We start from the raw sequence: 46,505 nt of genomic DNA, 5'->3' as shown, positions 1-46,505 counted from the left end.
GTCGCCAAATCACGCTGCCTAAAGAGACCCCTGAGCGCTCTTGGGGCTGGTGGAAGATTCGCCAGCGCATTGTGCGCTCTCAGGTGCAGTGGCTCAGCAGCCCCGAGGGGCCACTGGTGAGTTCTATGGTTTTGGGTAGTCGGGCAGTGGATTTGCCGTACGACATTCGGGACCAGTTTGCGAAGGTGGGATTGGCCCACGTGCTGGCAGCTTCTGGCTTTCAGGTGTCTTTGCTGCTGGGCTGGGTGCTGATTTTGACGCGGCGGCTCAGGCCCAGGGTGCAGTTCGTCGCGGGTGCAGCAATGTTGTTGGCCTATGTGGGGCTGACCGGCATCCAGCCGTCGGTGGCTCGCGCGGCGCTCATGGGCGCTGGAGCTTTGGTGGCGCTGGTTTTGGGACGCAAAACCAAATCTTTGGGAACGCTGCTGATGGCGGCGACGGTGCTGCTGCTGTTCCAGCCGATTTGGGTGTGGGATCTGGGTTTTCAGCTGAGCTTCTTGGCGACGCTGGGGCTGCTGGTGACGGTGCCGCCTTTGGTGAAGCGACTGGATTGGCTGCCGCCCGCGATCGCCTCGATTTTGGCAGTGCCGGTCGCAGCCTATATTTGGACGATTCCGCTGCAGCTGTACGAATTTGGGGTGGTTTCGCCCTATAGCGTGCTGGTGAATGTGCTGGTCAGCCCGCTGGTGGCGGTGGTGAGCACGGTGGGCATTGTGAGTGCGGCGGTGGCGTTGGCGATTCCGGCAGCGGGAGGCGCGATCGCCGGCCTCACCCATTACCCGATTCAGTGGCTGCTGGGGCTGGTGAAATTTTTTGGGGAGATGCCAGGGTCTGCCTGGGCAACGGGACAAATTGGGCTGGTGCAGCTAGCGCTTTTGTACGGCCTGATTGGCGTAGTGTGGCTGTGGCCCTGGTGGCGCAAGCGATGGGCTTTGGCTGCGATCGCGGCGATCGCGGCAGTTTTTATTCCCATCTGGCAGCTTCAGCAGCAGCTGGTCCAGGTGACGGTGCTGGCCTCAGGGCGATATCCGGTGATGGTGATTCAAGATCAAGGCAAAGTGGCCCTGATCAATAGCGGGGATGACGACACGGCGCGCTTTACGGTGTTGCCCTTTTTGCAGCAAAACGGCATTAATCAGATCGACTGGGCGATCGCCACTGATCCTCAGGCCATGGGCGAAGGCTGGAGCCAGGTCAATCAGTTTGTGGCGATCAAGCAGCTCTACAGCGGCGCTAAACCCGCAGCACCCTCGTCTCCAAGCTCCGGAACTCTCGCAAACGTTCGGGTTGTGACGCCCGGCAGCAACATTCAAATGAACTCCGCTACGATGCAGCTACTCCAGGCCAGCCCTACGGTGTGGCAGCTGCGGTTCGCGGATCGGCGGTGGCTCCTGCTGGGAGATTTGCGCCAGACCGAGCAGGCGCGCATCTTGGAGCAGGGCCGATCTGCGACACCAGTGGAAGTGTTGTGGTGGTCTGGGCGCGAACTGGCGCCTAGCTTGCTCACGCAGCTGCGCCCGAAGCTGGCGATCGCCTCTAGCAATGTGCTCTCGGACTACACGATCGCCCAGCTCCAAAACAGCAATATTCCGTTCTTTTGGACGGGACGAGACGGTGCGCTGCAATGGACGCCCCAGGCCGGTTTTGCGGGCCGCGCCGAGAGCGACAGCGTCGAGGCGTCTGCGCTTTAAAACCAAAAACAGTTTGCCGCAGGGACTTGGTGAAACTCCCCAGGGGCGTTACAATGGCGATCGCTTCCTGTCGTAGGAAGCCGGTTGCCTCTATGTGAGACAGCCCAACTGAAGAGCGGAGCCTCCTGTTGGAGAGGTGGCAGAGTGGTTGAATGCGGCGGTCTCGAAAACCGCTTCAGGTGCAAGCCTGACGAGGGTTCGAATCCCTCCCTCTCCGTTCTCAAAGATTTAATAGACCTTGGAAGTCTGGAAGCCTCGGCTTTCAGGTGTTTTTGGCGATCGCGCTTTTCGGGGCGATCGCCATACTCCTCAGGTTCCATCCCCTCAAGATCGAGCGTCTTCCAAAGGCACCTCGACCCAAACGCCGCGCCGGTGGGACTCATGGACCAAGTCCATGATCAGCTGGGAATAGAGTCCCTCTTGGAGCGTGGGCGCGACCGGCTGCCCTTGGTCCATGCTCTGAACCCAGCGATCGAGAATGCGCACAAAGGGCGCAATGCGCCCATCGGGATAGGTCGTCTCAAAGGCGATCGCCGCCGGAATTTCGACCTCCGTCAAAGGCTCTCCCGCAGCGGCCTGCCACAGGCGGAAGCCATGGACATAGTCTTTTTGGTTATCGCTGCCCAAGATCAGCGTGCCGCGATCGCCATACACCTCCACCCAGTGACCGCGCCCCTGATAGGTCACCGAGCTCAAAGACACCTGGCAGGGCGTACCGTCCAGCAGTTCCAGGGACAGCGCACAGGTATCATCCGCGTCCACCGCCTTCATTTCTCCAGACACCGGATCCGGGCGCGCCGGAATCGCCGTGTACAGCCGCCCCGACAAGCGCCGAATCGGCCCAAACAGCCAGCGCACATAGTCAAACACGTGGGAGCCCGTCGCCCCCAACATGCCACCGCCCTGGTCTTGGCGAGAATACCAGTTCCAGGGTCGCTGGGCATCGGCGCGTCCCGGCACCAGCCAGTCAATCTTGATCAGGCGCGGGGTACCGACGACTCCCGCTTGGAGCAGAGCATGAAAATGCTGCCACGCCGGCACGCACCGAAACTCAAAATCCAGCGCAGTCGCTAGGCCCTTTTTTTGCGCCAAATCCCGCAGCCAGCGAGCCTCTTCGGCCCGCAGGGTGGTGGGCTTTTCGAGCAGCAGATGCTTGCCCGCCTCTAGGACGGTGCGGGCCATCTCGTAGTGCAAAAACGGCGGCGTGGAAATGCACACGCCCATCACCTCCGGCAACGCCACAATTTCATCGAGGCGATCGCTGGCGTAGGGAATCTCATATTTAGACGCGATCGCCTTCGCCTTGGCCAAATCGCGATGATAAATTGCCACCGGCTGCGTCCTCGGATGAGCCTGTAATCCAGGAATGTGAACTTTTTCACCAAAGCCTGTCCCGACCACTGCGACGCCGATAGACTGGCTAGTGACAATCGGTTCCGGGGTTGATTCCTGCGACAAAAACGCCATGAATTCCAGACTCCTATGGGCAACGGAGTGACATTTCGGTAACCATCCTACCGCTGAGCAGTCTCGAGTCGCAGTGAGATCGCATGAGATTCGCCGGTTGCTTTGAGAAGCAATATTTCAGACAGTCACGCTGATGCTAGTCGCGGGGCAATCCGTGGGAATACTGGTCTGAAGATAGGGAGAATTTTTTAGATATGGCAGCTAGCGACGATTTTAAGCAGCAAATTCGAGACGGCAATCTCTCCGACGCTCTCAAACTGGCTCTTAGCGAAGCGATTCATCTTGAAATTACCACCTGGGTTTCGAGCCCCGAACAGGGCGATCGCGCCGCGATGCCTGGCTCCCGCATGCGGACCCGCATTAACGTCGTAGATGGCGACATCGAAAATGAAATTGGCAGTCAGTTTTTAGAGCAGGGTCCCTATCAAGAACTCCGCGACTTTCATCTCGGTTGGGTTCAAGAAAGTCGCGCAATTTTGCAAGAAAATCTAGAAAGCTTACAGGAAATTTTTGGCACCCTGACCTATTCGCTTCAGCAGCTACAGCGGGCCGAAGAGAATCGGCCGCTGCTAGAGCCTCAAGCTCAAAATGGCGCTTTGCCAGCAACCCCGATCGCTGACCCCATCAATGGATGGAATAGCTAGTTGAGAGGTTTGATGAACCTTTCAGGGATTTATTTTTGAGCGCGGGGCGCTTTATCTACTGACTCAACCGAGGGATCGTCATGGCGAAAAGCGACGACTTCAAACAAGAATTAAGATCTGGCAATCTAAGCGATGCAATTAAGATTGCTTTTGGGGAAGCGATCGAATTAGAAATTACGACCTGGGTGGCAACCAGCGAGCAAATGGGGCTGGCGCCGGAAGAGAGCGGCCAAGCACGGCCCGGTCACCGGATGCGCACCCGCATCAATTTGGTGGATGGCGATATTGAAAATGAGGTCGGGAGTCAGTTTTTGGGCAACAGCCGGTATGCGGCGCTCAAGAATTTTCACCTAAATCAGGTGCAGGAAGGCCGAGAGATTATTCGCCAAAATTTGGCGAGTCTGCGCACGCTGTTTGGCATGCTGGTCGAGATGGCCCAGCCAGATTTTGATGCAGCGGTTTGGCGCGATCGCCTGGAGAGTCGCGATCGCCCCCGACGACCGATGCCTCAGTTTGGGACCAGTCCCTCGCCCAACCTCCCTGAAATTCCAGGTGGGGCACCCTTGCAGACACCTTGGCAGCCAGAGGCCATCGTTCAAGCGGCCACCCCTGCCAGCCCGACGCTCAGCCCCCTGAGTCCCGAACCACCCAGGATTATTGACGACTTTGATCCCAGTCTGTTTGAGACAGCGCAGCTCGAAGGCCCGCCGGTGACGTCCCTGGACGCGGCGGATCTAGAGGCAGGCGGCTGGACAACCGAGGCGATCGCGGCGGCAGCGATCGGCGGCGCTGGGGTCGCGCTGGGGGCAGAGGTCCTCGGCGACGCCATTCTGTCTCCTCCTGACGCGGCCAGCAGCAACGGGAACGCGCTGGAGCCCTTCGAAGGCGATCGCGCGCCCGAAGCCTCCGCCGATCTACTCGGAGACCTAGATTTAGCAGACGAGGCCCTTGAGGAAACCGCTGCACCAGCGGCTCTGTGGGATAACCAGATTCCCGCCGACGAAGGCCTGCCCGCCGAAAGCTTCTTGTCAGAGCTCGAGCTGCCCGCACCCGAAGAGGCCCCAGGCAGCACAGAGCAGACTGGCGAAGCGCCCGACCTCCTGCTGGGCGATCTCGCAGAAGAAGCCCCCCTGGACTTCGAGGAGCCCGATCTGAGCTGGGACGAGGCAGCCCAGCCCGAGGGGTCTGCGGCTGGCCTCGCAGCAGAACTATCGGCCCCTGACCTCGCAGCAGAATTCGCAGATATCAAGCTTGAAGAAGCAGAACTCGAAGAACCGGGCCTCGAAGAAGCAGAGCTTGAAGGGCTAGACCTTCCAGACCTCGACCCCTTTGCCAGCGCCGAGGTCTTAGAGGAAGAACCTCTGAGCGAGGGCGCCGAGGAGCCCTTTGCGGGCCTCGAAGACTTTTATTCTCTCGAGGAGCCTGAGGACGCGGAGCCAGTTCCAGCGATCGACGCGATCGAAGAACTCGAGGAGGAAGAGGTCTCCGAAGACAGCGTCATGGCTGACCTCAGCGCCATTGGGAGCCCGGCTCCGGCCGCCATCGGCGACCCGTGGAGCAGCGACGAAGACGAAGCCTTCGATGAGCTGCAAGAAGAAGAAGTCTCCGACGCTGACATCATGGCATCCCTAGAAGCCATAGGAGCCGAAGAAGAAACTGTGCCGTCCTTCTCGGATTCAGAGAGCGCCTCGGTGCCGCAGAGGTTTGTTGAGGAAGAGCTAGAAGATCCCTGGAGCAACCTGGACTCAACGGCCAGCGCCGCAAACGAAGAGGCCAACTTAGGGGATGCCGATTTGGCGACTTCTCTGTGGGAAGAGCCCGAAATGCCAGAAACCAGCTATCCCCCAGTGCCGGAGGCCTACGAGCAGCTCAATGGCGACGAAACGGCCATCTTGGACAACATTTTTGGGGATGTTCCGCTGACGACCGAGGAAAGCGGCGAGACAGGGGAGGCTGAGGAAGGGAGCGATCGCGACTTCGAGCCAGACGCGCTGTTTACCGACACGCTGCCCGAGTTCTCAGCCCCTGCCCTAGAGCTGTCAGAGCCGGTGGAGACACTGCCATCCGATACGCCGGACTTTTTCGCAGATCTCAACACTAGTTCTGCCGAAGATTTGGGAATGCCCGAGTCAGCAGCCCCTGAGAGCCTCGACGAAAGCTTCTCACAGAGCCTCGACGAAGCTGCAATCGAGGACTTCGCCCAGCAGGCGTCTGACGAAAACGTCCTAGATGAGGAGGTTTTTGACGCCGCAGCGTTTGACGAGAGTGCTTTTGACGCCAGCGTCTTTGGGGACGATGCCTTTGGCGAATCAGACGCAGCTCCAGAGCTAGAGTCTCTAGAGGATCTCGACCTAGGCATGCCAACGGCAGCGCCTGAGTTTGACCGTGATGAGATGGCCTTTGAGGGGCTCGAAGATCTCGATCTGGAAACGCCAGCGACAGCGCCCTCTGATCTGATCGGCTTCGAGGAAGACGAGATGGCCTTTGAGGGGCTCGAAGATCTCGATCTGGAAACGCCAGCATCAGCGCCTCCTGAGTTGGGGAGTCCCGATGAAGATGAGGCGATCGCCGCTCTATTTGACGAGAACCTGATGGCCGATGCAGCTCCCGCAGAAGACCGGGCGATCGGCGAGGATCTCGATCCGCTGGCATCGCTGTTTGCCAACGACACCGGATCGGAGGACGCAGACAATGCGCTCCTTGACTGGGGCAACACCGAGAGTCTAGAAAGCGACCCCTTCGCCGACAATGATCCCTTTGCCGAGGAAGAGGACCCCTTCGCCGACTTTACGCCCATTGAGCCTGACCCACCCTCCAATCCGTAGGGTTGGTTTTCTTCGGTTGGATAGCGCTTTGAGCACAGTCTGAGAGGGCCTGCAAGGCTTTTTATGTTGGGGCGATCGCCGTTTTTTGGGCGACTGCAATTCCCAAATTGAGCCTTTGCAGGCCTTTGCTTTCTCAAATCTTTAACCTGCGCTGCACAGCGGCAAAAATTGCTGTACACTCCCATCAACCCATTGGCAGCGCGCACCCTCGCGCGATCGCCCCCAGGCCGCCAGGAGAAACAGAGCCGTGACCAACCGTCGTCCCAACAGCCGTTCTACCAGTCGCCCCGCCCAAAAACCCGTTGGCACCCGGCCCGCGACGCCTGTCGAGCCACCGGGCAAGCAGCCAGAAGACCGCCTGCGCCAGTTTCTGACTTCCCTCGGCGACGTCCTCAAAGACTTCACCGCCCTAGAAGTCAACACCATGGTGGTTTCTCAAATCACTGGCAACAAATTCAATCCCTTTGAGGCTTACCGGCACCTCTACTTCCTGCAAGAGTCGTTCTTCGAAGAGAGCCAAGTCCCCGAAGAGCTGCGCCAGCGCTATCGATCGCTGCACGAGAAACTGGTGATTGAGTACACCTCGTGGGTCAGCCACGGCCAGAGCCAGACTCTCCCCAATCCAGACGACCCGCGCGACGCCGAGCAGCTCGAAGCGGCATTTTATAATGCCCAGTTTTTGCGCTCTCTGCGGAAGCTCAAAGAGCTCAAAGCTGTTATTGATTTGCAATTCCAGGAATATCAGGCGACGCCGAATTCCCGCGCCAAGTCTCTTTTTACGGTTGACTTTGAGGATGAGCTGGCCAAAAACGACATGATTTATGCGCAGACGGTCATCCAGCTCGATGGCGACGTGATCAATCGCTATCACGAAAAGGTCTTTGACCACGAGCACCGGGACGTGATTTTGCAGATCCACAACGAAGGGGTCATGGCCGGCGAAAAGCAGTGGCGCGGTCTGCTCGGCTTCATGGTGGACCTGCTCCACAACTTGGTGGGCGGTGGACGACGAGCCACCGAAAAGCGACTGCCCTGGAACTCCTAGGGGCCGCTTATGGTTGCCGACGCGCCGACTGCTGCTGACGACCTTGCCCCCGCTAGCCCGCTAAGCCTGATTGCAGCCTGCATCCGGTGTGAGGAGGGGCAGTTTATGTTTGATCTAGATGCCGAAGCGGTGGCGCGCATCCAGAACGCGATCGCCCAGCAGGAGACGCTGCTACTCTCGCGAGAGCGCATTGCCCAGCTTCGACAGAGCGCGATCTGGGACGATCGCGATCGCCAGTTTTTGCAGTCGGGGCTGACATTTTGCACCTGCTACCCCGTCCAGCGGCGATCGCAGGCGACCCGTGGCTGCCCACCGACGGCCGCCGGACTCCCCCGCACCATCGTCCTGCGCACCGTCCTCAGCCTCGACGGCGACATCTTGAACCAGGTTCGCAGCGACTATTTGGCCCATCCGGACTGCTGCGCGATCGCCACCGCCCACTATTGGCTGGTCGCTCAGCTCACCGATCAGCTCGACATCAGCCTCAGCCAGTACCTCGAAAGCCGCGTCGGCAGGCCGCTGCGGCTGCTGCCCTGGACTCCCGTCGTCTACAGCGTCTTGCACCAAGGCCAGCTGTTCACCCTGGAGGCGTTTGGGGCCTGGGCGTCCCAGGCGTTTCTGGAGCTGGGATTTTCGTGGGTACTCCAAGTCGGCTTGCAGTGGCTGATCACCGGTCTCCTCAGCCTCGCTGGCTACCTTGCCCTTCGCCAGACCCTTTCGCCCAGCCCCGCTCTTCGTAAAATTGCGAGTCAACTATTAGGGCGATTTATCCCCTAAGGGTTAGAAAATTTAACCTCCAAATCTAACCTAATAACTAGCGCTAAAGATGATTTTTTGAGAACTTTGTGCTAACGTTAGAGACTGGAATAGGATGCTCCATGCAGTGCTGAAATCTACGAAGTGCAGCAGTAGTGAGAGCAAAAGTCTACCGACTTCAAAGCATTTGAAAAACCTAATTATGGCTAGAGGTGAGATGAACCAGCAGGTTATTCACCCGATGGTGAAGTTTCAGCGTCAAGTACGCTCACTTGTTGAGTCTAAAATTGTTCGGCCCTCCGACAGCATCTGGAAAATTGCCCTTCTCTACGGCGATGAATGGTCCTACTGGAAGCGCGAATTAGAAGAGTTTGAGTTTTCTATGCAAGATCCCATCAGCGACCTCCTAGCAGTTGAAAGCTGGGAAGAAGAAGAGTAGTTGTCGATCTTCCTTCTGATAATCAATCTCTGCAATTGTTGGATTCTGATTTGACATAAAAGACCAGGCGAAAATCTTTTTTAATCAATTCCCTAATCGCTGCGAGAAATTCGCCAATTTTCAGCTTTGAGACTTTGGAAAAAAGGATCTTTTGTTCGATCGTTTGTTTATTTGCGTCTTGAGCACTTTTGAAAAGAGCCAAGGCGCGATCGCCCCAGGGACTGGCAACAGTTTTTGGGGCTTTTTGATGCCGAAACTTGGGCCCGTTTGCAAAACCTAGCCGCTCTCCCGACAGGCTTGCAGCGCACCAATGGCTTCGCGGGCGGTTTGGTAGCGCTGTCGGGGGTCGGGCTCCGTCAGGCGCATTAGGATCGACTGGAGCTGGGGCGAGAACCCAGGGATTTCCTCGGCCCGTAGTCGATAGCCGGTGCCTTCGTCGCGGCAAAAAGTGCGCGGCGACTTGCCCGTGAGCAAGAAAACCAGGGTGGTGCCCAGCGCATAGAGATCCGACTGGGTGCGGGGTTTGCCCTGGGTCTGCTCGGGGGCGCTGTAGTGCTCGGCTCCGATGCGGGTGGCCCAGGGCGTTCCGCTCTCTTTGACGGCGCCAAAGTCCAGCAAGAAAATGCGGCGATCGCGGTGACGCAGCATCAAGTTAGCGGGCTTGATATCCCGATGAATCACCGGCGGATTGAGGCAATGCAGATAGTCCAAAATCCAGCCCACCTGCACGATCCAGTCGAGGGCTAGGGGCAGGCTGACAGGCCCGTGGCGCTGGATCCACGTGTCCAAGTCCTGGCCCGGAATCAGCTCCATGGTCAGATACTGGCGATCGCCCTCGGCAAAAAACTCGAAGAACTGGGGAATACCGGGGTGGCGCAGGGTTTGCAGGACGCGAGCTTCCCGCTCAAACAGCTCTCGCGCTTTCGTCAGGCGGACCATATCCGCGTTCATTTCCTTGAGGACCACCAGAGCCTCGGTGGGGTTGTGCATCGCCGCGATCGCCCGGCGCTCGTCCCAGGCCAGATAGGTCGTCCCCATGCCGCCCTGCCCCAAGATACGCAAAATTTGGTAGTGGCGCAGGCGCATCAACGGGGCCACCGGGTAGCCGCAGTGAATGCAAAATGTGTTGCCGGGTGGATTGCCGCTGTGACGACAGGCGGAGGGGGCGATCGCCTCCCGGGCGAGCCCCCGAGAGTCTGCCCTCGGGCGGCGGGACGGCGATCGCTTCATTTCGAGCTGAAACTGCAGCAGTGGGCCATTGTGGGCCAGCTGAATCAGGGCACCATCGCGCACCGGCCCGCCGCAGGTCAGCAAGCCATTGAGAAATGTGCCGTTGCGGCCAGTACTGATCAGCTGCCACGGCTGATTGGGCTCCGGGGGCGATCGCAGCTCCAGATGATGGCGAGAAATCAGGGAATGGGAAATCACCACATCGTTATCCGTCGCGCGGCCAACCCGAATGACCGGAGCATCTTCAAAACGCCACATCTGAAGTGGGCGACGCTCCGGCAAATCAATCAGCGTCAGCACCACTACACACGCAATTTCCGACGAAAGCAGCGATCGCACGTTCACCTATCCTGACTAAACGTTAGCTAATTCAGCCAGAAGCCTCACATCCATAATCTTCGATTTGGCGTGAGATGAAGGCACGTTCATGACGGGGTAGTCAGCGAACCATGTTTGATGCGAGAACCGACTAGCCCCGCCATGAACCATCTCTTTCGCTTCAGGTCGGAGAGTCTTGCTCCTCAATGTATCGCTTGAGAGTCGAGACCGTGACACCGCCACAAGATGCGATGAAAAGCGCCTGAAGCGATTGCAGCCCAGTCTTTCACGCAAAAACAAAGGCTCCAAGCGTCGGAAAAAGGCAATTAAGCGAGTTGCCAAAGCACACCTGAAGGTTGCGAATCAGCGCAAGGACTTTCACCACAAGGTCGCAAACAGGCTTTTATCCCAGGGAAAGCATGTCGCCCATGAAAAGCTGAACATTCGAGGCATTGCCAGGAGCAAACTGGCAAAGTTAACTTAGCAATGACGCGGGGTGAGGTCAGTTCCTGCAAACTCTGGCAATCAAGGCTGAAAGAGCCGGGTTGTTGACGGTTGCAGTGAACCCTAGCGATACGTCTCAGGACTGCTCTGGTTGCGGGGTCAAGGTGCCAAAAACACTTCAGGACAGAATCCATACCTGTCCTGAGTGCGGGTTGACGCTGGACCATGACCACAATGCAGCGATCAACATCAAGTCTTTGGCGGTAGGGCATTCCGTCAATAAAGCGCAGGAAACGCCCGATGGGTTACCAGGGGTCACTGAGAAGCCGACACCGGATACGTCAGTATCGGTGTAGGAGTATGTCACGTTCGCTGCATAGCTTCCAGATTGGGCCGCACCTTCAGGCGAATGGCCACCGCCGTAATATTGTCGTGGCCGTTATACCCGTTAGCAAAGTCCACCAGTTGGCTAATGCCCAGGTCCAAATTGGTTCGAGAACTCAGAAAGGGCTCCAGCTTCGAAACCCAGTGGTTTTCCAGCAAACTGTTGTCGCACAGCCCATCGGAGCACAGCAGCAAAATCGTATCCTCTGCTAAGTCAAAGAACTGCACATCCGGCTTGACGTAGCTGGAGTCCCGCGGCCCCAGGGCCTGGGTGAGCTGATAAGCGTCCGGACGACCGTAGGCCGCCTCCGGATCGACCCCCTGCAAAATCGCCTGCTGCCCCACCTCATGATCGAGGGTGACCTGCTCTAGGCCGCGCTTGCGGCTGAGGCGATAGAGGCGGCTGTCCCCCACATGGGCCACGGCCACCCGGTTGTCCTGGACCAGCACCAGCACCAAAGTGGTGCCCATGCGGCCGCTGCCCGAGCAATTGTTGGCCTGGTTAATGTCGTAGACCGCCTGGTTGGCGAGGTGGATCGCCTGGCGAATGCTGTCCTCATCGGGTAGAGGGCGACGCCAGTCTTCCCCCAGGCCTCCGCCACGGTTGGAGGCCTCGGAGGCCTGGGTCGGCAGCGACAGCCACTCGCGCTGGAAGTACTGGCGCAACACCTCCACAACCAGGGCGCTGGCGACTTCGCCGCCCGCATGGCCTCCCATGCCATCACAGAGAATGTAGAGCCCCTGGGCCCGCACCGTCTGACCGGAGGGGCTTTCGATTTTGTAAATCTGGCTTTGCATTCCGAAGTAGTCTTCGTTGTGCTGGCGATGTTGGCCGATGTCGGTGCGGCCGCTCTCCTCTAGGCCCACTAGGCGCATAGGCAGAACAACTGTCGGCATTTCATCAAAGCTGTCGTCCCCGGCGTCGAAGTCCAGCTCGGAGTCATCTGGGAAAGAGGCCACCGGGGTCAGGAGGGGCCGCGTCGCTTCGTCATCATCATCGTCGTCAACGGTCCAGTCAGCGGCGATCGCGGGCTGGAGTTCGGGCGGCAGGCCCAGATCTTCGGCGCAGGGGGCGGTCTCGGGGAGCACTTGCAGGCTTTGGGCGATCGCCGCCAAGCGCTCCTGCACCCCCTCCACCGTCAGCACCTCGCCCGCCACCATATCCTCGATCAGCAGCCCCAGCTCGCCGGGCTGGGTGCGCTGGGACAGGCTCAGCAGCGATCGCCACGCCTCCCCCAAGATCGCCAAGGGCAAAGCCTCGCTTCCCTCAGTCAAGATCAGCCGACGCAGACACAGCAGCTGATCTTCGTCTAGGCAGAGGTTTTCTGAATCGAGCAGACTCTGCTGGGCCTGCCAGGGCTCTAGCGCCGACCATAGGTGCGTCATTTCGTGGAGCCAAGAGAGCATTTGCAGCGGCGACGCCTGCTCCTCCTGCCACTGCTCGGCCACGCGCGGCCACTGGGAGCGATCTTCCAGGATCAAAACCGTCTGATCCGGCGATTGCCAGGCATCCTGGAGCATAGGCACCGCCAAGTTTCCCTCTTCTTGGAGGCCTAGGTAGGGATAGGCGATCGCCGGCAGGCGCGGGTCCAGGGTTTCTGCGCTCTCCAGGCCCTGGGCCAGCTTAAACATCACCTCAGCGGCCACCATGTCCAAGGGCGACAGCTCTAGGGGCCGCTGGTCGTGGACCCGAAACTCCAGCATCGTGGGGTCCTTGGATAGGGGTCCCGCCAAGATGTGATAGCGCTGCTGCTCATCCACGTAGAGGGGCGGCGCCTCCGGCGCTGTCAGGGCCGCCTGCCACTGGGCCCACTCCGCAGGCGGCTCAGTCCCCGTCGCCTCGGCGATCGCCCACCACAGCGTGCCCGTCATCGCGCCGCAGTTCGGGCAGCGGAGAGCCCCGAGGGCCACGGGCTGCTCACACTGGAAACAAGGCTTTTCGGTGAGAGATGCGCCGCATTTCTGGCAAAACTTGTGGTCGAGGGGGTTTTCAAACTGGCACTGGGCGCAGACAAGCATGGTGTAGCCTCTTCAAGGTTCGTTCAGAAGACGCAGCCACAGAGCACAGGGCTCGTTTGCTGAGGGCACACGGCCCCGGAGGAGTCCCGGCAGCGATCGCCCGTTGATTGGTCCAGGCGATCGCAACACACGGTGACATACTCCTACACCGATACTGACGCATACGGTGTCGGCTTCTCAGTGACCCCTGGTAACCCATCGGGCGTTTCCTGAGCTTTATTGACGGAATGCCCTACCGCCAAATACTTGATGTTGATCGCTGCATTGTGGTCACGGTCCAGCATCAACCCGCCCTCAGGACAGGTATGAATCCTGTCCTGAAGTATTTTAGGAACTTTGACCCCGCAGCCACAGCAGTTCTGAGACGTGCCGCTGGGATTCACTGCAACCGTAAGCAATCCAGCTCTTTCAGCCTTGATTGCCAGAATTTGCAGGAACTGGCCCCAGCCAGCATCGTGAGTTGACTTTGCGAGTCGCGTTCTCGCAATGCCTCGAATATTCAGCTTTTCATGGGCGACATGCTTCCCCTGGGATAAAAGCTTATTTGCGACCTTGTGGTGAAAGTCCTTGCGCTGATTTGAGACTTTCAGGTGCGCCTTGGCAACTCGTTTAACCGCCTTCTTCCGGCGATTGGACCCGTTTTTCTTGCGTGACAGTGAACGCTGCAACCGCTTCAGACGCTTTTCGGCTTTGCGGTAGTGCTGGGGGATGGGTTCTTCTCTCCCTGAGTCGTCTACGAAGAACGACTTCAAGCCCAAATCAATCCCCATCGTGTTCTCAAGACTGGGGGCCTCGGGAGTGAGGGTGGGAACTGATGAATCCTCTAGGCTCAGAGTCACATACCAGCCATCAACTTTGTAGCTGACGGTGGCGGTCTTGACCTTGAAGCCTTCCGGCAAAGGACGATGCTGAATCAGCTTTACCCAGCCAATTTTAGGTAGATTGATCCGATTACCTTGGATGCAGTCCTGTTTAATTTGGGGGAAAGTAAATGAGCGATATCGGTTTACTCCCTTAAATCGAGGCTTGCCGCTTCGCTTGCCGTTGCAGTCTCCTTTGAGCCAGCGGTCAAAGGTCTTCTTCACCCGGCCAATGCAGTCTTGCAGGACTTGAGCATAAATCTGCTTGTACTCCGGAAACAGAGCCTTGGAGTTCACTAGGTCTCGTTTTTGGGAGTAGAAATCAGGATTCTCTCGCAGCTCTGGCAGGCGGCAGATTAGCGGGCAATCGGTGACGTCGCAGCGATTTTGCTCGTACCAAGAGAACCGCTCACCGAGACGGTAGTTGTACTGTCTGCGCAAGAGTTCCAGCCATTCGCTCATCAAGGCGACTTGACTGGAGGTTGGACGCAATCGGTACTGGTGGGCGGTTCTCATTTGAGTATTTTACTGGGTGAGATTTTTCAGCATCCGCTCACCGAGCTGGAGAGTAGGACTTTCTGGCTTGAGGTGAAAGAGGGGGTTGATAGCGGGGCTGGTAGGCTCTCGCGTCAAACACAGTTCACCGACCGCCCTGCCATAAACGCGCCTTCGTCTCAAGCCAAATCAGAGATTATGGACGTGAGGCTTCTGGCTGAACTAGCTAAAACTAGCAAGCATTGCACCCATCGTGGCCCGAGGGTCAGGGTTAACCGCCTCGCTCCTTGGTATTATTTTTTACGCTTGAGCCTACGTCAGCTGGAAGAGAAAGCTCACCTTGTCGCCTTTGCCTAGGGCGATGCGATCGCCCGATCGGAGACGATGGCGATCGCCGACTGGCAGCAAGAAACTGTTGATATACGTTCCATTGGCGCTGCCGACATCCTCTATATAGTAGGCGTCTCCCTCTAGGCGAAGGTTCGCGTGAACGCGGGAGACAATATCAGAGTCTGCCAAACCGGATACATCGATATCCGGAGGAACGCGGTCATTGGGCTTTCCCAGATGAACGACAGATACACCGATCGGTAGCTCAATTGTAGTATTACTCTGGACGTGAAAAAGCCGCGCTTGGGATGTCTGGAGGCGGGTCTCGCTAGGCGATGGCCTTGGAGATACTGGGGGCGCTGCCGCGGGCGGCTCGGGGGTTGGCGCTGGCAAGGGCACGGCTGGAACCCCCATTTCCGTCTGTGCGTTTCCCGGATCGATCAGGCTGCGCAATCCATAGCCGCACTGACCGCAGAATTCCGCATCGGCCTCCACGATGGCACCGCAGTTGGGGCAGGTTTGGGCACCGGGCAGGGCAGTGTAGCAGGCCTCGCATTTGAGGACGCCATCGGGATTGGGGTGGGCGCAGTTGGGACAAATGATCATGAGCGGTGAAACTCCAACTCCCTACAAACAAGCTCTAGATTCACTCAGGCGATCGCCACTTCCGCGCAGCTAGCTAGTCAGAAATCCCCCAAAGAAGCACCAGGAGGCGATCGCGCTAGCCCAAGCCTTTGCTAAAGTGATGCCAACTTCCGCCTTGCTGGGCAGGCTGCCGCTAGGGCCTCGGGGCAGAAGCGCAAACGCGGCTTTGAAGTGGCTTTGAGAAGGTCTAGAACGGGCATGGCAAGCATTTCTGACACCCTGGCGATCGCCCTAGAACACCACCGAGCAGGGCAGCTTTCCGAAGCAGAGCGCCTGTATCAGGCGGTGTTGCAGCAAGAGCCAGAACAGGCTGATGCGCTGCATTTGCTGGGGGTTTTGGCGTACCAGCAAGGCCAGTGGCCAGCCGCGGTGGACTATTACCAGCAGGCCCTGGCCCAGCGGCCCCGGAGCCCGGAAATCTATCTTAATTTTGGCAATGTCTTGCGGCGTCAGGGGCTCTTGACAGAAGCCCTGGCGGCCTACGAGCAGGCCATTGCCCTGAAGCCGAACTATAGCGAGGCCCATCACAGTCGAGGCTTAACGTTGCAACATCTCGACCAGCTGCCCGCCGCCATTACGGCCTACGAGCAGGCGATCGCCCTCCGGTCTGACTATCCCGAGGCCCTGCACAGCCTCGGCGTTGCCCTCCGCCAGCAGGGCCGGACCGCCGAGGCGATCGCGGCTTACGAGGCGGCGATCGCCCTGCGACCCGAGTTTCCCGAAGTTTACTATGCCTGGGGAAATTTGCTGCGCGAGCAGGGAAACTTGCCAGCGGCGATCGCCCGCTATGAGCAAGCGATCGCTCTGCGGCCCGACTACACCGACGCCCACCTCAACCTTGGGGTGAGCCACCAGAGTCTGGGCCAGCTCGAGGCCGCAGAGGCCTGCTACCGCCACGCCATCACCCTCGATCCGGGGGCGGCGACGGCCCACCACAACCTGGGCCTGGTCCTGCAAGCCCTCAATTGCCCTGCCGAGGCGATCGCCGCCCACCGCCAGAGCCTGGAGCTGGATCCAAACAATGCTGAGGCCCTGAACAATCTGGGCGTCGCCCTCAAGCGGACCGGGGACGTGGCAGGGGCGATCGCCCACCACCGGCAGGCCCTGGCCCTGCGCCCCGACTACGTCGAGGGCCACCACAACCTAGGCATTGCGCTGCTGACGGCGGGCCAGCTGCGGGAGGGGTTTGCCGAGTATGAGTGGCGCTGGCAGCTGCGGGACTGGCCGCCCCGGCCCTTCGAGGTGCCCCGCTGGCAGGGAGAAGACCTCCAGGGCAAAACGCTGCTGCTCCACGCCGAGCAGGGCCTGGGAGACACGATCCAGTTTCTGCGCTACGCCCAGATCTTTAAGGCGCGGGGCGCTCGGGTGATTCTGGAATGTCAGGCCCCGCTGAAGCGCTTGGTGCGGGATGTCCCCTGGCTGGACGCGGTGGCGATCGCGGGCGACCCCTTGCCGCCCTTTGAGGTGCACTTGCCGCTGCTGAGCGCGCCCCACGCCCTGAGCACCGACCTAGACAGCATCCCCGGGCAGGTCCCTTACCTAGCGGCTCCCGCTACCGGCGGCCCCCAGCTGCCCCAAGGGGCTGGGCGGCGCGTGGGTCTAGTCTGGGCAGGCAATCCCCAGCACAAGGACGATCGCAATCGCTCGTGCAGTCTGGCGGCGCTCGCTCCCCTGTTTCAGCAGCCGGACCTCACCTGGTACAGCCTGCAAAAGGGCGATCGCACCCAGGACTTGGCCCAGACGCCGACGCCCCTGCACAACCTCGATCCGCTTTTGCAGGACTTTGTGGATACGGCAGCGGCGATCGCCCAGCTGGATCTGGTGATCACCGTAGATACCTCCGTGGCCCACCTGGCCGGAGCCCTGGGCAAGCCGGTGTGGATTTTGCTGGCCTACGATGCGGACTGGCGCTGGCTGACGGAGCGCACCGACAGTCCCTGGTATCCGACGGCGCGGCTGTTTCGGCAGGCGGCTCCCGGCGACTGGGCCGGGGTAGTGGCGCAGGTGACAGCGGCGCTGGCCGAGGGCGATCGCCCGTCGGCCGATCTCTCTCGGGAGGCGCTCCAGGAGCAGGGACAAGCGGCCCTCAGCAGCGGCAACTATGTCGGGGCGATCGCCGCCTATCAGCAGCTTTTGGCCCAGTGGCCGGACACGGCTTTGGCCCATCACTACCTGGGGCTGGCGCTCCAGGCCGTCGATCGCTACGCCGAGGCGCGGCAGCACTACGAGCGGGCGATCGCCCTCGACGCCAGTCTGGTGGCGACCCATATCAATCTCGGCAGCGTCTGCCAGCTCCAGGGAGACGAGGACACCGCGATCGCCCACTACCGAGCCGCGATCGCCCGTCGCCCCGACGTGGCCGCCGCCCACCTGAACCTGGGCAGCATTCTCAAGGAGCGGGGAGATCTAGAAGAGGCCCTGCTGCACTGCAAAGAAGCGGTGCGGCTCCAGAGCGATCTGGCCGACGCCCACCACAACCTGGGCGTGGTGTACCAAGGCTTGGGCGATCCGGCAGCGGCGATCGCCTGCTACGAGCGGGCGCTGGCGCTCAATCCGGAGCACGTGGACAGCCACTTTGGGCGGGCGATCGCCTGGCTCCAGCAGGGCCAGTGGGCCGAGGGCTGGGCCGAGTACGAGTGGCGCTGGCGATCGCCCAAAACCCCGCCCCGCGACTTTGCTCAGCCCCGGTGGGACGGCGGCAATCTGACCGGCAAGACGATCCTGCTCCACGCCGAGCAGGGCTACGGCGACACGATCCAGTTCATTCGCTACGCGGCCCTGGCCAAGGCCCAGGGGGCGCGAGTTTTGGTGGAGTGCCAGTCGGCGCTGGTGCGGCTGCTCCAGGAGCTGCCCTTTGTCGACCAGGTTCTGCCCAAGGGGGCAACCTTGCCGCCCTTTGAGGTGCAGGCGCCCCTGCTGAGTTTGCCTTGGATTCTGGGCACGACGCCCGAGACCGTGCCCGCCGAGCAGGCCTACCTGCGGGTGCCCGCTGCCGCCCAGCAAGGGATCCAGCTGCCGCCCCAGGCAGGCCCCAGGGTGGCGATCGTCTGGGCGGGCAGCCCCCAAAACACCAACGATCGTCACCGCTCCTGCTCGATCGCCCAGTTTGAGCCCTTGTTTCAAATTCCGGGCGTTGCCTGGTACAGCCTGCAAAAAGGGCCGCGGGCGGCTGAGCTAGCCCATGCCTCGGTCCAGATCCAGTCCCTCGACCCCATCTTGCAGGACTTTGCCGATACGGCGGCGGCGATCGCCCAGCTGGATCTGGTGATCACCGTGGATACCTCAGTGGCCCACGTGGCGGGCGCCCTGGGCAAAGACGTGTGGATCCTGTTGCCCTTTGATGCCGACTGGCGGTGGCTGCGCGATCGCGCCGACAGTCCCTGGTACCCGACGGCGCGGCTGTTTCGGCAAGGGCGGCCCGGCGACTGGGCCAGCGCCTTTGCCCAAGTGGCGGCGGCCCTGGGCGATCGCCTGAAATCCCGGCAATTCGAACCGACTGCCCCCGCTAGCCGCCCCGTCACGCCCGCGATCGCCGCCCTGCTCAGCGAGGCCGTGGCGCTGCACCAGGCCGGCCAGCGGGCTGAGGCTGCCCAGCGCTACCAGGCCGTGCTGCGCCAGGACCCTCACCAGCCCAATGCCCTGCACCTGCTGGGCGTGGTGGCCTACCAGAGCGGCGACCCCCAGAGCGCGATCGCCTACTATCGCCGCAGTCTGGCCCAGCAGGCGGATTTCCCCGAGGCCCACTACAATCTGGCGATCGCCCTTAGCCAGATGGGAGACCTGAGCCGCGCCATTCATCACTATCAGCAGGCGATCGCCCAAAAGCCCGACTACGCAGACGCTCACTACAACCTGGCGACCGCCCTGAAGCAAACCCAGCAGCTCAGTGAGGCAGTCACCCACTATCGCGCCGCCCTCCGCCTCGCGCCCACCCTGGCTGACGCCCACGCCCGCTTGGCCAGCACCCTTCAGGAGCTGGGCCAGCCCGATGACGCCATTGACCACTATCGCCAAGCCGTGACGCTGGATTCGAACCTCGCCGGAGCCCACAATAACTTGGCCAATCTGCTGCGATCGCGCGATGACTTTGAGGGAGCGAGCCGCCACTACCAGGCCGCCCTGGCGCTGTTGCCGGACTTCGCCGAGGGCCACTACAACCTGGGCGGCGTCCTCAAGGAGCTGGGCCGCTTGCCGGAGGCGATCGCCGCCTACCAGCAGGCCCTCGACCTGAAGCCAGGCCTGGCCCGCGCCCACAACAACCTGGGGGCCTGCTACGCCGAAACGGGCGACCTGGAGCGGGCGATCGCGGCCCACGAACGGGCGATCGCCCTGGAGCCGGACTACGTGGAGGCCCACGACAACCTGGGCCATGTCCTGCTGCGGGCCGGGGACCTCGTGCGGGGCTTCGCCGAGTACGAGTGGCGCTGGCAACTGCCGGACCAGCCCCCCAATCCCTTCGGCCAGTGGCCCCTGTGGGACGGCGGCGACCTGACCGGCAAAACCCTGCTGGTCCACGCCGAGCAGGGCTACGGCGACACGCTGAACTTTGTGCGCTACCTGCCTTGGGTGAAAAATCGGGGCGGCCAGGTGATTTTCGAGTGCCAGCCCGCCCTGGAGCGCCTGCTGACCACTGCCGAGGGCTGCGACGGGCTGGTGCCCCGCGGCAAGCCTCTGCCCGCTTTTGACGTGCAGGTTCCCTTGCTAAGTCTGCCGTGGATTTTTGGCACGACCCTGGAGACGATCCCGGCGTCGGTGCCCTATCTGCGCGGCGACGCCTTCGAGGTGCCGGTGGGCGCGGCCCAGACCCTGGGCGGCTCGGGCAAGCGGGTGGGCTTTGTGTGGGCGGGCAACCCGGAGCACAAGAACGATCGTAACCGCTCCTGCCCTCTGGCGAAGTTTCAGGGACTCTTTGAGGTGCCCGGCATTGCGTGGTACAGCCTGCAAAAAGGCGATCGCGCCGCCGATCTGACGAAATATGGCGATCGCGTGACGGATTTGGGCCAGTATTGCCAAGATTTCGCCGATACGGCGGCCGTGATTGCCCAGCTGGATCTGGTGATCACCGTGGATACCTCGGTGGCCCACGTGGCGGGCGCCCTGGGTAAGCCGGTCTGGATTTTGCTGTCCTTTGTCCATGACTGGCGCTGGCTGAGCGATCGCGACGACAGTCCCTGGTACCCGACGGCGCGGCTGTTTCGTCAGCCGACGCCGGGAGACTGGGACGCGGTCCTGGCGGCGGTGCAGACGGCCCTGCCAGCGTGGCGAGAGCAAGACCCACCCGCACCAGCGGCCAGCCCCGATCCGAGGTCCCTGGAAACGGCGATCGCCCTGATCAACCAGGGCTATCAGCACAGTCAGCAGGGCCACAGCCCCGAGGCGATCGCCTGCTACCGGACGGCAGTTGACGTCTGTCCGACCTTTGCCGAGGGGCACCTGCGCCTGGGGGTGGCGCTGCGCGCTCAGGGAGACCCCGCCGCCCTCGACCACTACCAAAAGGCCCTGGCCCTTGATCCCCATCTGACCGCCGCCCACTACAACCTGGGCAACGCCTACCAAACGGACCAGCCCCAGCAGGCGATCGCCGCTTATCAGCAGGCTCTGGCCCTCCAGCCGGACTTTGCCCCGGCCCACTACAACCTGGCTAACCTGCTGCGCTCCCAGGACCAGGGCGATCGCGCCGAGCAGCACTACCGGCTGGCCCTGCGCTTTCAGCCGGACCATTTCAAGGCCCTGCACAACCTAGCCAGCCTTTACCTAGAGCGGCAAGATTACCGGGCGGCGATCGCCCACTATCAGCAGGTGCTGGCCCTGCGGCCCGAGCTGGCCGAGGCCCAGGACCATCTGGGCATTGCCCTGCGCAAAGAGGGCCGCTTGTCGGAGGCGATCGCCGCCCACCACCAAGCCCTGGCCCTCAACCCCGAGCATCCCAGCTTTCACACCCATCTGGGGGTCGCCCTGAAGGAATCGGGGGATCTAGACGGGGCGATCGCCGCCTACGAACGGGCGATCGCCCTGGACGCCGACTGCGTCGAGGCCCATCTGTGCCGCGCCCTGGCCTGGCTGACCCAGGGGCACACGGCCCAAGGCTGGGCCGAGTACGAGTGGCGCTGGCGCGTGGCGGCCACGCCGCCGCGTCCCTTTCGGCAGCCCCAGTGGTCCGGCGACGATCTGGCGGGCCGCACGCTGCTGGTCCACGCCGAGCAGGGCCTGGGGGACACACTCCAGTTTGTGCGCTACCTGACAGCGGTGCAGGAGCGCGGCGCTCGGGTGGTGGTGGAGTGCCAAAGGCCCCTGCTGTCGCTGCTCCAGCCGAGTTTTCCCGACTTCGTTTGGGTGGCCCAGGGCGATCGCCTGCCAGACTTCGAGGTCCACATTCCGCTAATGAGCCTGCCCCACTGCCTCGCGATGGCGGAGGTTCCTGGCGCGCCCTACCTGACGTTTCCGGCGGAGGTGGCCTCGGTGACCCTGGCCGAGCGCCCAACCCCGCCCCGCTACCGGGTGGGCATCGTCTGGGCGGGCAACCCAAAGCACCCCAACAACCAAAATCGGTCCTGCCCCCTGGAGACCTTTTTGCCCCTGTTTGAGCTGCCGGGGATTGCCTGGTACAGCCTGCTGAAGGGCGATCGCACGGCGGATTTGCAGGCGCTCGGGGTGCCGGTGGAAAACCTCGATCCGCAGATCCAGAGCTTCGCGGATACGGCGGCGGCGATCGCCCAGCTGGACCTGGTGATCACCGTGGACACCTCGGTGGCTCACCTGGCCGGAGCCTTGGGCAAGCCGGTGTGGGTGCTGCTGGCCTTTGATGCGGACTGGCGCTGGCTGCGCCATCGCGCCGACAGCCCCTGGTACCCGACGGCGCGGCTGTTTCGCCAGCCTCGGCCCCGGGACTGGGCCAGCGTCATCGCCCAGGTGGCCGAGACGCTCCGGCCTGCGCTGCGGGAGCCCACCGCCGCCGAGGCTTTGAATGCCCAGGGCATCGCCGCCCAGAACGCCGGGGACTGGCAGCAGGCGATCGCGGCTTACCGGCAGGCCATCGACCTCCAGCCCGACTTTGCCCAGGCCCACTACAACCTGGGCACCGCCCTCCAGGCCCAAAAACGCGACGACGAAGCCCTGGCCGCCTACCAGCGCGCCATTGCCCTGGACCCCGGGCTGGCCGACGCCTACAACAATCTGGGCAATCTCTACCGCAGTCGCCGGGACATCCCGCAGGCGATCGCGGCCTACCGGCAGGCCATCGACCTCCAGCCCCAAGCGGCGATCTACCACAGCAACCTGGGCAGCATTTTGCAGCAGGCGGACCAGTACGAGGGGGCGATCGCCCACTACCAGCAGGCCATTGACCTCGACCCCCAGCTCAGCGTGGCCCGCTACAACCTGGGCAACGCCTACTACGACCTGGGGGAATTTGACCGGGCGATCGCCCTTTATCAGCAGGTGCTGCGGGCGGACCCCGACTGCGTCCAGGCGCAGTTCGCCATGGCCCTGGTGTGGCTCCAGCAGGGCGACTTTCGGCGGGGGTTTGCGGGCTATGAGGCGCGCTGGGCGCTCGGAGAGCTGCGCCAGCGGTCCTTTACGCAGCCCGCCTGGGACGGCCAGCCCCTCCAGGGACGGCGGATCTTGATCTACGGAGAGCAGGGCTACGGCGACACGATCCAGTTTTTACGGCTGGTGCCCTGGGTGGTGGCGCGGGGTGGTCAGGTAGTGCTAGAGGTGCCCCGGCGGCTGCTGCGGCTGGTCCAGGGGTTTGGCGATCTGGCGGAGGTCTATGCCATTGGCGATGCGCCCCTGACCTTCGACTGTCACGCGGCCCTGATGAGCCTGCCCCATTTGCTGGGCCTGACCCTGGAGACGATTCCCGCGAATATTCCCTACCTGGAGGCACCTGCGGCCGCGAACTCTCCCCACTTCCAGCGGGACGATCGCCTCTCGGTGGGCATCGTCTGGGCCGGTCGCCCCAGCCACATCAACAACCACCACCGCTCCTGCTCGCTGGCCCAGTTTGCGCCCCTGCTGGACCTGCCGGGGGTGGCTTTTTACAGTTTGCAGAAGGGCGACGGCTGCGAGGAGCTGGCCCAGTCCGGCGATCGCCTACAGGACTGGGGCCAGCACTGCCAGGACTTCGCCGATACGGCGGCGGCCATTGAGGCGCTGGATTTGGTAATTACGGTGGACACGTCGGTGGCCCACCTAGCGGGCGCCCTCGGGAAGCCCGTGTGGATTTTGCTGGCCTTTGATGCCGACTGGCGCTGGCTGCGCGATCGCCCCGACAGCCCCTGGTATCCGACTGCTCGCCTGTTTCGCCAGCCGCGTCTGGGGGACTGGGGGAGCGTCTTTGGGGCGGTGGCGGCGGCGCTGGGGGAGCAGATCCCAGGGCGATCGCCCGCTGAGCCGGAGATTCCTGAGCTGGCCCTGGCCATCGCCCACCTGAGCGCGGGTCAGCCCGAGGCGGCGATCGCCCTGCTAGAGCTTCTGGTGCCGCAGTATTCCACCGTGGCCGAGGTTCACTATCTGCTGGGGCTGGCCTACCGCCGCCAGCACCACCTGATCGCGGCCCAGGACCACTACCAGCGGGCGATCGCCCTCCAGCCAAATCACGTCGAGGCCCATCTGGGGCTGGGGGTCGCCCTCAAGCAGCAGGGACAGCTCACCGAGGCGATCGCCCACTATCGCCAGGTGCTGGACCTGCGGCCAGACTACCCGGAGGCCCACAACAACCTGGCCAATGCCCTCAAGGAGCAGGGCCAGTGGAGCGAGGCGATCGCCCACTATCAGCGCGCCCTGGCCCTGCGGCCAGACTTTGTCGCGGCCCACAACAACCTGGCCAACGCCCTCCAGCGCCTCGACCGGATCGAGGAAGCCGTCGCCCACTACCGGCGGGCGATCGCCCTCCAGCCCGACTACGCCGAGGCCTACAACAATCTGGGCAACGCCCTGCAAAGCCAGCTCGACCACCCAGGGGCGATCGCGGCCTACCGGCAGGCGCTCCAAATTAAGCCCGACTACGCCGAAGCCCACCTGGGCCTGGCGGCGGTGCACCTGATCCAGGGGGATTTGGCGCAGGGCTTTGGGGAATACGAGTGGCGCTGGCAGGTCGCCAATAACCCCGACTGCCCGCCCATGCGGCCCTTTACCCGGCCCCTGTGGGACGGCAGTCCCCTGAGTGGCCAGCGCATTTTGCTCCATGCCGAGCAGGGCTACGGCGACACGATCCAGTTCATCCGCTACGCGACGGTGCTGGCGGAGCAGGGCGCAACGGTCCTTGTGGAGTCGCCCCGGGCGCTGCTGCGGCTGGTGGCCACGGTGGCGGGCGTGAGCGAGGTCGTGGCCAAGGGCGATGAGCTGCCGGACTTCGACTGTCACGCGCCCCTGCTGAGCCTGCCCCACCGCCTGGGCACGACCCTGGAAACGGTGCCCGCCGCCGCGCCCTACCTGAGGCCGCCCGCCGCCCCGCCCCGCCCGCTGCCACCGGGCCTCCAGATCGGGCTGGTCTGGTCCGGCAATCCCCGCCACAAAAACAATCACCATCGCTCTTGCCCGCTGACGGCGATCGCCCCCCTCTTCCACACCCCTGGAACTCACTGGTACAGCCTGCAAAAAGGACCGGCGGTGGACGAGCTGGCCGCCTACGCAGACCGGCTAGCGGACTGGGGGAGCGAGTTTCAGGACTTTGGGGATACGGCGGCGGCGATCGCCCAGCTAGATCTGGTGATCACCGTGGACACCTCGGTGGCCCACCTGGCCGGGGCCCTGGGCAAGCCGGTGTGGGTGCTGCTCACCTACGCCCCCGATTGGCGCTGGCTCTTGGAGCGCTCCGACTGCCCCTGGTACCCGACGGCGCGGCTGTTCCGCCAGGGGCAGACCGATGTGTGGGAGCCGGTGATCACGGAGGTGGGGACTGCCCTGGCAGCGCTGGCGGCCCAGGCCAGCCCGTCCCTGGCCCTAGACCGGGCGATCGCCCTCCACCAGGCAGGCAACCTCGCGGCGGCCAAGGCCGAGTACGGTGCTCTGCTCACCGAGCAGCCGACGGCCCTGCTCCAGACCATGCTGGGCATTTTGGCGTTTCAGGAGCAGCGGCCCGAGGCCGCCCTGGCGCACTACCGGCAGGCGATCGCCCTGGATCCAGGCTATGCCGACGCCCACTACAACCTGGGGGTGGCCCTGAGCTGTCATTCGGATCTGGAAGGGGCGATCGCCTGCTATCAGCGCGTTTTGGTCCTCCAGCCGCGCTACTTTGCCGCCCTGCACAACCTGGCCACGGCCTACCACCAGCAGCAGCAGTTCGAGGAGGCGATCGCCTTCTACGAGCAGGCACTCCAGCTCCAGCCGGACCACGCCGAGGCCCACTACAACCTGGGCCTGGCCCATCGCCAGTGCAACAACCTGGAGGCGGCCCTGGCCCACTACGACCGGGCGATCGCCCTCCAGCCCGACTACGCCGAGGCCCACTGGAACCGCGCCCTGGCCCTGCTGCTGGCGGGCCGCTTCCGGGAAGGCTTCGCGGAGTACGAGTGGCGCTGGCGGCGGCCCGGTCGCCAGCCCGTGGAGCTGCCCAAGCCCCCCTGGCGCGGCGAGCCCCTAGCGGGCAAAACCCTGCTGATCTACGCCGATCAGGGCTTTGGCGACGCGATTCAGTTTTGTCGATTTATTCCGCAGGTGGTGGCCCAGGGAGCCCAGGTCATTCTGGAGTGCCGCCCCCCGCTGATCGACCTGCTGCGATCGCTGCCTGGCATCACCCACATCGTGCCCCGGGGCGAAGGCATCCCGGCGAGCTTCGACTACCACACCTCCTTGATGAGCCTGCCCCACTACCTGGGCATTGACCTGGAGACGTTGCCCGCTCAGGTGCCCTACCTGGCGGTGCCCGACCGGCCGATCGCCCTCGCGCCCCGTCCCGGCACCCGCCTGAAGGTGGGCGTCGCCTGGGCGGGCAGCCCCACAAACCTCAATGACCACAACCGCTCCTGTCCCATGGCGGCGTTTCGGCGGCTGTTCGAAGTAACCGGAGTGACCTGGTACAGCCTGCAAAAGGGCGATCGCACCCAGGATCTGGCGGGCCTGTCCCCGGAGCGCGTGATCAACCTAGATGACCAGATCCAGACCTTTGCGGACACCGCAGCGGCCATTGCTCAGCTAGATTTGGTCATCACCGTCGACACCTCCGTCGCCCACCTGGCCGGGGCTCTCGGCAAGCCGGTTTGGATCTTGCTGCCCTACAGCCCCGACTGGCGCTGGCTGATCCAGCGCTCCGACAGCCCCTGGTATCCGACGGCGCGGCTGTTTCGCCAGAGCAGTCGGGGCCAGTGGGACAGCGTCCTTGAGACGGTTCTCGCCGCCCTGACCGAGGCGATCGCCCATCCAGCAGACTCCCTAGATTCTCCCGCCATGCAAACCTCCAGCACCCCTTCCATCACCCTCCAGACCTCAGCCCCCGTCAAATGCGTGGGCCTGGGCTGGCCGCCCAGCCTGCTCTCGGGCTGGGGCGTCTACGGCATGAACTTGGCCCTCCAGACCGCTCGCCGCGCTGGCTACGAGCCCCTGATGATTTCGCCGCCGTCCCTGGAGGGGCTCAATCCACTGCACCTGAACCTGCTGCAGCCCATCGTGCAGCGCCAGCAGAGCCTGCACCAGTTCCTGGCCCAGAACCCCGACAAGAAAATCAGCGGCGAATTCACCGTGCTCCACGCCCTGGGCAACGATTTTGCCTCGCGGCTCCAGCAGCGCGTCACCGGCAAGCGCAACCTTGGCGTGGTCTTTTTTGAAAATAGTCGGCTGAGCCCCGAGATCGTGGAGCGGGCCCAGAGCTATGACGCCATCGTGGCGGGCTGCTCCTGGAATGCCGAGGTGCTGCGCCAGCACGGCGTCCGGGATGTGCGGATGGTGCCCCAGGGCATCGACCCCACGATTTTTCATCCGGCACCGCGCTCCAACTGGTTTGGCGATCGCTTTGTGATCTTCTCCGGCGGCAAGCTGGAGTACCGCAAGGGCCAGGACATCGTGGTGGCCGCCTTCAAGATTTTTCAGGCCCGCCACCCCGAAGCCCTGCTGATCACCGCCTGGCACAATTTCTGGCCCCAGTTCATGGCGGGGCTAGAGCAAACCGGCAACGTGGTCGGTCTGCCCCAGGTAGGCGCCGATCGGCGGCTGCGGGTGACCGAGTGGCTGGTCGCCAACGGGATTCCGGCCGGGGCAGTGCTGGACGTGGGGCCGGTGGTGAACTACATGATGGGGCAGATTTTGCGGGAGGCCGACGCGGCCATCTTCCCCAACCGCTGCGAGGGCGGCACCAATCTGGTGGCCATGGAGTGCCTCGCCTGCGGCGTGCCGTCCATCCTCTCGGCCAACACCGGCCACCGCGACCTGCTCCAGGGCGACCACTGCTACGTGCTGCAAGATCAAGGCCCGGTCAAACCCAGCCTGCATTTTTCTCAGGTGGAGGACTGGGGCGAATCGAGGGTCGAGGAGGTGGTGGCCCACCTGGAGACGATCTACCAGCAGCGGGCCGAGGCGCGATCGCGGGGGCTGCGGGCGGCTCAGTTTATGGAAGACTGGACGTGGGAAAAACAGATTGGTCGATTGCTGACGGCGATCGACGATCTGCTGTGAAACCTGGGAGGCAGTTTTTGTGACGATTCGAGCCTTTTCCGTGATCATTCCGGCTTTTCGGTGCGAAAACTACCTGGTGCGCACCCTCGAGAGCATTGAGGCCAGCATCGCGTTCTTTCAGCGTCACTATCCCCAGGGAGCGGCGATCGCCCCTGAGATCGTCGTGGTGTGCGACGGCTCCCCCGACAACACCCTGGCCGTGGCCCAGGCCCACGCCGCAAACAAGCCTTTTTACCGCATTCTCAGCCACACCCACAGCTGGGGCGCTGGCCCCGCCCGCAATACGGGGGTGCGGGGCTCGAGGGGAGACGTGCTGTTTTTCTGCGACGGCGACGATCTGTTTTTCCCGGAGCACATCTATCTGGGGATGTGCCTGCTCAATCACCCGGTGGGCGCCAGCGAGCCGCTGCCGGTGGCCGAGGCGCTGCCGCCCGCCGTCGCCCAGTACCTGCGATCGCTGCCACCCCCCGCCGAGCCCCTCGGCGCGGTGAGCCTGCGGGTGCGCATGGAGGACAGCCTCCACCCCTACTGGAAGCGAGCCGTGGAAAATAGCCTGGTGATCAACCTGGCGGTGCGGCGGCTCTGCCACGAGTTTGTGGAGGGCTATCCCGAAAACCAGGTCTACAAGCAGATCCGGGGCCGCGAGGACATCGCCTACCGCCGCTCCATCACCGAGCTATTTCGCATGGCCCACCTGGATCTGGAGACCACCGAATATATTCGCTATCCCGGCAGCAGCTTCGATCGCCAGATGGCCAAGTTCACGACGGCTCCCGGGGAATACCAGGCCACCACGCTCCCCGATGAGCAGCGCCGCCACGCGATCGCCGCCCGCCTAGAGAGCGAAAAGCTCCGGTATCTGCGGGACAAGTTCGTCGAGCCCATCGCGCCAGAGATTCAGCAGTATGCCCTAGTTTCCTGCGAGGCGCGGGGGGACCAGTACCTACAGCAGCAGCAGTTTCAGGAGGCGATCGCCTGCTACGACCAGGCCGTCAGCCTCGGGCAGGCCCACTCCACCGCCCTGAGCAACAAGCGGGCCATGGCCTACAACAACTGGGGCGCGGCCTGGTACAGCCAAAAGCAGTTTGCCGCCGCGGCCCAGTGCTTCCAGCAGGTGCGGGCGATCGCCCCCGACTTTCCCACCAGCGAGTGGGCCGCTGTCCACTACAACCTCGCCATGGCCCTGATCCAGCTCCAGCGCTACACCGAGGCCTATCAGGCCCTCCAGGCCACCCTGGCCATCGAGCCCAACTTCACCCAGGCCCGCCAGCAGCTCGCCCACTTCCAGGTCGATCCGGCTCCCGAGGTCAGCCCCAGCTAGCGGCCTCTACCAGAGCTTTTGCAAGATCATGATGCCGTTCCACCAGGTGGGATAGAGGTTGCGCGGCGTCGGCAGGTCAAACAGCAGCCGGTACTGGGTCTTGCGCATGTCCAAGAAGTCCAGGGTTGCCTGTCGCGCGGCCTGGAAGTTGGTGTCATCGACCATGATGATGCAGTCTTTGGCCAAGAAAGGCTCCGCGATCAGCAAGGACTTGAGCTGATTGTCATAGTCGTGGGCTCCGTCATACAAATAGAAGCCAATTTTGGTTTTCAAAAAGTCATCAAAGACCCGTTCATAGCCCGATTCAAAAAAGAAGTGATTCTGGGTTTTTAGGCCGAGAAATCGGCGGTAAAACGCGTCTCGAGAGCTGGCATTTTCGCTCGTAAACTCCGAAAAGTTGTCAACGCCAATGCAGAGCTTATCGGGATTGTTGAGTAGTCCCGAGAAAAAGGTGAAGCCGTGCCAAACGCCGATATTCAGGTAGCACTGATCGGGCCGGAGCTGAGAAACAATAGCGTTGATCATCGTGGCCACCGCAATGGTGGACATGCGCTGCATCGACAAAATCGGGAAAAACAGCCGCCGGTAGTAGCGCTCTGCGGCGCGATCGCCGATTTTGGTGTTGAGGAGCTCGAGCTGAAGGCTGGGAGGCAGCGTGGGAATGCCGCCCTCGATCTGCAAGTCTGAGGCTAAGAGTTCGTATTCTTCTGCCGGAAATTCAAAGTTGCTTTTGCCGTCAATATTGTTTTCGTAGTGAAAGCGAATCTGATTGACGATTGACGGAAACTGCTGTGCGGGGTCAAACGTACTGGTTTCTGAAGTGGTCAGCATTTTCTTAAATCTCGCTCCTAGTGCAGGTCAGGGGCTCCCCTAGCCTCCCCAAAAGCTCTCCCAATTCTTTTGATTTTTCAAGGAATCAGCAGCATTTCTTATTGGTGGGCAGACGGCGGAAAGTCATGGGCTCAGGGCAAGCCAGGGGCGCGGGACGCCTGCCCAGGATTCTAGCGGTCCCGGCTCAGCGAGGGGCCGCTTGATCCGCTGGCCCCTCCCCGCTGCTGAAACTGACAGAGACTGCATGCCAGAATGCTGGAGATTCTTGACCCGCGACTTCGCCATGGCCACGATTTCTGACGCGATCGCCCTTGCGCTCCAGCACCACCAAGCCGGCCGCTTTGACCAGGCTGAGCCGATTTATCGGCAGATTCTGGCCCAGCAGCCCCAAAATCTCGATGCGCTGCAGTTGCTGGGGGTGCTGGCCTACCAGACCGGGCGCGGCCAGGAGGCGATCGCCCTCTATCGGCAGGCCCTGGCCCTGAAGCCAAACTATGCCGAGGTCCACAGCAATCTGGGGGTGGCTCTGAAGGAGGCCGGGGACCTGGAGGGCGCGATCGCCCACTGTCAGCGGGCGGTGGCCCTGAAGCCCGACTACGCGGGCTCCTACAACAATCTGGGCAACGCGCTCCAGGCCCAGGGCCGCATTCCGGAGGCGATCGCGGCCTACCGGCGGGCGGTGGAGCTCCAGCCTGGGTTTTGGGAGGCCCTGGGCAATCTGGGCAATAACTTGCGCCAGCAGGGGCAGTGGTCCGAGGCGATGGCCTGCTACCAGCAGGCGCTCCAGGCGCAGCCGACGGCCCTCGATCCCTGGCTGAATCTGGGCGCGGCGTGGCGAGAAGGGGGAAATTGGGCCGAATCCATCCGGTGCTATGAGCGGGCGATCGCCCTTCATCCCCAAGCGGCCGAGGCCCACAGCGGCTTGGGAATCACCTACAAAGAGGCCGGTCAGCTCGAAGGGGCGATCGCGTGCTACGAGCGGGCGATCGCCCTCCAGCCCAGTTTTGCCGAGGCCCACAACAACCTGGGCAATGCTTTTCAGATTCAGGGGCGTCTCCAGGAGGCGATCGCCTGCTACCAGCAGGCCCTGACCCACCAGCCGCGCTACGTCCAGGCCCACAGCAACCTGGGCGTGGTCCTGCAAGAGGCGGGCCAAGTGGCAGCGGCGATCGCCCAGTATCGTCAGGCTCTGGCCCTCGACCCGGAGAGCGTGGACACCCACAACAATCTCAGTCTGGCCCTGCTGCTGACCGGCCAGCTCCGGGAGGGGTTTGCAGAGTACGAGTGGCGCTGGCGATCGAGTCAGTACGTGCCGCTCCGGGAGTTTCCCCAGCCCCTCTGGGACGGCTCCCCCCTGGCCGGACGCACCCTGCTGCTCCACGCCGAGCAGGGCTTCGGCGATACGCTCCAGTTCATTCGCTTTGCCATTCCCCTGGCCCAGCAGGGCCGGGTGGTGGTGGAGTGCCAGGGGCCCGTGCGGCGGCTGCTGGAGCGAATGCCCGCGATCGCCCAGGTGGTGACGCGGGGCGAAGCGCTGCCGGACTTTGAAGTTCATGCGCCGCTGCTGAGCCTGCCCTACCTGCTGGGCACCACCCTGGAGACGATTCCCCAGGCGGTGCCCTATCTCCAGGCTCCCGAGCCGCCGCTGCCCGACTGGGCCGAGTCTCTGGTCGCGCGCCCCGACTACAAAATCGGCCTGGTTTGGGCTGGCAGTCCCACCCACCGCAGCGATCGCACCCGATCGGCGGAGCTGGCGTTTTTTGAGCCGCTGCTGAGCCTGCCAGGGATCACCTGGGTGAGTTTGCAAAAGGGCGATCGCGCCCAGGACCTCCAGACCCTGGGCTGGAGCGATCGCCTGCTCGATCTGGGGCCGCAGTTTCAGGACTTTGGCGATACGGCGACGGCGATCGCTCACCTGGACCTGGTGATCACCGTGGACACGTCGGTGGCCCACCTGGCCGGCGCCCTGGGGAAGCCCGTGTGGGTGCTGCTGTCCTACAACCCCGACTGGCGCTGGCTCCTGGAGCGCTCCGACAGCCCCTGGTACCCGACGGCCCGGCTGTTTCGGCCCGCGGCCCCGCGCGACTGGCCCAGCGTCTTTGCCCAGGTGCGATCGGCCCTGGAGGCCCTCACCGCGCCCAAAGTCCTGCCAGCCGCCGTGGCCCAGACCTTTTCCCTCGCCTTTCGGGCCTATCAGGCGGGGCAGTGGGGCGAGGCCGAGGCCCAGTGCCGCCGCGTCACCGAGCAGTGCCCCGACCATGGGCCTGCCTGGCTGCTGTGGGGCGTGGTCGCCTACCAAACGCAGCAGTACGAGCAGGCGATCGCCCTCAATCAGCGCGTGATCGCCCTTAACCCTGCTGTCCCCGAGGCCCACAGCAACCTGGGGGCGGTGTTCTTGACCCAGGGCCGCCTAGAAGAAGCGGTGGCCTGCTACCAGCGGGCGATCGCCCTCAACCCCCAGTACGCCGACGCCTACAACAATCTCGGGGTGGCCCTGCGCCGCCAGAAAAAGCTGCCCGAGGCGATCGCCGCCCACCAGCGCTCTCTTGAACTTAATCCTCGCTCCGCCGAGGCCCAGAACAACCTCGGCGCGGCCCTCCAGGAGCAGGGCCAGTGGGCCGAGGCCCTGCCCTATCACGCCCAGGCGATCGCCCTCAATCCCCAGTACGCCGACGCCTACAGCGACTGGGGCAACGCTCAGCGAGAGCTGGGCCACCTACCCGAGGCAATCCAGCGCTACGAACAGGCGATCGCCCTCCAGCCCAGCCACGCCGACGCCCATCTGGGGCTAGCCACCAGTCTGCTGACGGCCGGGGACTATCGGCGGGGCTTTGCGGAGTACGAGTGGCGCTGGCAGCTGCTGCCCCAGGGTCCCGCGTTCCAGCAGCCTGCCTGGGCGGGCGAGCCGCTCCAGAATCGGCGCATTTTGCTGCTGGCCGAGCAGGGGCTGGGAGACACGATCCAGTTTGTTCGGTTTGCAGCCGAGGTGGCGGCCCGGGGCGGCCAGGTGATCTTGGTCTGCCAGCCCCCGCTGAAGGCGCTGCTCACCGGCGTCGCCGGGGTAGAAACCGTGGTGGCCCAGGGAGAGGCGCTGCCCCCGTTTGACACCTATTTACCCTTGCTGAGTCTGCCCTACCGCCTGGGCACGACCCTCGACGCCCTGTCCCCCGCGCCCTACCTCCAGCCCCCCGGCGATCGCCCCCACATTGCGGCCCAGATCGAGACCCCCATGAACGCCCCCAGCGACTACAAAATCGGCCTTGTCTGGGCGGGCAATCCCCACCATCGCCACGATCGCTACCGCTCCTGTCCGCCAGATCTGCTAGTGCAGGCCCTGGCTCGGCCCGGGGTCGCGCTCTTCAGCCTCCAGAAAGGCCCGGGGGCAGCGGCCCTGCCCGAGGGGGTGATCGACCTGGGGCCGCACCTGGCCGACATGGCCGACACGGCTGCGGCGATCGCCCACCTGGATCTGGTGATCACCGTGGATACCTCCGTGGCCCACCTGGCGGGCGCCCTCGGGAAACCGGTGTGGATTCTCCTGGCCCACAACCCCGACTGGCGCTGGCTGCGCGATCGCGACGATAGTCCCTGGTACGCTTCGGCGCGGTTGTTTCGGCAGCCGGCCTTTGGGGACTGGCCGGGGGCGGTGCAAAGGGTGCGAGGGGCGCTGGACGAAGCCTTGGCAAAGCGCCAGGCTCCCCAGGTCTTGGCCGGGACCGTGGAGGAGCTGGGGGCGATCGCCTGGCAGTATTGGCAGCGGGGCGACTTTGGGCTGGCGGAGCGGGTGTGCCGACAGGTGCTGGCCCAGCGCCCGGATGAGCCCCGGATTTTGGAGCTGCTGGGCACCCTGCGCTGTCAGCAAGGGGACGTGGTGGAGGGAGAAAGCCACCTGCGACGGGCGATCGCCCTCCAGCCGGATTTTGCAGCGGCCCACGGCAACCTGGCCAACGCCCTCAAGGAACAGGGGCGCCTAGAAGAAGCGATCGCCCACTACGCGCAGGCGGTCTCTCTCAAGCCGGACTACGCCGAGGCCTACGGCAACTGGGGGCTGGCGCTCCAGGCCCTCCAGCGCCTCGACGAGGCGATCGCCGTCGGTCAGCGGGCCGTCGAGCTCCAACCCCAGTTTGCTGAGGGCTGGGTGAGTCTGGGGGTGGCCTACCAGGCCCAGCAGGACTATTCCCAGGCGATCGCCCACTACGAGCGCGCTCTGGCCCTGGATCCTCAACACCTCCGCGCCCGCTACAACCTCGGCGTCATCGCCCAAGACCACGGGGACTTGGCCACGGCGATCGCCCACTATCGCCACACCGTCGCCCTCCAGCCCAGCTTTGCCGAGGGGCAATTTGCCATCGCCTTTGCGCTGCTGCTCCAGGGGGATTTGGTGGCGGGCTTTCGGGCCTACGAGTGGCGCTGGAAGCTGGCAGGCTGGCCGCCACGGGAGTTTGCGCAGCCGGAGTGGGACGGCAGCCCGCTCAGCGGCAAAACGATTTTGCTCCACGCAGAGCAGGGACTGGGCGACACGATCCAGTTTGTGCGCTTCGCCCGCCAGGTCAAAGCTCGGGGCGGCCGGGTCCTCTTGGAGTGTCCCCCCAGCCTCAAGCGGCTGCTGACGGGGGTGGCAGGGCTAGATGCGGTGCTGTCCGAGGGCGATCGCTGGCCGGACTTTGACCTGCACGCGCCGCTGCTGAGCCTGCCCCGGATGCTGGGTACTCGCCTGGAGACGATCCCGGCGGAGGTGCCCTACCTGCAAGCCGCCCCAGAGGACGGCCCCCGCCTGAGCGGAAGCGGCTACCGCGTGGGCATCGTGTGGGGCGGCAGCGACATTCACCGCCGCAACCGCCAGCGCTCCTGCCCGCTGCGAGAGTTTCAGGCGCTGTTCGAGCTGGCGGGCACCACCTGGTACAGCCTCCAAAAAGGCCCCCAAACCCAGGACTTGCAGGTGCTGGGGGACGCGCGGATCGAAAACGTGGGCGATCGCTGCCAGGACATGGCCGACACCGCCGCCGCGATCGCCCAGCTGGATCTGGTGATCACCGTGGACACCTCCGTGGCTCACCTGGCGGGCGCCCTGGGCAAGCCGGTCTGGATTTTGCTGTCCTACGCGGCGGACTGGCGCTGGCTGCTGGAGCGGACCGACTGCCCCTGGTACCCCACGGCGCGTCTGTTTCGCCAGCCCAGTCCGGGGGACTGGGCGAGCGTCTTCCGGCAGGTGCACCAGGCCCTCAGCGACCAGATCCCGTCTGGTCAACCGGCAGCTCAACCAGCAGCGACGGCGGGCACCATGGCCCTGGCCCTGCACCAGTACCGAACCGGCCAGCTGGACCAGGCCGCCCAGATTTGCCACCAGATCTGCGATCAGGCCCCCAGCAGCGAAGCCCTGCACCTCCTGGGCCTGATCGCTCAGCAGCAAAATCGCCTGCCCGAAGCGCTCCAGTTCTATCAGCAGGGCCTGACCCTGGAGCCGGACAATCCCCGCCTGCACAACAACTTTGGCAATGTGCTGCGGGAGCTGGGCCAGATGCCAGCGGCGGTCCAGCACTACCAGCGGGCGATCGCCCTGGATCCCCGCTACGGCGAGGCCTACTGCAATCTCGGCTCCGTGCTCCACGCCCAGGAGCAGTTTGCCGCGGCGGTGACCCAGTATCGCCAGGCGCTCCAGCACAAGCCCAGCCTGCTGGAGGCCCACTACAACCTCGGCGCGGCCCTCCAGAAGCTCAATCAGTTTGATGCGGCCCTCGAATGCTATCAGCGGGCGATCGCCCTCCAGCCAGACGCGCCCCAGCCCTACCAAAACCTCGGCACCGCCCTCCAGGAACTCGGCCGCTACGAGGAGGCGATCGCGGCCTACCAGCAGGCGATCGCCCTGGACCCGGCCTTGGCCGACGCTTTTTATAATTTGGGCAATGGGCAGATGGAGCAGGGCAAGCTCCAGGAGGCGATCGCGGCGTTCGATCGCGCCCTCATCCTGCGGCCCGACTACGCCGACGCCCACTTTGGCAAAGCCCTCGCCCTCTTTTTGGGCGGCGACTTGGCAGCGGGCTTTGCAGAGTACGAGTGGCGCTGGCAGCGCTGGGTCGAGGAAGGCCAGCCGCCCACGGCCTTTGCCCAGCCCCGCTGGGACGGCCAAGACCTCCAGGGCAAAACCATCCTGCTGCACTCAGAGCAGGGGTTCGGCGACGCGATTCAGTTCATTCGCTACGCGCCCCTGGTCAAGGCCCTGGGCGGCCGCGTCATCGCAGGCTGCAAGCCGCCGCTCCGGCGCCTGTTCGCCACCGTGCCCGGCGTAGACCAGGTGCTCACCGAGGGCGATCGCGTGCCGTCCTTTGACCTGTACTGTCCCTTGCTCAGCCTGCCGCGAGTCCTGGGCACCACCCTGGCGACGATTCCGGCCCAGGTGCCCTACGTGGCGGCGCCGCCGCCCCCGGTCGAGCTGCCTATCAGTGGGGCCTACCGAGTGGGGATCGTGTGGGCCGGCAGCCCCACCCACCGCAAGGACCGCAGCCGATCCTGCCCGCTGGAGGAGTTTCTGCCGCTTTTCGAGCTGCCGGGCACCGAGTGGTACAGCCTGCAAAAGGGCGATCGCGCGGCCGATCTGGCAGGATTTCGCCATCAGGTGACCGATTTGGGCCAATATTGCCAAGATTTCGCTGATACGGCAGCCCTGATCGCGCAGCTGGACCTGGTGATCAGCGTGGATACGTCGGTGGCGCACCTGGCGGGCGCTCTGGGCAAGCCGGTGTGGGTGCTGCTGGCCACCAATCCGGACTGGCGCTGGCTCCTGGAGCGCGCCGACTCGCCCTGGTACCCGACCGCGCGGCTGTTTCGCCAGCGCCGCTGGGGAGCGTGGCGGCCCGTGTTTGCCCAGGTGGCCCAGGCCCTGGGATCGCAGCTTGCCGGGGGCGCTACCAGCGGCAGTAGGGCATCGAGACCAAATTCGCGTTGAAGTAGCGCGGGTCGTGGGAGACTTCTTCGCCGATCCACTCCGGCAAAGTCAGGGGATGGTCTTCGGTGACGAGCTCCACTTCGGCCACGATCAGCCCCGCATTCTCGCCGCCGAATTCGTCAATTTCCCACACCACGCCATCGAGGACGACTTTGTGGCGCACCTTTTCGATCAGGGGCCGCAGGCACAGACGCTGAAGCATTTCTTCGGCTTCGGCCACCGGAATCGGATACTCGTACTCCAGGCGAATCACGCCCTGGGTCGGCCCTTTGACCGTGAGATAGCCGCGATCGCCCACCCGGCGCACCCGCACCGTGGCGCCCACGTCGCAGGACAGGTAGCCCTGGCAGTAAGGAACCCCGACGGCGATCGCCCGCCAGGCGTCGTTTTTGACCAAAAATTTGCGCTCGATTTCCTTGGGCATGGGGATGGTTTAGCTGGCGACCAGGTTGGCGTGCAGGTACAGGAAAGCTTCCACCTCTTGGGCGGTCGGCTGGGCGGCGATCGCCCCGGCCCGTGTGGTCGTCAGGGCACCGGCGGCGCTGGCGTAGGCCACCACCTGGCGCGCCTGGGCCGGATCGCTCAAAAATTGCAGGCCGTGCTGACAAACCTGGTGCAGGAAGCCCGCCACAAAGCTGTCGCCCGCGCCGGTGGTGTCCTCCGACTCGACTGGAAACACCGGGAACGTCCCTTCGTTGTCGCCCAGGCAGTAGGCGCAGCCGTGTTCGCCCGCCGTGACCAGCACGCCTTCGAGGTCGCCCAGCCGGTGGTCGATCGCCCCCGGATCGGTGGTGTCAAACAGCCAGGTCGCCTCTTCTTCGGAGAGCTTGAGGAAGTCCACCCGCTTGAGCAGTGCCTGGATACGGCCGATCGCCACCGCCGGGTCGGGCCAGAACATGGGCCGCCAGTTCACGTCCAGCAGCACTTTCACATAGTGGCGCTCCGCCAAGCTCAGGGCGCGCTCGATGGCCTCGGCACTCTGGGGGTAGGCCAGCTCCAGGGTCCCTAGCACCAGGAAATCCGCGTTTTCGAAAGCGGCCTCGGACAGGCGATCCGCTTGCAGGTAGGCGTCCGCAAAAAGGTCAGGGCGCTGGGCTTCGGGAGTCGCGCGATCGCTAAAGCCCGCAAAGCTGCGATCGCCCCGTTCGGAGCGCACCACGTACACCGATCGCGTGGGGGCGCTGGGGTAGCGCTGCACGCCGCTGCTGTCGACCCCCACTTCCTGGAGCAGCTGGACCAGGGCATTGCCCGCCGCATCCTCGCCCACACAGCCAATGAATCCCGCCGAGGTCCCGAGCTTGACCAAGCCGCAGGCGACATTGGCGGGCGCTCCGCCGGGATAGGGCGTCCAAGATTCTACGGCCTCCAGCGATCGCCCCGGCTGATTCGCCAAATTGTCAAACAAAATTTCGCCCAGACACAAAACCCGAGGGTGACTCACAGCAACTCTCCTCGCTAACGGTTGTCAGACGCATCCAACCAATACCCTAGCGCCTCTGGGTTAATTGATCGCTTCTTGAAGTTGCGTTGCGATGCGCTCCCCAAAGTCCGGGTCCACTTTGGCCAGCTCCAGCAGCTGCAAGTACTCCTGGGGCGTCAGATCGGCGCTCCGAATCGTGGCCATGGCTTCGGTGTGGATGGCCTGGGCCAAGCGCTGATATTCCACCTCGGTTTCGGCGCTCTGCAGCTCGCCTTCGCGGGCCTCCACCAGGCTGACCACCGCCAGATAGGCCCGCACAAACTGGCTGACCTTCTCTGAGGGGATGTCCCCAGAGCTGAGGGTGCCGTTGTGGGGGGCGCTGGCGGTGGGTTCGGGCGCAGGGGCGGGGGCCAGGGTCTGGGCAGTTGCCGGGGCCAGGGGGCTGAGCCAAAGGGCGATCGCCAAGCCAGCGGCCCACATCCAGCTGCCAAAACCCTTGAGCACGGCTCGAATCGCTTGAATATCCATAAACTTGCAAACTTGATGGCGGGTGAGGGCTGATATTGCGGGTCTGGGCAAAGGGTCTGGTTTGCCGCCATGAACGAGGCGGGCGATCGCCCAGACGCCGCTTGGTGTCCAAATTAGCCGATCTGCAGCCCGATGCGCTGACAGGTCACGGGGCAAGCTCGCTTCTGGGCTGGCTCACCCCGCTCCCCAGCCCGAGCCAGCGACAGATCGGCGCAAGGCAAGAGGTTTTGAGAAAGAAGCCCTTAAGATAAAGAATATGGATGGGTAGATATACAGAGGTATGGAAGTACTATGGCGGGGGGCGAGACTCAAGCCTACGGTCCGCTATCAGAGCGGGAATTGCAGATCGTTGAGCTAGTGGCCAACGGTCTGACCAATCAGGAAATTGCTGAGGCGCTGGAGATTAGCAAGCGCACCGTGGATAACCACATCAGCAACATTTTGACCAAGACGAGCACCGACAACCGGGTGGCGCTGGTGCGCTGGGCGCTGCAGTGGGGCAAGGTTTGCCTGAACGATGTGAACTGCTGCGTGCTGCCATCGCCAGAGGACGAAACCATCGCATAGGGATAAAAAGTCCCCTGGGCCGTTTGCTGTTGGTCAGGGTGTCTCAAGCCACGTTGCCCCAAAAGCGCGATCGCCGCCAGCAGTCAGGCTGAAGCGGCTATTTTTGAGCGGGCGATCGCCCCGGAGGTTCAGCGGAGGGAGCCGATTTTCGGTAGGATAGTAGCCGCTTTGGCGCTGGCGAGGGGCACTTCCAGATCGAGGGAGTCGGGCTCAGCGTCGTTAACGGACAGGACGACAACGAAACCGGGATGAGTTCGATTCAAGCACTACGGGGCACGCGCGATATCCTCCCCGAGGAGGTTGGCTATTGGCAGTGGGTCGAGGCGACGGCCCGTGACATACTGGGTCGAGCGGCCTATCAGGAAATTCGGACGCCCATTTTTGAGCAGACCTCGCTGTTTGAACGCGGCATTGGCGAGGCCACCGATGTGGTGGGCAAGGAAATGTACACCTTTAGCGATCGCGGCGATCGCTCGATTACGCTGCGGCCCGAGGGCACGGCGGGGGTTGTGCGCTCCTACATCGAGCACAGCCTCCACGCCCAGGGAGGCGTGCAGCGCCTATGGTACACCGGGCCGATGTTTCGCTACGAGCGGCCCCAGGCAGGGCGACAGCGCCAGTTTCATCAGCTCGGGGTCGAGGTGCTGGGCAGCCGGGATCCCCGCGCCGACGCCGAGGTGATCGCGATCGCCACGGCGATCCTGCAAGCCCTCGGCCTCAAGAATCTTCGCCTCGCCCTCAACTCCGTCGGCAGCCGAGCCGACCGCCAGGCCTACCGAGGCGCCCTGGTGGACTACCTGACGCCCTACAAGGACGAGCTGGACCCCGATTCCCAAGATCGCCTCACTCGCAATCCGCTGCGCATCCTCGACAGCAAGGATCCGCGCACCCAGGCGATCGCCCAGGACGCCCCCAGCATTCTCGACCACCTCAGCGAGGACTCCCAGCGCCACTTCGACCGGGTGCAGCAGAGCCTGACGGATTTGGGCATCGACTTCTGGCTCAATTCGCGTCTGGTGCGCGGCCTGGACTACTACACCCACACGGCCTTCGAAATTCAGTCGGACGATCTGGGTGCCCAGGCGACGGTGTGCGGCGGCGGCCGCTACGATGGGCTGGTTTCGGAGCTGGGCGGCCCCGAGACGGCGGCGGTGGGCTGGGCCATCGGCCTGGAGCGCCTCACTCTGCTGCTCCAGCAAATTCACGCCCAGCCCAAGGCGGCTCTGGACTTTTATGTGGTGTCGCGGGGCGATCGCGCTGAGCCTGCGGCTCTCACCCTGGCGCACCAGCTGCGTCAGGCCCAGTTTAAGGTGGATCTCGACCTCAGCGGCAGCGCCTTTGGCAAACAGTTCAAGCGGGCCGATCGCAGCGGGGCGGTGGCCTGCCTGATTTTGGGGGATGCAGAAGCAGACGCCGGGACGGTCCAGGTCAAGTGGCTGGGCAGCGGCGAACAAGAAGCCGTCGCCCAAGGCGATCTTCTGGCCCAGGCGGAGGCCTGGCATCAGCGCCTGGCTGCGGCCCGCGCCTAGACCCTCGTGCTGCGGCTCCGGACGGGCGATCGCCACAACTTCCCAAGCGCCTGAGGCGTTTGGAGGGGTCAATATGCGCAAAAATTGCTGTACAACCAGAAATAGCGTCGGACCAGAGATCGGGGGGCCACTGCCTTGCCTGGGCGTCTGGTAGCAGCGCTAGGCGCGAGGAGGGGCACATGGAGTACTGGGAATTTTTGCTACAGCAAGAGGGCGATCGCTCCTGGCTGCCGCTGGAGTCTCCGACCGTTGAGATTTTGGAAGGCCGCTACCGGGTCGTCGCTCGCAGCAATCGCAGCAACACCAACGTCGAGGTGCGGCTCATCCACAAGGCGACCCACGAGTTTCCGCCCAAGCGCCGCGTCCAGAAGCGCCAAAATCGCACCAATCCCGACGGCCTGATGGTGGTCATTCCCTTTACCAGCCTGAAGCCGGGTCTCTGGGAGGTGCGCTGCTCTGGGGACCTGATGTCCGATTTGATGGGTGATAGCTGGGTCTACAGCATCCAGCTTCAGGTGCTGTCGCGCGATCGCCTGACCGGCGAGGACGATGACTTTGACTGGCAGCCCCCCGCCCCAGACGCAGCCGAGCCGCCTGTCCTCGATCGTTCTGAGGCCCTGCCTGAAACGCAACCGGCGATCGCCTTTGACGAGCCCCTGGGCGATGTCTCAGCCGACTCGCCCGAAACAGCCCCCCTGGCCGCCGACCTCCCGGCCAACTTCTCAGAACCCGATTCTCTATCTGATTTCCTAGCCGACTCGCCCGAGGATCCGCTGGCCGCCGGGTCGCCCAGCGAGGACATCTTCGCGGACTCCGCCGCGCCCGAAGCCTTCGAAGACGCAGAGGCCCCGGATTCCGAGGTTCAGGACGACTTCGAGGCAGATCCGCTGCTGGCCGAAGCAGCGCCCACCAGCACCGCCGCCAGCTCCGAAGGACAAGAGGAGCCTTTGCCCTCGCTGGAGCGACTGCGGCAGATCGCCGACGAAATCTCCCAGCAGGCCATCGACGAGCTGCTGGATGCCTGGGACCTCCAGCCCACCGCCGCCAAGGCCGTAGAGTCCTTTGTTGAAGAGATTCCGGCTGATTCAATTTTCCAGCTGGTCCTAGCGCAGGAAGCCTACATTGCGCACTGGGGCGAGAGTATCACCATCGCGGGGCAGGTGGTCGTCCAGGACGATCAGACCCCTCGCAGCGCCCTGACAGACGCCACGCTGAAAATTACGCTCTCTGACCCGCAAAACCAGCAGGCTCTGGTCACGCTGCAACCGGCGCTGCCAGCCCAGGCTTTTCCCATTTCCTTTAGCTGTGGGGTCGAGATTCCGGCCGACTGTGAAACTCGGCTGCTTTTGGGCAATATCACGCTCTACGACGGCTCGACGGTGGTCACGACCCAAGCCTTCACGATTACGGCGGCGGTGGACGAGCTGCTGGAGGCGATCGCCCAGACCGACGAAGACATTGATGAAGAAGACCTGATCGACCTGCCCCTAGAATCGAGCGATCGCCCGCCCAGTCCGCCCCCGGCTCCCCGGCCCAAAATGCGGCTGGAGTTCTTGGAGTTGGTCTCTACGCGCCAGGCCATCCCGCCGCTGCGAGTGCGGCCTGCTGGCACGCGGGGCATGCCGCCAGAGATTCGCCCGCGTCCGGAGGCAGCGGAGGCGGCCGCTCCCGACGCTACGGCCACCGATGCCGCCCGCCCCGAGGCTCCTGCCAGCCCTGAGGTTCGCTCTGCTCGTGGCCCCCAGCTCCCGCAGATTCCTCGGCCCCAGCCCCAGCAGCCACCGGCGATCGCCGATGTCCCAGACCTCGACGACTCTCCAGAGAGCGAGGCAGACTGGATCCGCGAGGAGCCCGACCTCGTCGAGACTGCCGCAGAAGTCGAGACCAGCGAGGACGACGACCCCCTGGAAGCGATCGACACCGACGAGTCTCTAATCTCGCCCATCACCGACACCGAGCCCCCCAGCGACGAGAGCCCACTGCTTCCCGAGCCACCGGCCCCGGGCCCTTCGCCCTTCCGGTCTCTGACAGCGCGCCAGTTTTGGAGCAAGCTCTACGCGATCGCCGAAGACGACAACCTCCGGGATTGGCTGCAAGAGAGCTACGCTCCCCCAGAGCCAGAGCCAGAGCCCGAAACAACCCCCGAACCAGAGCTCCCGGCTTCCGAAGCCCCAGTTTTCGAAGCAGCGCCTACTCCCGTCGAGCCTGGGGAAGATGGCCTAGCACCCGATGCTGAGCCCACCGCCGCGATCGCCCCAGAGCTGACCCCCATCCCCCCTCAGGCGGCTCCTCAAGCCGATCGCTATCGGGAAGTCGTCGTCGAAGATGACCCCAACCCGGCTCCCTCTCGGCGGCCCCAGCCAGCGAGCGAGCCCGATCGCCAGCCTGCAGCAGATCTTGACGATCTGCCGCCTATCCCGGCCCCGGAGCTGCTGGTACCCGCTGGCGAGCTGACCGCAGGACGCCCCGTCACCATTCAGGCCAAGCTTCCCCAGGCGCCTACGCGCCTCTACGTGAAGCTCTGGGCTACCGATCGCCAAACGCGATCGCTCCTCGATGGCCCACGCTGGCTGATCGATTGGACTCCCGACGGCCTCGGCAACCTGCTGGGCAGCACCCAGCTCACCATCCCCTTTGGCTGTCTCGAGCTTCAGATTGAGGCGATCGCCGTTGACGTCCAGACCCAGCGCGAAAGCCGCAAAACCATCATCGATCGCATGGTCATTCCCCCTGACCTGCCCAATATGCCCTTCGAGGACTTTGACACGCGACTCTAACTTGGCCCCAGACGCAAAGCCACTGCGCAATCTTTCGTCATCTCATTTTGTTAAAAATCTTGAGAATAGCGCCGTCCCGCCCCTCGATTCGCAGTACAGTTTCCCTTGGATTCGTGTCGTTTTAGATGGAAACTTTAAGTATGGCAGCTTCCTTTTTGCCCTCTATTCTCGTTCCTCTAGTTGGCCTGGTTTTCCCCGCTGTTGCCATGGCCTTCCTGTTTCTGTACATCGAGCGCGAAGACGCAGCTGGCATCTAAGCAAGCGCTTACCATTCCTGCTGTGACATACTCCTACACCGATACTGACGCATACGGTGTCGGCTTCTCAGTGACCCCTGGCAACCCATCGGGCGTTTCCTGAGCTTTATTGACGGAATGCCCTACCGCCAAAGACTTGATATTGATCGCTGCATTGTGGTCACGGTCAATCGTCAACCCACACTCAGGACAGGTATGCAGCCTGTCCTGAAGTGTTTTAGGTACCTTGACTCCGCAGCCAGAGCAGTTCTGAGACGTACCTCTAGGATTCACTGCAACCGTAAGCAATCCAGCTCTTTCAGCCTTGACTGCCAAGATTTGCAGGAACTGGCCCCAGCCAGCATCCTGGGTCGATTTTGCGAGTCGCGTTCTCGCAATGCCTCGAATATTCAGCTTTTCATGAGCGACATGCTTCCCCTGGGATAAAAGCTTGTTTGCAACCTTGCAGTGAAAGTCTTTGCGCTGATTCGCAACCTTCAGGTGTGCCTTAGAAACTCGTCTAATTGCTTTCTTTCGGCGATTGGACCCCTTCTTTTTTCTCGATAAACTCCGCTGCAACCGCTTCAGGCGCTTCTCTGCTTGGCGGTAGTGCTGGGGGATGGGTTCTTCCTGTCCTGAGTCGTCTACCAAAAACGACTTCAATCCCAGATCAATCCCAGTCGTGTTCTCAGTATTGGGGATGTCGGGAGTGAGAACGGGGATTGATGAATCCTCTAGGCTGAGAGTCACATACCAGCCATCAACTTTGTAGCTGACGGTGGCGGTCTTGATCTTGAACCCTTCCGGTAAGGGACGGTGTTGGATCAGTTTCACCCAGCCCATCTTGGGCAGGTTGATCTGCTTGCCCTGGATGCAGTCCTGTTTGATCTGCGGGAAGGTGAAAGAGCGATAGCGGCCTGCTCCTTTGAATCGAGGTCTACCGCTTCGCTTAGCGTTGCAGTCTCCTTTGAGCCAGCGGTCAAAGGTCTTCTTCACCCGGCCAATGCAGTCTTGCAGAACTTGAGAGTGAATCTGCTGGTACTCCGGGAATAAAGTCTTGGAGTTCACCAAGTCTCGTTTTTGGGAGTAGAAGTCAGGATTCTCTCGCAGTTCTGGCAGGTGACAGATTAGGGGACAGGCGTTGATGTCACAGCGGTTTTGCTCGTACCAAGAGAACCGCTCACCAAGACGATAGTTGTACTGTCTGCGCAGCAACTCTAGCCATTCGCTCATCAAGGCGATTTGACGGGAGGTTGGACGCAATCGTTACTGGTAGGCGGTTCTCACTTAAAGATTTTAATTGGTGATAGCTTTTCATTGTACACCAATTAAAAGAGTATTAGCTGCATGAAAAACGATTTCTTCTCTAGAGGACGCTCTGTGTCGGACTTAAAAGCTCATTTGGTTTTGACAACCAAGTATCGAAAAAAGCTTTTCACCAAGGAGATGTTGGAGCGGCTGCATGAAATCTTTGAGGATCTTCTAGAGCGCTGGGACTGTCGAGTGATTGAGTTTAATGGGGAAGAAAATCACGTTCATTTGTTGTTTCAGTACCATCCCAGCTTGGAGCTGAGTAAGCTGGTAAACAATCTGAAAACGGTAACCAGTCGGAGGTTGCGCTCTGAGTTTGAGGAGCGGGTCTCTGAGTTTTACACCAAGGATGCGTTGTGGAATGGCTCCTATTTCATTGCGTCCGGTGGAGGCGTCACGGTCTCGACTCTTAAGCGGTACATTGAGGAACAAGACTCTCCGACCTGAAGCGAAAGAGATGGTTTATGGCGGTGCTGGTCGCCTCTCGCGTCAAACATAGTTCACCGACCGCCCCGCCATAAACGCGCCTTCATCTCACGCCAAATCAGAGATTATGGACGTGAGGCTTCTGGCTGAACTAGCTAAATACTAAGAAGCCGCCTACATTGCTGTACGCGGCTTCTTTAGCTTTAAAGTCGTTATCCAATGAATGCAAGGGTCAACTACAGAGAAGAACCCAGGCCTGCATAGGCACCATAGAAAAACAGACCCACTACAGTAATCACGCCAAGACCGGCAACTGTAGCCACGATCCACAAAGGAATACGTCCACTGCTGAGCATTCCGTCTAACCTCCTAAGTGAGTTGCTCTCTTCAAAGAGCCTCAAGCCAATCTAAATCAAAC

The 46,505-nt window shown here is 62.9% G+C and carries 26 protein-coding genes, 1 tRNA gene and 2 pseudogenes (1 of these 29 running past the window's edge); 17 read left to right on the top strand and 12 right to left on the bottom strand.

The window, feature by feature from the left end:
• On the top strand, positions 1–1,691 hold the 3' portion of the coding sequence (locus tag GEI7407_RS01820; protein WP_223294467.1) for a ComEC/Rec2 family competence protein. The gene continues 610 nt to the left of window position 1, outside the view; the window shows 1,691 of its 2,301 coding nt (coding positions 611–2,301); the start codon falls outside the window, past its left edge; the stop codon is at positions 1,689–1,691.
• A 130-nt stretch (positions 1,692–1,821) separates the two neighbouring features.
• Positions 1,822–1,908: transfer RNA gene (locus GEI7407_RS01815), tRNA-Ser, on the top strand.
• 107 nt (positions 1,909–2,015) lie between these two features.
• Here GEI7407_RS01815 and GEI7407_RS01810 read toward each other — a convergent pair.
• On the bottom strand, positions 2,016–3,158 hold the full coding sequence (locus GEI7407_RS01810; protein WP_015170420.1) for a Gfo/Idh/MocA family protein: 1,143 nt from the start codon (positions 3,156–3,158) through the stop codon (positions 2,016–2,018).
• A gap of 194 nt (positions 3,159–3,352) precedes the next feature.
• Between GEI7407_RS01810 and GEI7407_RS01805 the strand changes: the two genes are divergently transcribed.
• The 5 genes from GEI7407_RS01805 (at position 3,353) to GEI7407_RS01785 (ending at position 8,867) form a co-directional block, all read left to right on the top strand.
• Positions 3,353–3,802 carry a hypothetical protein gene (locus GEI7407_RS01805; RefSeq protein ID WP_015170419.1) on the top strand — a complete coding sequence of 150 codons (450 nt, stop codon included), beginning with the start codon at positions 3,353–3,355 and terminating at the stop codon, positions 3,800–3,802.
• A 185-nt stretch (positions 3,803–3,987) separates the two neighbouring features.
• Positions 3,988–6,627 carry a hypothetical protein gene (locus GEI7407_RS20875; RefSeq protein ID WP_150109706.1) on the top strand — a complete coding sequence of 880 codons (2,640 nt, stop codon included), beginning with the start codon at positions 3,988–3,990 and terminating at the stop codon, positions 6,625–6,627.
• A 247-nt stretch (positions 6,628–6,874) separates the two neighbouring features.
• The gene (locus GEI7407_RS01795) at positions 6,875–7,672 is read left to right on the top strand and encodes a hypothetical protein (RefSeq protein ID WP_015170417.1); all 798 of its coding nucleotides are present in this window, start codon (positions 6,875–6,877) and stop codon (positions 7,670–7,672) included.
• Between the two features lie 9 nt (positions 7,673–7,681).
• Entirely contained in the window at positions 7,682–8,449 is a 768-nt protein-coding gene (locus GEI7407_RS01790) for a hypothetical protein (protein ID WP_150109705.1), read from the top strand.
• Between the two features lie 196 nt (positions 8,450–8,645).
• Complete coding sequence (locus GEI7407_RS01785) at positions 8,646–8,867, top strand: DUF4327 family protein (protein WP_041268601.1); 222 nt, start codon at positions 8,646–8,648, stop codon at positions 8,865–8,867.
• Between the two features lie 276 nt (positions 8,868–9,143).
• On the opposite strand, the gene GEI7407_RS01775 is transcribed toward GEI7407_RS01785, so the two are convergent.
• Positions 9,144–10,436 (bottom strand): FHA domain-containing serine/threonine-protein kinase, encoded by a 1,293-nt coding sequence (locus tag GEI7407_RS01775; protein ID WP_015170414.1) that lies wholly within the window; start codon positions 10,434–10,436, stop codon positions 9,144–9,146.
• A 232-nt stretch (positions 10,437–10,668) separates the two neighbouring features.
• Here GEI7407_RS01775 and GEI7407_RS01770 point away from each other — a divergent pair.
• A pseudogene (locus GEI7407_RS01770) lies at positions 10,669–11,215 on the top strand (RNA-guided endonuclease InsQ/TnpB family protein); the annotation flags it as partial.
• A gap of 7 nt (positions 11,216–11,222) precedes the next feature.
• Here the strand turns inward: GEI7407_RS01770 and GEI7407_RS01765 are convergent.
• The 3 genes from GEI7407_RS01765 to GEI7407_RS01755 form a co-directional block, all read right to left on the bottom strand.
• Positions 11,223–13,262 carry a serine/threonine phosphatase gene (locus GEI7407_RS01765; protein WP_015170413.1) on the bottom strand — a complete coding sequence of 680 codons (2,040 nt, stop codon included), beginning with the start codon at positions 13,260–13,262 and terminating at the stop codon, positions 11,223–11,225.
• 143 nt (positions 13,263–13,405) lie between these two features.
• The gene (locus tag GEI7407_RS01760) at positions 13,406–14,638 is read right to left on the bottom strand and encodes an RNA-guided endonuclease TnpB family protein (protein ID WP_015170412.1); all 1,233 of its coding nucleotides are present in this window, start codon (positions 14,636–14,638) and stop codon (positions 13,406–13,408) included.
• Positions 14,639–14,929: 291 nt separating this feature from the next.
• Positions 14,930–15,553, bottom strand: a complete 624-nt coding sequence (locus GEI7407_RS01755; RefSeq protein ID WP_015170411.1) for an FHA domain-containing protein — start codon at positions 15,551–15,553, stop codon at positions 14,930–14,932.
• 237 nt (positions 15,554–15,790) lie between these two features.
• Between GEI7407_RS01755 and GEI7407_RS01750 the strand changes: the two are divergent.
• Positions 15,791–24,646 (top strand): annotated as a pseudogene (locus tag GEI7407_RS01750) (tetratricopeptide repeat protein); the annotation flags it as partial.
• Positions 24,647–25,371: 725 nt separating this feature from the next.
• On the opposite strand, the gene GEI7407_RS21950 reads toward GEI7407_RS01750, so the two are convergent.
• Positions 25,372–25,638, bottom strand: a complete 267-nt coding sequence (locus GEI7407_RS21950; RefSeq protein WP_396229530.1) for a DUF317 domain-containing protein — start codon at positions 25,636–25,638, stop codon at positions 25,372–25,374.
• On the opposite strand from GEI7407_RS21950, the gene GEI7407_RS21945 reads away from it, so the two are divergent.
• Both GEI7407_RS21945 and GEI7407_RS19250 read left to right on the top strand, forming a co-directional pair.
• Positions 25,637–28,198, top strand: coding sequence for a tetratricopeptide repeat protein (locus GEI7407_RS21945; protein ID WP_396229529.1), 2,562 nt, complete (start codon positions 25,637–25,639; stop codon positions 28,196–28,198). The genes GEI7407_RS21950 and GEI7407_RS21945 overlap by 2 nt on opposite strands.
• A gap of 19 nt (positions 28,199–28,217) precedes the next feature.
• Positions 28,218–29,519 (top strand): glycosyltransferase family 2 protein, encoded by a 1,302-nt coding sequence (locus tag GEI7407_RS19250; protein WP_015170409.1) that lies wholly within the window; start codon positions 28,218–28,220, stop codon positions 29,517–29,519.
• A gap of 6 nt (positions 29,520–29,525) precedes the next feature.
• Here GEI7407_RS19250 and GEI7407_RS01740 read toward each other — a convergent pair whose 3' ends face one another.
• Positions 29,526–30,350 carry a class I SAM-dependent methyltransferase gene (locus GEI7407_RS01740; RefSeq protein ID WP_015170408.1) on the bottom strand — a complete coding sequence of 275 codons (825 nt, stop codon included), beginning with the start codon at positions 30,348–30,350 and terminating at the stop codon, positions 29,526–29,528.
• 283 nt (positions 30,351–30,633) lie between these two features.
• Between GEI7407_RS01740 and GEI7407_RS19245 the strand changes: the two genes are divergently transcribed.
• The gene (locus GEI7407_RS19245) at positions 30,634–37,293 is read left to right on the top strand and encodes a tetratricopeptide repeat protein (RefSeq protein WP_190274165.1); all 6,660 of its coding nucleotides are present in this window, start codon (positions 30,634–30,636) and stop codon (positions 37,291–37,293) included.
• Here GEI7407_RS19245 and GEI7407_RS01725 read toward each other — a convergent pair.
• From GEI7407_RS01725 to GEI7407_RS01715, 3 genes are read right to left on the bottom strand one after another with little or no spacing between them, the layout of a single operon-like run.
• The gene (locus GEI7407_RS01725) at positions 37,253–37,717 is read right to left on the bottom strand and encodes a CYTH domain-containing protein (RefSeq protein WP_015170406.1); all 465 of its coding nucleotides are present in this window, start codon (positions 37,715–37,717) and stop codon (positions 37,253–37,255) included. The genes GEI7407_RS19245 and GEI7407_RS01725 overlap by 41 nt on opposite strands.
• Positions 37,718–37,726: 9 nt before the next feature.
• Positions 37,727–38,734: a carbohydrate kinase gene (locus tag GEI7407_RS01720; RefSeq protein WP_015170405.1), complete on the bottom strand. Its 1,008-nt coding sequence runs from the start codon at positions 38,732–38,734 to the stop codon at positions 37,727–37,729.
• Positions 38,735–38,794: 60 nt separating this feature from the next.
• Entirely contained in the window at positions 38,795–39,241 is a 447-nt protein-coding gene (locus GEI7407_RS01715) for a DUF4168 domain-containing protein (protein WP_015170404.1), read from the bottom strand.
• A gap of 291 nt (positions 39,242–39,532) precedes the next feature.
• Here GEI7407_RS01715 and GEI7407_RS01710 point away from each other — a divergent pair, with 291 nt between their 5' ends.
• From GEI7407_RS01710 to psaI, 4 genes are all read left to right on the top strand, one after another.
• On the top strand, positions 39,533–39,808 hold the full coding sequence (locus tag GEI7407_RS01710; RefSeq protein WP_015170403.1) for a response regulator transcription factor: 276 nt from the start codon (positions 39,533–39,535) through the stop codon (positions 39,806–39,808).
• A gap of 248 nt (positions 39,809–40,056) precedes the next feature.
• Positions 40,057–41,337, top strand: coding sequence for a histidine--tRNA ligase (gene hisS / locus GEI7407_RS01705; RefSeq protein WP_015170402.1), 1,281 nt, complete (start codon positions 40,057–40,059; stop codon positions 41,335–41,337).
• Between the two features lie 179 nt (positions 41,338–41,516).
• On the top strand, positions 41,517–44,114 hold the full coding sequence (locus GEI7407_RS01700; RefSeq protein ID WP_015170401.1) for a hypothetical protein: 2,598 nt from the start codon (positions 41,517–41,519) through the stop codon (positions 44,112–44,114).
• 140 nt (positions 44,115–44,254) lie between these two features.
• Positions 44,255–44,371, top strand: a complete 117-nt coding sequence (gene psaI / locus GEI7407_RS01695; protein WP_015170400.1) for a photosystem I reaction center subunit VIII — start codon at positions 44,255–44,257, stop codon at positions 44,369–44,371.
• A 33-nt stretch (positions 44,372–44,404) separates the two neighbouring features.
• On the opposite strand, the gene GEI7407_RS01690 is transcribed toward psaI, so the two are convergent.
• Positions 44,405–45,583 carry an RNA-guided endonuclease TnpB family protein gene (locus GEI7407_RS01690; protein WP_223294519.1) on the bottom strand — a complete coding sequence of 393 codons (1,179 nt, stop codon included), beginning with the start codon at positions 45,581–45,583 and terminating at the stop codon, positions 44,405–44,407.
• Between the two features lie 114 nt (positions 45,584–45,697).
• Between GEI7407_RS01690 and tnpA the strand changes: the two genes are divergently transcribed.
• Positions 45,698–46,108 (top strand): IS200/IS605 family transposase, encoded by a 411-nt coding sequence (gene tnpA / locus GEI7407_RS01685; protein ID WP_015170399.1) that lies wholly within the window; start codon positions 45,698–45,700, stop codon positions 46,106–46,108.
• A gap of 215 nt (positions 46,109–46,323) precedes the next feature.
• On the opposite strand, the gene GEI7407_RS19830 is transcribed toward tnpA, so the two are convergent.
• Positions 46,324–46,443: a photosystem II reaction center protein J gene (locus GEI7407_RS19830; protein ID WP_015170398.1), complete on the bottom strand. Its 120-nt coding sequence runs from the start codon at positions 46,441–46,443 to the stop codon at positions 46,324–46,326.
• Between the last annotated feature and the right edge of the window lie 62 nt (positions 46,444–46,505).

The organism is Geitlerinema sp. PCC 7407 (assembly GCF_000317045.1).
In the GTDB taxonomy this organism is placed as follows: Bacteria; Cyanobacteriota; Cyanobacteriia; order PCC-7407; family PCC-7407; genus PCC-7407.
Note: the sequence above shows the minus strand (reverse complement) of the source record. Positions and strands in the feature narration are given on the sequence as shown.

Coding starts and splice junctions, on each gene's coding strand:
- GEI7407_RS01810 (WP_015170420.1), bottom strand. CDS start 3,158: ATGGCGTTTTTGTCGCAGGAATCAACCCCGGAACCGATTGTCACTAGC.
- GEI7407_RS01805 (WP_015170419.1), top strand. CDS start 3,353: ATGGCAGCTAGCGACGATTTTAAGCAGCAAATTCGAGACGGCAATCTC.
- GEI7407_RS01790 (WP_150109705.1), top strand. CDS start 7,682: ATGGTTGCCGACGCGCCGACTGCTGCTGACGACCTTGCCCCCGCTAGC.
- GEI7407_RS01785 (WP_041268601.1), top strand. CDS start 8,646: ATGAACCAGCAGGTTATTCACCCGATGGTGAAGTTTCAGCGTCAAGTA.
- GEI7407_RS01765 (WP_015170413.1), bottom strand. CDS start 13,262: ATGCTTGTCTGCGCCCAGTGCCAGTTTGAAAACCCCCTCGACCACAAG.
- GEI7407_RS01760 (WP_015170412.1), bottom strand. CDS start 14,638: ATGAGAACCGCCCACCAGTACCGATTGCGTCCAACCTCCAGTCAAGTC.
- GEI7407_RS01755 (WP_015170411.1), bottom strand. CDS start 15,553: ATGATCATTTGTCCCAACTGCGCCCACCCCAATCCCGATGGCGTCCTC.
- GEI7407_RS21945 (WP_396229529.1), top strand. CDS start 25,637: ATGCTGGGCATTTTGGCGTTTCAGGAGCAGCGGCCCGAGGCCGCCCTG.
- GEI7407_RS21950 (WP_396229530.1), bottom strand. CDS start 25,638: ATGGTCTGGAGCAGGGCCGTCGGCTGCTCGGTGAGCAGAGCACCGTAC.
- GEI7407_RS01740 (WP_015170408.1), bottom strand. CDS start 30,350: ATGCTGACCACTTCAGAAACCAGTACGTTTGACCCCGCACAGCAGTTT.
- GEI7407_RS19245 (WP_190274165.1), top strand. CDS start 30,634: ATGGCCACGATTTCTGACGCGATCGCCCTTGCGCTCCAGCACCACCAA.
- GEI7407_RS01725 (WP_015170406.1), bottom strand. CDS start 37,717: ATGCCCAAGGAAATCGAGCGCAAATTTTTGGTCAAAAACGACGCCTGG.
- GEI7407_RS01715 (WP_015170404.1), bottom strand. CDS start 39,241: ATGGATATTCAAGCGATTCGAGCCGTGCTCAAGGGTTTTGGCAGCTGG.
- GEI7407_RS01710 (WP_015170403.1), top strand. CDS start 39,533: ATGGCGGGGGGCGAGACTCAAGCCTACGGTCCGCTATCAGAGCGGGAA.
- hisS (WP_015170402.1), top strand. CDS start 40,057: ATGAGTTCGATTCAAGCACTACGGGGCACGCGCGATATCCTCCCCGAG.
- GEI7407_RS01700 (WP_015170401.1), top strand. CDS start 41,517: ATGGAGTACTGGGAATTTTTGCTACAGCAAGAGGGCGATCGCTCCTGG.
- psaI (WP_015170400.1), top strand. CDS start 44,255: ATGGCAGCTTCCTTTTTGCCCTCTATTCTCGTTCCTCTAGTTGGCCTG.
- GEI7407_RS01690 (WP_223294519.1), bottom strand. CDS start 45,583: ATGAGCGAATGGCTAGAGTTGCTGCGCAGACAGTACAACTATCGTCTT.
- tnpA (WP_015170399.1), top strand. CDS start 45,698: ATGAAAAACGATTTCTTCTCTAGAGGACGCTCTGTGTCGGACTTAAAA.
- GEI7407_RS19830 (WP_015170398.1), bottom strand. CDS start 46,443: ATGCTCAGCAGTGGACGTATTCCTTTGTGGATCGTGGCTACAGTTGCC.